Below are 42,262 nucleotides of genomic sequence, written 5' to 3' on the forward strand. Positions count from 1 at the left end.
CACACCAGCCCCGGCATGGCGAACGGCACGTCGAGCTTCCAGAACCGTTGCCAGCCGGAGAGCCGCAGGTTGGTGGACACCTCGACCAGGTCATGGGGCAACATGCGCAGCGACTGGTAGAAGCTGAACGTCATGTTCCAGGCCTGGCTGGTGAAAATGGCGAAGATCGCGGCGAACTCGGCGCCGAGCACGCGCCCGGGAAACAGCAACAGGAAGAATGTCACCGTAAAAGAGATGTAACCGAGCACCGGCACCGATTGCAGGATATCGAGTACGGGCACCAGCAGTTTCTCGGCGCGCCGGCTTTTGGCGGCCAGGGTGCCGTACAACAGGGTGAAGATCAGGGCCGCGACCATCGCCGCGAGCATGCGCAGGGTGGTGCGCATCGCGTATTCCGGCAGGTTGGCCGGGTCGAGGGAAATGACTTCACTTTGCAAGGTGGCGATGGGCGCCCAGGTTTCCCGGGCGGTGATGGAGAAAAACAGTAAAAAGCCGATCACCAAGGGCAGGGCGACCAAGTCCCAGCGGTTGGGCAGCAAGCGCAGCGTGGATGCAGGGATGTAGTGACGGAACACTTTGTTCATAGGCAGTCAGTCCTGCAGCGTTCAGGTTCAGAGGGGCGTAGTGGGAGTGAGCTTAGCTGCTGCACGAATGACCCACCGAGCAGGGCAGGTACTGTTTTCGTGATTCAAGAGCATCCAGGCGTTAATGGCGGGATTGTACGTTTCTAAATGTTACAGGCACATATTTTTGCTGTCAGTTTCCTGTACGAACCGCGACTGGGACGTTGCATCCCAGCCACCGCTTGGCCGTTATTCAAAGCGCAGGATCACCCGGCGATTGTGCTTGCTCTTCTTCTCGATCTTCTCGCAGAACACCCGGCCGATTTCCTCGGTGTTGACCACATGCGTGCCGCCACACGGCTGGATGTCGATCCCGGCGATTTCAATCACCCGGACCGAGCCTTGGATAACCGGCGGCGCAACCGCCTGGGTGCGGGTGATCTGCAGCAGGGTCGAATATTCCGTGGCGGGCATCGACAGGGTTTTCACCGCGTGGGCTTGCTCGATCAGGGCGTTGAGGTCGCGGGTGAGGCTGTCTTTGTCCAGGGTCATTTCGGGCAGGTCGAAATCCAGGCGCCCCTTGTCGGCACTGATGCTGCAACCGGTCACGGGCGCATCGATGAGTGAGCACAGCAAGTGCAGGCAGGTGTGCATCTTCATGTGCTGGTAACGCCGCTCCCAATCCAGGCTTGCGTCTACCTGGGCGCCGGCCGTCAAGGTTGCGGGGCAGTGAGCCACCTGGTGCCAGATGATCGAGCGCAACACCGGGTCGCGCACGGTGCCGGTCACCTCGACCCGTGTGCCATCCGCCAGGCTGAGGTGCCCGGTATCGCCCGGCTGTCCGCCACCGGTGGGATAGAACAGCGTGTGCTCCAGGGCGATCCCGTGTTCGCTGACCGCAACCACACGGGCGCTGAACGCGTTCTGGTAGGGAGCGCTGTCAAACAGCGCCAGGGTTTCCATGGTATGCACGGACATGTTCAACCTCCGACGATCAGTGGGCTGGCCTGCAACAAGTGGCGCACCAGTGCGCTCAAGCCAGGCGGGGAGAGCAGGGTGATTTCAAATTCCGGCCCGCAGACTTTCAGGTTCAGCGGCAGGCGCGGCAGCTGTTCGCCGACATCGAGGCGGCGCAGGCGAAATTGCAGGTGGTGACGTTCTTTCACCGTGGGTTCGAGCATCAGCCCCTGTAACGGGTGAAAGTCGGCATCCAGCACCGTGACCTTGTGGCCGGCATTGACTTCGCCGACCACGTGCAAGCGCTCATCCATGGCAAAGGCGCCGAGGTAGTTGCTGTGGTCCGATTCATCATTTTTTTGCAATTGGATCTGGTTCACCACCTTGACCTTGGTGCCCGCGGGCACGTCTTGGGTAATGACGCAGGAGGGGCTGATGAACACGTTGTCGCCGATCTGCACATACCCCAGCACCCGGGCGCCGGCGCCGACTTCGACGTTGTTGCCCAGGCGTGGATGGCGCTTGCCGTCCGGGTTGTTGGCGATGCCACGGGCGCCCAGGGTCACGCCGCAGAGGACGTAGCAGTCGTTGCCGATCTCGCAGGTTTCACCAATGACGGTGCCGTAGCCGTGGTCCAGCACAAAGCGCCGGCCAATGCGCGCCGCCGGGTGAATCTCGGCGCCGGAGAGGATCTTGCCCTGGTTGCTGAGCTTGAGGGCCATACGCGTGAACACGCCTGGGCTGGCCTCGGGGAGGTTCCACACCACGTGCGCCAGCCGGTAGAACAGCACGGCCTTGAAGGAGGCATAGGACTCCAGGATCAACTCGCCGCGCCCGCGTGACGCCGGGTCGCGATAGGCGTAGGCGATCAAGTCCTCGGCCACCGCTTGGGCGGCGTTCTGGATCAGTGGCGCCAGGTGCGGTTCCAACTGCTTCATCTGCGCAGGCGTGAGGGTCTGGATGAGGTGGGTGAGCAACTCATCGTGCAGTTGTTGCATGTCGATGAAGCCGCCCATGGAGGCACCCTCGCAGTCTGGATAGTTGGGTAACCGGTTATTCGAAACCGGGCAGGTAGCTGTCGGCATTGTCGTAGACCATGGTCAACACCACCGTTTCAGGCGGCAATTCGGGGGCGAGCTGAGCGATGGCAACCATGTTGGCCGCCGAGGACAGCCCCAGGCTGATGGCGTCGGTGCGCATGATGCGTTTGATCATGTCGATGCAGGCGCTGTGCGACACCTTGAGCATGCCGTCCAGTACATCCACGTTGAGAATGCTCGGGATCAGGCCAATCGACAGACCCTGGATAGCGTGCGCAGCATGCTGGTCTTTCAGCAGGTCGCATTCCTCCGGTTCCACGCCCATGACGCGGATCGCCGGCCAGGCGGCCTTGAGGGTTTCACCGATGCCGGTGATGTGACCCCCGGTGCCGATGCCGCTGATGAAGTAATCCACGCGCCGGTCACCAAAGGCGCGGATGATTTCCGGCGCAGTGGTGTCGCGGTGGGTTTGCGGGTTGGCGCCATTGCGTTGCTGGTTGAGCATCACGTAGTTGGGGTTTTCCAGCTGCAACTCCATGCACTTTTCACCGTGGGAGTTGTTGCCCAGGCGGCTGTCAGACAGCACCACCCGGGCGCCGTACAGGCGTAGCAGTTTCTGTTTTTCGGGGCTGTAGTTGTCGGGGATCACCAGCACGACTTTGTAGCCAAGCACATTGCCGGCCATCACCAGGCCAATGCCGGTGTTGCCGCCGCTGGGTTCGATGATGGTTTGCCCGGAGTCACGCATCAGTACGCCACGGCGCTCGGCGTCGAGGATCATGCCCAGGGCGATGCGCGCCTTGTGGCTGCCGCCGGGGTTCAGGGATTCCAGCTTGGCGTAGACCTCGATGCCGAGGTCTTCGGAAAACTGGGCCAGACGTACGATCGGCGTGTTGCCGATGACGTCGAGAATGGAGTTATGCAGCATGCGTCAGTCCCCGGATCAGTACAAAGGCATGTCGGGTTCGACGTCGCGCACCCAATGTTTCATGCCGCCCTGCAGGACTTTGGTGTTGGCGAAACCGGCGGCTAGCAAGGTGCTGGCGGCTTGCTCGGCGCGGGTTCCGGCATAGCAGATCAGGTAGTGGGTGTTGTCGCGGCTCAGGTTGGCGAGTTGCCCATCCAGTTCGGCCAGGGGGATATGCACCACGCCCGGCAATTTGCACACCTCCAATTCGCTGGCGTCGCGCACGTCCAGCAATACGTCGGCGCTGCGCTGATGTTCGAGCACCTGCTTGAGCACTTGGGGCTTGATATAGCGCTCTTCGGCCAGGGACGGTCGGCTCGCGATGGCATCCGCGCACACCGCCGGTGCCAGGTTTTCGCTGTGGCGCAGTTCCGAGCAGCACGGGCAATCGGCGCGGCGCTTGAAGCGGATTTCACTGAATTTCATCGCCAACGCGTCGAAACGCATCAAGCGGCCGGACAACGGTTCGCCAATACCGATCAGCAATTTGATCGCCTCAGTGGCCTGAATCATGCCCACCACCCCCGGCAACACGCCAATGACGCCGCCGGCACTGCAATTGGGCGCCAGTTCTGCAGGCGGCGCTTGTGGGAACAGGCAGCGATAGCATGGGCCACCTTTATAGTTGAGCACGCTGATCTGCCCGTCGAAGCGGTAGATGGCGCCGTACACCAAGGGTTTACCCAACTGTACGCAGGCATCGTTGACCCGGTAGCGGGTGTCGAAGTTGTCGGTGCCGTCGATAACCAGGTCATAGGCACCCACCAGTTCCAGGGCGTTGTCGGCGTTGAGGGCCATGTTGTGTGCGTTGATCTGGATATGGCGGTTGAGGTCTTGCAGGCGTTGCTTGGCGGACTCGACCTTGGGCATGCCCAAGGTGCTGTTGCCGTGGACGACCTGGCGTTGCAGGTTGCTGCTTTCGACCACATCAAAGTCCACCAGGCCCAGGGTGCCGATGCCGGCCGCCGCCAGGTAGAGGCTGATGGGCGAGCCCAGGCCACCGGTGCCGATGATCAACACCTTGGCTTTTTTCAGGTTCAACTGACCTTCGCGGCCGACACCGGGCAGGGTGATGTGGCGCACATAGCGCTGCACTTCTTCATTGCTCAAGGCGTCGACGTCCATGCCCCCCGAGGTCGCGAGCAGTACTTCGATTCTGGCTTTTGCCGGTAATGGCTCATCGGCGCCGATCAACTCCTCCTCGGCGGTGAACAGGAAGTGTTCCTTGAGCTGGTTGTTCTTTTCGTGAAAAAGATGCGGGCGCAACTGCGGGTGGTAGTTGCAGAGGTTTTCAATGACTTCGCGCAATGTCGATCCGGTGCCCTCGAGGGTTGATTCCGGCAGCTTGGCCACGCGGACCAGAATGTCGGGGAAAGAGACAGCGTTCATGGACAACTCCGTGTGCAGGTCGTTGAAGGGTTGAAGGGCGAAATGTTTGCCATCCCAGGCAAACAGCTTTGATCCCAGGGCCTGGCCCTGGCGAACATCGACCACCAGGTAGCTGACGGGGTAGATCGGTTCGCCGAGGAACAGCGCCTTGTCCTGGTCTTCGTCACTGAAATAGGCGCCGACATCCGGGTGAGAGTGGTAGATCACCACCACCGGGTTGTCGCTGCGAAACGCCTTGTTCATCAGCAGGGTGTCGGCCACGGAAAAGGTGTAGCCGTTGGCCGCGCTGCGCGGGTACATCTGGGGGTTCTTGCGGTGTAACTCGTTCTGGATATTGCTGCCCAGGTACACGCTGCCGTCGGCGAAGATAAAGCCACAGCATTCCTCGGGATAGCTGCGGCTGGCGTGGGCGTAGATCTGTTCCAGAGCGGTGGGGCGCAGGACTTCCATGCTTCTCTCGTGTGCTTGCTGTGGGACGGTCACTTTTTCTGGGCCAGGAGTTTTTCAATCGGCAACTTGGTGATCGCAAAGCCGGCCAGCAGGATCGCCGAATACAGCATCAGGTCGCGGGAAATCTCCACGCCTTCGTACCAGGCACCGATGATCACTGCGAACACCGGGAAGATGATGAAGACGAACGACAGGATGATCGGGCTCAGGCGCTTGAGCAGCATGAAATACACGATGAATCCACCGACCGAGGCGACCAGCCCCAGGTAGAACAGCGCACCCCAGGAACGCAGGGTGATGGTGTCGAAGGTCGGCGTCTCAAACCACAGGCCCGCCACGAACAGCATCAACCCGGCAATGCCGATAGGCAGGGTGTTGTAGGTGATGACGCTGATGGCGCTGCCTTTTTGCTTGGTCATGACGTAGCACAGGGCATGCATGATCGCGGCGGTCAGAATGGCCAGCACCCCAAAGAACTCGGCGTGATCCAGGTGCAGGCCCTGGCTCTTGATGATCATGTAGAGGCTGCCGAAACCAATACCGATGCCGACGACCTGGGAGAAGTAGATGCGCTCACGCAGGAACAGCGCGGAGAAGATTAGGATGAAGACAGGCATGCAACTGAACAGCAGGGCCGTCAGGCCCGACGACACATGCATCTCGCCGTAGTTGAGCAGGTAATAAGGAACGCTGAAGTAGGACAGGGTCACAAACACGAAGAACCAACGGCTTTCCCGGGGAAACAGGATCGGCTCGCGCCGTACCAGGGCAAAACACAGGAACAGCGGGAAGGCGATGAGGAAGCGCAGGCCGGCGGACGTCAGCGGCGGCACGCTTTCCACGGCGATCTTGATACCCAGCCACGTGGTGCCCCAACTCAGGCACACGATGAGAAACATCACGCTGGTCACCAAGCCGGCCAACCACTGTTTTTGAGTTTTTGATTTTGCAGTGTTTTCGAGAACGGCGGACATTGGCATCGTTTATTGCTTCCCTGAGCCGGAATTGAACTCTATATTGAACTTGTAATGAGTTATTTTTTTCGGCGATTGAACCCGTAAAAGCACACTATTAGGGCGAAAGATGGCTGTCAAAACAAATATTGACATGGTGTCAATTATGCGTGAGGGCTTGTCCAACGGGCAGGGCGTGAAGTACAAGCGCCTGTCTGATGTCATGGAACGAGGCATTCTTGAAGGCTTGATTGAACCGGGACGAAAACTGCCGCCCCACCGGGTGCTTTCCGACAATCTGGGTGTGACCATCGGCACCATCAGCCGGGCCTACGGCGAGCTGGAACGCCTGGGGTTGGTCGTGGCGCGGGTCGGTGACGGGACCTTCGTGCGCAAGCGTGGGATGGAGCGCCAGCGCGATGAAGGCTTTCGCAACTTCAGCGAGGAGCCGCGCCAATACTTCGACATGAGCCGCAACATGCACATCCCCGGGCAGGAAACGGTATTTCTCGCCCAGAGCTTCCAAACCCTCTCGACCAACGCCAAATTCCTTCAGGACATCAGCGCCTACACCCCGGACGCCGGTTTGCCACGCTACCGCGAGGCGGGTGCGCAATGGTTGGTGCAGCGTGATTTTCATCCGATCCCCGAGCAAGTCATCTGCGTCAATGGCGGCCAGCACGGCTTGCTTTGCGCGATGATGGCGCTGTTGCGTGCCGGTGATACGGTGGTCACCGAACAACTGACTTACCCAGGGCTCATCACCGCCGCGCGCATGCTGGGTGTGCGATTAATTGGCCTGGAAATGGATGAAGAAGGTGTGCTGCCGGGGGCGTTGGATGAAGTCTGCCGCAATCACCGGGTTTCGGCGTTGTACTGCACCCCGACGATTCAGAACCCGACCACGGCGGTGCTGTCGGTTACGCGCCGGGAGGCGTTGGCCAAAGTCTGTCGTGAACACAATCTGCTGATTCTTGAGGACGAAGCCCACGGTGTGCTGGTAGAAGATCGGCCGCCACCCCTCAGTTTCTTCGCGCCTGAGCGTACGATCTTGATCAGTAGCCTGAGTAAGGCGGTGTCGGCGGGTTTGCGGGTTGGCTACGTACACGCGCCACCGGCACTGGTCAGCCGCATCTCGGCGGCGCTGCGTTCGACCTGCTGGATGGCCACCCCCGTGACCCTGGAACTGGCGACCCAGTGGATTGAAAACGGCACGGCGGAGTACCTGCTGCGTCAGCAGATCAACGAGATCAGCCGGCGCAAAGCCCTGGTGCGCGACCTGCTGAATGGCCTGGCCTATCGCACCCACCTCAACAGCCCGCACTTCTGGATCGAGGTGCCGGAACCCTGGCGTGCGTCGGAAATCGAGGCGGAGCTCAAACAGAACAATTACCTGATCGCCACCGCCGAGGCTTTTGCCGTGGGGCAGACGGCGGTGCCGCAGTTTATTCGGGCGAGTATCTGTAATACGTCGGGCGACGATCAGTTATTGCGGGCGGGGTTTGATGCACTGGCCACGGCGCTGGGGCAGGGGGGCGGGCGGTTTCATCTCTAGCGCCAGCAGGTGTTATGTCGCGAGCGGGCTTTCTGTGGCGAGCGGGCTTGCCCCGCGTTGGGCTGCGAAGCAGCCCCAATCAGGAAGAATGCGGTGTATCAGTCAGACGTTATCGCCTGGTTTTAGGGCTGCTACGCGCCCCAACGCGGGACAAAAAGGCTAAAAAGTAACCTGTGGCGAGGGAGCCCGCTCGCCACAGGAAAAGCGCCTGTTGCAACGAGGCTCAGTGGGTTATTTGAACCGCCGCTCTACGCCTTTCTCCACCAGAATCTTCGCCGAGATCTCCTCCACCGAGAAATGCGTGGAGTTGATGTGCGCAATATTCTCGCGACGGAACAGGTTTTCCACTTCACGCACTTCGAACTCGCACTGGGCATAGCTGGAGTAGCGGCTGTTGGGCTTGCGCTCGTTGCGGATGGCCGTCAGACGGTCCGGGTCGATGGTCAGGCCGAACAACTTGTGCGAATGCGCGCGCAGGGCTGCCGGTAGCGTCAGGTGTTCCATGTCGTCTTCGGTCAGCGGGTAGTTGGCCGCGCGGATACCAAATTGCATGGCCATGTACAAACAGGTGGGGGTTTTGCCGCAGCGCGACACGCCTACCAGGATCAGGTCGGCCTTGTCGTAGTAATGCGTACGGGCGCCATCATCGTTGTCGAGGGCGAAGTTCACCGCCTCGATACGCTCCATATAGTTGGAGTTATGCCCAATGGAATGGGACTTTCCGACCGAATAGGAGGAGTGTTCACTCAGTTCCTGTTCCAGGGGGGCCAGGAAGGTCGAGAAGATGTCGATCATGAAACCATTCGAGGTGGCGAGGATCTCACGAATGTCTTGATTGACGATGGTGTCGAAAATGATCGGCCGAAAGCCGTCTTTTTCGGCCGCCAGATTGATTTGTTGTACCATGGCCCGCGCTTTATCCACGCTGTCTATATAAGGACGCGTGAATTTGGCGAAGGTAATGTTTTCGAACTGTGCGAGCAGGCTTTGGCCCAATGTCTCGGCTGTAATGCCGGTGCCGTCGGAAATAAAGAAAGCAGATCGTTTCATTTGAGCCCTGGGCCTTAAGCTGATGGCGAATCTTGGATATGATAGGCGCGATTTTGCCGTCCCGCAGTGGGCCGCATTCTCACTTATTTTCCAGGTCCAGGCCACAAGCGCTGGCGTTAGCTCCTATTGAGCAACCCGCGTCCTGAGCTTTTCCAACACAGAAAGTGGAGAGATCACCTTGGTAGAGTACGTAGTTTCCCTCGATAAGCTCGGCGTCCATGATGTAGAGCATGTGGGGGGCAAGAACGCATCCCTCGGCGAGATGATCAGTAATCTTGCAGGCGCTGGTGTCTCGGTGCCCGGTGGTTTCGCCACCACGGCCCAGGCTTACCGTGACTTCCTCGAGCTGAGCGGCCTCAACGCCCAGATCCACGCCGCGCTGGACGCCCTGGACGTCGATGACGTCAACGCCCTGGCCAAGACCGGTGCCCAGATCCGCCAATGGATCATGGAAGCCGAGTTCCCCGAGAAGCTCAACGAAGAAATCCGCACCGCTTTCGCTGCATTGTCCGCCGGCAACCCGGACATGGCGGTTGCCGTGCGTTCCTCGGCCACCGCCGAAGACTTGCCGGACGCTTCCTTTGCCGGCCAGCAGGAAACCTTCCTTAATATCCGCGGCGTGGAAAACGTGATCCGTGCGGCCAAGGAAGTCTTTGCCTCGCTGTTCAACGACCGTGCTATTTCCTACCGCGTACACCAGGGTTTCGACCATAAGCTGGTGGCCCTGTCCGCTGGCGTGCAGCGCATGGTGCGCTCGGAAACCGGCACCGCCGGGGTCATGTTCACCCTGGACACCGAATCTGGCTTCCGTGACGTGGTGTTTATCACCGGCGCCTACGGCCTGGGCGAAACCGTCGTACAAGGCGCGGTCAACCCGGACGAATTCTACGTCCACAAGCACACTCTTGAGGCCGGTCGCCCGGCCATCTTGCGCCGCAACCTGGGCAGCAAGGCCATCAAGATGATCTACGGCGACGAGGCCAAGGCCGGTCGCTCGGTGAAAACCGTCGAAGTCGACAAGGCCGAACGTGCGCGTTTCTGCCTGACCGACGCAGAAGTCAGCGAACTGGCCAAACAAGCGATGATCATCGAGAAGCACTACAAGTGCCCGATGGACATCGAATGGGCCAAGGACGGTGACGACGGCAAGCTGTACATCGTTCAAGCGCGTCCGGAAACCGTGAAGAGCCGCACGTCGGCCAACGTCATGGAGCGCTACCTGCTGAAAGAAACCGGCACCGTGCTGGTGGAAGGCCGTGCCATCGGCCAGCGTATCGGCGCCGGCAAGGTGCGGATCATCAAGGACGTGTCCGAGATGGACAAGGTCCAGCCCGGCGACGTGCTGGTCTCCGACATGACCGACCCGGACTGGGAACCGGTGATGAAGCGCGCGAGCGCCATCGTCACCAACCGTGGCGGGCGCACCTGCCACGCGGCGATCATCGCCCGTGAGCTGGGGATCCCAGCGGTGGTCGGTTGTGGCAACGCCACCCAACTGCTCAAGGATGGCCAGGGTGTGACTGTGTCCTGCGCCGAAGGCGACACCGGCTTCATCTTCGAAGGTGAGCTGGGCTTCGACATCAAGCAAAACTCCATCGACGCCATGCCTGACCTGCCGTTCAAGATCATGATGAACGTCGGTAACCCGGACCGTGCCTTCGACTTCGCGCAGTTGCCGAACGCCGGTGTGGGCCTGGCCCGCCTGGAGTTCATCATCAACCGCATGATCGGCGTGCACCCCAAGGCCCTGCTGAACTACGACGGCCTGCCGCTGGAGATCAAGGAAAGCGTCGACAAGCGCATTGCCGGTTACAACGACCCGGTGGGCTTCTATGTCGAGAAGCTGGTGGAAGGCATCAGCACCTTGGCGGCGGCGTTCTACCCGAAAAAGGTCATCGTGCGCCTGTCGGACTTCAAGTCCAACGAATACGCCAACCTGATCGGCGGCAAGCTCTACGAGCCGGAAGAAGAAAACCCGATGCTGGGCTTCCGTGGCGCTTCGCGTTACATCAGCGAATCGTTCCGTGACTGCTTCGAACTGGAGTGCCGCGCCCTCAAGCGCGTGCGCAACGAGATGGGCCTGACCAACGTCGAGATCATGGTGCCGTTCGTGCGCACCTTGGGCGAGGCGAGCCAGGTGGTGGACCTGCTGGCCGAAAACGGCTTGACCCGCGGTGAGAACGGCCTGCGCGTGATCATGATGTGCGAGCTGCCGTCCAACGCCATTCTGGCCGAAGAGTTCCTGGAGTTCTTCGACGGTTTCTCCATCGGTTCCAACGACCTGACCCAACTGACCCTGGGCCTGGATCGCGATTCGGGGATCATCGCGCACCTGTTCGACGAGCGTAACCCGGCGGTCAAGAAGCTGCTGGCCAACGCCATCCAGGCGTGCAACAAGGCTGGCAAGTACATCGGCATCTGCGGTCAAGGCCCTTCCGACCACCCGGACCTGGCCAAATGGTTGATGGAACAGGGCATCGAAAGCGTCTCGCTGAACCCTGATTCCGTGCTGGAAACCTGGTTCTTCCTGGCGGAAGGCCAAGCGTCCGCTTAAGGTCGCTACGTCAAAAGTGCCGGTCAATCGTCAGGTTGACCGGCATTCTTATCTGTACAGGGCGGAATCCTTGCGGACGTCGCCCTTTTTTGTGCAAGAGCATTATGCAAAGCAGCAGCAACCTGTTTCCCGTCGCCTTGATCAGCGCTGAACGTCGCGGCGACCTGAGTGAAGATGTGTATCGCCTCAAACCCGGTAACAGCCCCGACGGCACCGTCGAGCTGGCGGTGACCCGTTTGGGCCTGGCGGATGTCCCGGAAAACCGGGGCACGCCGGTCATCCTGTTGCATGGTAGTTTTTCCAACCGGCGTTTCTGGTACTCCCCCAAGGGCATCGGCCTGGGCGCTTACCTGGCGCGCCGGGGATTCGATGTGTGGATCCCGGAAATGCGCGGCCATGGCTTGTCCAGACGCAACCACGATTACGCCAGAAACCGTGTTGCCGATTACGCGCGTTACGATTTGCCGGCCATTGGTGCGTTTGTGCGTGAACAAAGTGGGCAAATCCCACACTGGATCGGTCACTCCCTGGGCGGTACGACCCTGGCGGCGGCGCTCGGCGGCCAGCACCTGGGAGCGCCAGGCGCGGCTTCTGTGGCGTTGTTTGGTTGCCAGGTCAGCCGCACGTATTGGCCGTTGAAAATTCCACCGGTGGAGTGGGGCGGCCGATTCATCTTGAAGCGCTTTGGCCAATTGTCTGGCGCACGGCTCAAGCGTGGTCCTGAGGATGAGCCGGTCGGTGTGATGATCGAGTCGATGCGCTGGCACGGCCTGTTCGGCCGCTTTGGCGATGCCGAGTGCGACTGGTGGAAAGGCCTGGCGCAGGTCGACGTACCGCTGTTGGCGGTGAGCGCGGCGGGCGACCGGCAAGACCCGGATTGGGCGTGTCGCACGTTATTTGAGCAAGTCGGCAGCGAGCACCGCCAGTACCTGTGCCTGGGGCGCGAGCAAGGCTTTACCGATGATTTCGGGCATGTGGAGATGCTGGTCAGCAAACCCGCGCAGACTCAAGTGTGGCCGCTGGTGGAGCGTTGGTTGAAAGACCCATTGACACCTTTATTCGGGACGCAGCCAGCAGTCGTGGCAGCGGTTTGACGAAGCGCTCTACCAAGGGCGTTTCACTCTTGAGTCGTTGCGGCTAAGATATGACGCGCCAGGGGCTTCTGGTCATATTCAGTCGCGCAACAGGTATTGCGTTGCGCTGGCGTGGGTCTGATCATGGCCGCCGCAAACAGGTCAGCACTTAAAGAATGCCTGTTGCGACGCGTTTTTCTGATGTACACCATGGGATGTTCGACCTCTTCTTTGACGACAGGAGTTTCTCGATGAACCATTACGTGACCCCCGACCTGTGTGACGCCTACCCGGAACTGGTACAGGTAGTGGAGCCGATGTTCAGCAACTTCGGCGGCCGAGACTCCTTTGGTGGCGAGATCGTCACCATCAAATGCTTCGAGGACAACTCCCTGGTCAAGGAACAAGCCGACCAGCCGGGGGCAGGCAAAGTCCTGGTGGTCGACGGCGGTGGTTCCCTGCGTCGAGCATTGCTGGGCGATATGATCGCCGAGAAAGCCGCTAAAAACGGATGGGAAGGCTTGGTGATCTACGGTTGCATCCGCGACGTCGACGTCATCGCGCAGATCGATTTGGGTGTACAGGCCCTGGCCACCCACCCGATGAAAACCGACAAGCGTGGTATTGGCGACCTGAACGTCGTCGTGACGTTCGCGGGCGTGACGTTCCGCCCGGGAGAGTACATTTACGCTGACAACAACGGCGTAATCGTGTCGCCCAGCCCGCTTGAAATGCCTGAATAAACCGCAGTAGCCGATAGGGGTGAGGATGTTCGAGGAAGAAAACGCGCAATGGGGGCTGGTGCATGCCCTGGTGCTGGACGGTAAAGGCGGTGCGCGTTCGATTGCCCGGACTGAGCTCGACGATTTGCAATTGCAGCCTCAGGAAAGCCTTTGGCTGCATTGGGATCGCAGCCACCCGCAGACCCAGACCTGGTTGCGCACGTCCAGCGGCCTGAGCGAGTTTGCCTGTGACCTGTTGCTGGAAGAGAACACTCGTCCACGGCTGCTACCGCTGCCGGACGCCGAATTGTTGTTGTTTCTGCGTGGAATCAATCTCAACCCGGGTGCAGAGCCGGAAGACATGGTCTCGGTGCGTATCTTCGCGTCGGCCAATCGTGTGATCTCCCTGCGTTTGCGCCCGCTGCGCGCCACCGATGAGCTGCTGGTGCAATTGGCAGATGGCAAAGGCCCTAAGACCGCGTCGGAACTGATCCTTTATATGGCGCAGTACCTGACCCATAAAGTGCAGGATCTGGTCACCGACTTGTCTGAAATCGTCGATTCCGAGGAAGAAAAGCTCGATGCCGACGAACGGTATACTCCAGAGCACGGCAACGTTTTGCAGATCCGTCGGCGAGCGGCCGGGCTCAAGCGTTTCCTGTCGCCACAGCGGGATATCTTTGCCCAGCTGACGCGGATCAAATTGCCATGGTTCTGTGACGACGATGCTGACTATTGGAATGAATTACACAACAGCCTGACCCGCTACCTGGAAGAGCTTGAATTGGCTCGGGAGCGCGTGGGGCTTGTGCTGGAGGCTGAAGATCGGCGCTTGAGCGTACGCATGAATCGCACGATGTATCGCTTCGGGATCATCACCGGGATCTTCTTGCCGATGAGTTTTCTTACCGGGTTGCTGGGCATCAATGTGGGTGGGATACCCTTCTCGGGCAACCCCTACGGCTTCGTGATTGCGTGCCTGATGATGGTGGCTGTCGCCGTCGGGCAATGGTGGCTATTTCGACGATTACGCTGGGTTTGACCTGAATATGACCTGAACGTAAGAAGGGGTTTATGTGACCCCAGGAATTTTACCCTCGTCTTTTAAAATACTTGCGAGAGGTCTCTATGCACGATCCGTTCGAACAGTCTTTGCGTGACATGCTCAATGCTTCGCCATCCAACCGTGATGACGATGCTTGCTTGGGTCGCGTGTTGAAAACCGCCAACCGTCAGGTAGGGGCGGGGGACCTGTTCGGTCTGCTCGGGCGTTGGCTGCCGGCGTTGATGATGGCCTTGAACAATGGTTCGGCCCATGTATCACCGGTTTCACGGCGTAAACCGCTTGCTCGCACTGCTGATAAGGCTGATTGAATATGGAACTTGATCTCTGGACCCAGAGCCTGGTCACGGCAATGACCGCATTGTGGACCAAGGTGGCGAACTTCATTCCCAACCTGTTTGGTGCACTGGTCCTGGTATTGTTGGGGTTTGTCGTAGCCAAGTTGCTTGACACCCTGCTGTCCAAATTGCTGGCCAAACTCGGGCTGGATCGCTTGATGGCCGGCACTGGCCTGACTAAATTACTCGGCCGCGCCGGGCTGCAGGTGCCGATTTCTACCCTGATCGGGAAGATCGTCTACTGGTTCGTTTTACTTATTTTTCTGGTTTCTGCGGCACAATCCCTTGGACTTGAGCGAGTTTCGGCTACGCTCGACATGCTAGCGCTGTATTTACCGAAGGTTTTCGGTGGCGCGCTGGTGCTGCTGGTAGGCGTTTTACTCGCGCAATTGGCCAACGGGCTGGTGCGCGGGGCTGCCGAAGGCGTGGGGCTGGATTATGCTGCGGGCCTGGGGCGAATTGCCCAAGGGCTGGTGATCATCATCAGTATTTCCGTCGCGATCAGCCAGTTGGAGGTCAAGACTGACCTGCTCAACCACGTGATTGTGATTGTTTTGATTACCGTTGGTCTGGCCGTTGCGCTGGCCATGGGCTTGGGAAGCCGGGAAATTGCCGGCCAGATTCTTGCGGGAATCTATGTGCGTGAGTTGTACCAGGTTGGGCAACAGGTGCGTGTGGGCGAGGTTGAAGGGCAAATCGAGGAGATCGGCACAGTCAAGACAACGGTGCTGACCGATGACGGTGAGCTGGTGTCGCTGTCCAACCGGATTCTTCTGGAGCAGCAGGTCAGTAGCCGCTAACCCGGCAAACCCTGCTAATGTACGCCGCCGCAAACCTGGGTGACCGGGTTGCAGCGGACATTGACCTGACTGTCGGCACGACTTGTTTTGAATAAAGCCCAAACGCTGTCCACGCGCTATGACCCCCGTGAGCTCTCTGATGAGGAGTTGGTCGCGCGCTCGCACACGGAGCTGTTTCACGTAACACGCGCGTACGAAGAATTGATGCGCAGGTATCAACGCACTCTGTTCAACGTTTGTTCAAGGTATTTAGGGAACGATAGAGATGCGGATGATGTCTGTCAGGAAGTGATGCTCAAGGTGCTGTATGGCCTGAAGAACTTCGAGGGCAAATCGAAGTTCAAGACGTGGCTCTATAGCATCACGTACAACGAGTGCATCACGCAGTATCGTAAGGAACGGCGAAAGCGTCGCTTGATGGACGCGTTGAGTCTGGACCCCCTTGAGGAAGCGTCTGAAGAAAAGGCGCCGACACCCGAGGAGAAGGGCGGACTTGATCGCTGGTTGGTGCATGTGAACCCGATTGACCGCGAAATTCTCGTGCTACGATTTGTCGCAGAGCTGGAATTTCAGGAAATCGCTGACATCATGCACATGGGTTTGAGTGCTACAAAAATGCGTTACAAGCGTGCTCTTGATAAATTACGTGAGAAATTTGCGGGCAGTACTGAAACTTAGTTCGGTGCAAATATCTCTTACGTGTAGGCAAGTTCTGTTAGACTTGTCGCCGAGTTGTCCCCCGGTTTGTGGGACTGCTTTACAATCACCAGATGGGGATTTAACGGATGAAACTGAAAAACACCTTGGGCTTGGCCATTGGTACTCTTATTGCCGCTACTTCTTTCGGCGCACTGGCACAAGGCCAAGGCGCAGTTGAAGGCCAGCTGTTCTACAAAAAGCAGTTCAACGATAGCGTCAAGCACATCGAAGACGGCTACAACCCTGGCGCAAGCATCGGTTACTTCTTGACCGACGACGTGTCGATCAACCTGAACTACGACACCACCAACCACACCCGTTCGAACGACGGTACTGGCAACCAGAAGATCAAAGGTGACACTGGCAGCGTGACTGCTCAGTACCACTTCGGTCAGGCTGGTGTTGACTCCCTGCGTCCATACGTTGAAGGTGGTTTCGGTCACCAGAGCCGTACCAACGTTGCTGCTGACGGCCACACTGGTCGTGACCAGTCGACCCTGGCTATCGCTGGCGCTGGCGTGAAGTACTACTTCACCAACAACCTGTTCGCACGTGCTGGCGTTGAAGCTGACTACGCACTGGACAACGGCAAGTGGGACTACTCCGCACTGGTCGGCCTGGGTGTGAACTTCGGCGGTAACGCTGGCGCAGTAGCTCCAGCTCCTACCCCAGCACCAGCTCCAGAGCCAACTCCAGAGCCAGAAGCTCCAGTTGCTCAGGTTGTTCGTGTTGAGCTGGACGTGAAGTTCGACTTCGACAAGTCGGTTGTTAAGCCTAACAGCTACGGCGACGTGAAAAACCTGGCTGACTTCATGAAGCAGTACCCAGCAACCAACGTACAGGTTGAAGGTCACACTGACTCCGTCGGTCCAGACGCTTACAACCAAAAGCTGTCCCAGCGTCGTGCTGACGCTGTTAAGCAGGTCCTGGTTAAGGATGGCGTTCAAGCCAACCGTATTCAGTCGATCGGCTACGGCAAATCCCGCCCAGTTGCTGACAACGCAACTGAAGCTGGCCGTGCTATCAACCGTCGCGTAGAAGCCTCGGTAGAAGCACAAGCAGCTCAGTAATTACTGAGTTGTAGAGAAAAGCCCGGCTTAGGCCGGGCTTTTTTTCGCCTGGAATTTACCTCAGGCGCTGGCCGATGCGGCCACGCAAGCCACCTGTGCAGGGGTGGCAACGCGGCCAATCACAAGGATCGCCGGGCTCTTCAGGGCGAAAGCCTGCGCATCTGTATGCATCTGCGCCAGCGTGCTACGGCATTCCCGTTGCTGGGGCAGCGATGCATTTTCGATCATCGCCACGGGCATATCCGCAGGCATTGCGCTTTCCAGCAGTTGCTGACGAATCTCCTCCAGCTTCGCCACCCCCATGTACACCACCAATGTGGTCCCACCTTCGGCCAGTGCACGCCAGTTCAGGTGGCTGCCGTCCTGGGTATGGGCCGTGACCAGCGTTACCCCTCGACTGACACCGCGTAACGTCAGTGGAATGTCGCATTGGCTGGCTCCCGCCAACCCCGCCGTGATGCCGTTGACCAGCTCCACATCCACGCCATGTTCGCGCAGCCACGTCGCTTCTTCGCCACCCCTGCCAAAGATGCACGGGTCGCCGCCCTTGAGCCGCACCACGCATTTGCCCTGGCGTGCATAACGTAGCATCAAGCGATGGATAAAATCCTGCGGTGTGGAGCGGCAGCCACCACGCTTGCCGACGATAATCACCCGGGCACCGGCACAGTGTTCCAACACGGCCGGGTTGGCCAAATCATCCATCAGCACTACGTCGGCTTCGTGCAGTGCTCGCACGGCCTTGAGGGTCAGCAGCTCCGGATCACCGGGTCCTGCGCCTACCAGCCAGACTTTTGCGCTCATGTCGTTCCCCTTACCCACTGATTGCGATTGGCTGCGGGTTGCTGGCCAAAAGACGTTTGATTTCCGGCACGCAGGAGCCGCATTGCGTACCGCAGCCCAGTTCCTGTTTGAGTCCGTCCAGGTCCAGGCCGCGGCCAATACCGGCGTATACGGCGTTTTCGCTGACGTTCTTGCAGTTGCACAAAATCTTGTTGCTGGCCGTTACGCTGCCCGGTGGTGCCGTTAATGGTGCCAACAGCCAGCGCCGCAGTTGATCGTCGGTCCGCCCCTCCAGCCATAAGCCTTGCAGCCAATGGCGGGCCAGGGTTTCGCCGGCCAGGCGCAAGGCGGTGATGCGGCCTTTCTCGATCTTTACGCGTTTTCCGATTGAGCGGCGCGGGTCGTCATAGGCCATTACCGGGCCGTCGTTCAGGCCCAGCAGTTGGTCAATCCGGGTCAACAGTTGCAGGTCGGGCGCCTCGGTATGGGCCACGCGCACCAGCAGCGCGGGCCGTTCACGTCCGGCCAAGCTCAGGCTGACGTAGGCAAAGCCCTCACACAGCGGACGCAGGACTTCAATGTGTCGCTGCACGTCGCCCTCGATCAGCGCAAATAGCTGCCACGGCAGTTGTACGGCCTCCAGGCGCACGCCGCTGTGTTTGAGTTCCGGCTGTTTCGACAGGGGATCGAATGCCGGCTGCGTCAGCACATTCACGCCGCCCTTGAGAAAACGGTCGCCCCAATGCATGGGCAGGAACGCCTGGCCGGGGCGCACACTGTCATCGCTGCTGACGGCAACGATCACGCTGCCGCGGCGGCTTTTCAGGTTGACCAGGTCACCTTCTTTTAAGCGATGGCGACGTAACTCATCCGGGTGCAGGCTCAGCAGAGCCTCACTGACATGCCCGAATGACTGCGCTGCGGTGCCGGTGCGGCTCATACCGTGCCACTGGTCACGCAGGCGGCCGGTGATCAGGGTCAGGGGGAAGCGAGCGTCACGCTGCTCCTTGGCGGCGCGATAAGGCTCGGCGACAAACCGCGCCCGGCCGTTGTCGGTGGGGAAAATGCCGTGGGTGTACAGGCGCGGCGTTCCGCTCTGCGCGCCCAGGGGAAATGGCCATTGCTGCGGGCCCAATTGGTCGAGCAGGGCGTGGCTGATGCCGGACAGGTCCAGGTCGCGGCCTTGGGTGAGGATCTTGAACTCATCAAACAGCTGCGCGGGTTGCTCAAAAGCGAACAGGCTGGCCAACCCCGGACGCAGGCGTCGCTCCAGGCGTTGTGCGAAATCCACGGTAATCGCCCAGTCCGGCCGTGCTTCTCCCGGTGGGTTGATGGCGCGACGTACGTGGGAAATACGTCGCTCGGAGTTGGTCACCGTGCCTTCTTTTTCACCCCAGCTGGCCGCAGGCAGCAGCAGGTCGGCATAGGTGGCGGTTTCAGTGGTGTGAAAAGCCTCCTGCAATACCACGAACGGACAGGCCGCCAAAGCCGCGCGCACGGTGGCCTGGTCCGGCAACGATTGAGCGGGATTGGTGCAGGCGATCCACAGGGCCTTGATTTTACCGGCCTGTACCTGCTCAAACAGTTCGATGGCGGTAAGGCCGGTAGGTGCAGGTAATTGATCCACGCCCCAATAGGCCGCGACTTCTGCTCGATGTTCAGGGTTGGTTGCGTCGCGATGACCTGGCAGCAAATTCGACAAGCTGCCCGTCTCGCGCCCGCCCATGGCGTTAGGTTGACCGGTCAGCGAAAACGGCCCGCAGCCCGGCCGGCCAATAGTGCCGGTGGCCAGGTGCAGGTTGATCAGTGCACTGTTTTTCGCACTGCCGGCGGTGGATTGGTTCAGCCCCATGCACCACAGCGACAAGAAACTGCTGGAGGTGCCGACCCACTCCGCACACAGGCGCAACTGTTCGATGCTGATCCCGCACAGTTGGGTAACCATCTGTGGCGTGTAGTCATGCACCAGCCGTTTCAATTCCGCCAAACCATCGGTGTGTGCCTGGATGAATTCCCGGTCGATCCAGTCTTCCCACAGCAGCAGATGCAAAATTCCATGGAATAAAGCCACATCTGTCCCCGGCAAAATTGCCAGGTGAAGGTCAGCCAAATCGCAGGTATCGGTACGCCGGGGGTCGATCACCAGCACTTTCATTTGCGGGCGCCGCACCTTGGCTTGCTCCAGGCGTCGGAACAGGACTGGGTGGGCATAGGCCATATTGCTGCCGACGATCATCACGCAGTCGCTGTTTTCCAGGTCTTCATAGCTGCACGGCGGCGCATCGGCGCCGAGGCTGCGCTTATAGCCAACCACCGCCGAGGACATGCACAGCCGCGAGTTGCTGTCGATATTGTTGGTGCCCACCAGCGCCCGGGCGAGTTTGTTAAAGCTGTAGTAGTCCTCGGTCAGCAGTTGCCCCGAGATATAGAACGCCACGCTGTCTGGCCCGTGTTCGGCAAGGGTGTCGGCGAACACGTTGGCCGCATGTTCCAGGGCGGTGTCCCAGTCGGTGCGGGAGCGGGCCATTGCTTTGCCCAAACGCAGTTCCGGATATAAGGCGCGGGCGGATACGTCGCCGGTCAGGTGCAGGCTGGCGCCCTTGCTGCATAACTTGCCGAAGTTGGCCGGGTGGCTTGGATCGCCCTGTACCCCCAGGATCTGCTCGCCGTCATGCTCGATCAGCACGCCGCAACCCACGCCGCAATAACAGCAGGTGGACGCGGTGGTCTGGCGGTTCATCAACCGACGTCCCGCAGGGCCAGCATCACTCGGCCGTTTTCCACGCGGGCGAGGTGATGGTGGGCACAGCCGATATCCGGGGCCTGCGCTTCGCCGGTCGCCAGATCGATCTGCCAGTTGTGCAGCGGGCAGGCGACGCGCTTGCCGTAGATCAAACCTTGGGACAGCGGGCCGCCCTTGTGCGGGCAACGGTCGTCGAGGGCGAAGACTTCGTCGTCACGGGTGCGAAAAATCGCGATGTCGCCTTTCGGCCCGTGGATGATGCGCGAGCCCAGGGCGTTGATTTCATCGAGGGCGCAGATGTCCAGCCAGTTCATAGTGAAACCTCCAGCTGTTTGACGGCGATGACATCGAATTCTTTTTTCAGCAACGGTTGTTCCAAGCGTTGCTTCCACGGGTCCTGCTCGAATGACAGTGAGAACTGCAGGCGTTCGTTGAGGGCTTGGCGGCGGGCCGGGTCTTCCAGCACCGCCTTCTTGATGTGTTCCATGCCCACCCGTTGCACGTAGTGCACGGTGCGCTCCAGGTAGAAGGCTTCTTCGCGGTATAGCTGTAGGAAAGCACCGTTGTATTCGCGCACTTCTTCGGCGGTTTTCAGCTTGACGAAGAACTCCGCGACTTCGGTCTTGATCCCGCCGTTGCCACCGATATACATCTCCCAGCCGGAGTCGACGCCGATGATTCCCACGTCCTTGATACCCGCTTCCGAGCAATTGCGTGGGCAACCTGAGACCGCCAGCTTGACCTTGTGGGGTGACCACATATTGAACAGGTCATGCTCCAGCTCGATGCCCAGTTGTGTGGAGTTCTGCGTTCCGAAACGACAGAACTCGCTGCCCACACAGGTTTTTACGGTACGGATGGATTTGCCGTAGGCATGGCCGGATGGCATATCCAGGTCTTTCCACACCCCTGGCAAGTCCTGTTTCTTGATGCCCAGCAGGTCGATGCGCTGGCCGCCGGTAACCTTGACCATCGGCACGTTGTACTTGTCTGCTACATCGGCGATACGGCGCAGTTCCGAGGGGTTGGTCACACCGCCCCACATCCGCGGGACTACAGAGTAGGTGCCATCTTTCTGAATATTGGCGTGGGCCCGTTCGTTGATCAGGCGCGATTGCGGGTCGTCCTTGGCTTCGCCGGGCCAGGTGGAAATCAGGTAATAGTTGAGGGCCGGGCGGCAGGTGGCGCAGCCATTCGGCGTACGCCAGTTCAGATAACGCATCGTACTGTCGATCGTCAGCAGATGCTGGTCACGGATGGCTTGGCGAATGTGCCCGTGGTTGAGATCACTGCAACCGCAGATGGCTTTCTCGCTCTTGGGTTTTACATCGGCAGCGCCGCCCACGGTGTTGATCAGGATCTGTTCCACCAGCCCGGCACAGGAGCCGCAGGAACTGGCCGCCTTGGTGTGTTTTTTCACCTCATCGACACTGAACAGCCCTTGTTCCTGGATCGCCTTGACGATGGTGCCCTTGCACACGCCGTTGCAGCCGCAGACTTCGGCGTTGTCAGCCATGCCCATGGCTTTGTCCTGGCCTTGGTGGCCGACATCGCCCAGCGCTTGCTCACCGAACATCAGGTGGTCGCGAATCTCGCCGATCCCGTGGTTCTCACGGATCTGGCGGAAATACCAACCGCCATCCGCGGTATCGCCGTACAAGCAGGCGCCGACCAGGATGTCGTCCTTGATCACCAGCTTTTTGTACACGCCACCCATCGGGTCGGAGAGGGTAATGGTCTCGGTGCCGTCGCCGCCCATGAAGTCGCCGGCGGAGAACAGGTCGATACCGGTGACCTTCAGTTTGGTCGAGGTCACCGAGCCCTTGTAGGTGGCGAAGCCCAACTGGGCCAGGTGGTTGGCACAGACCTTCGCCTGTTCGAACAGGGGCGCCACCAGGCCATAGGCAATCCCGCGATGGCTCGCGCATTCGCCGATGGCGTAGATGCGCGGGTCGTAGGTTTGCATCGTGTCGTTGACCAGAATCCCACGGCTGCAGGGTATGCCGGATTTTTCCGCGAGTTCGGTATTGGGCCGGATGCCCGCGGCCATCACCACCAGGTCGGCGGCGATGATGTCGCCGTTCTTGAATTGCACCGAGCCGACGCGGCCGTTGCCGGCGTCGTGCAGGGCCTGGGTCTGTTCGCATAGACGAAACACCAGGCCACGGCTTTCCAGCTCGGTTTGCAGCAATTGGCCGCTGGTTTTGTCCAGTTGCCGCTCCAAAAGCCATTCGCCGATATGCACCACGGTCACGTGCATGCCGCGCAACATGAGGCCGTTGGCCGCCTCCAGGCCGAGCAGGCCACCCCCGATGACCACCGCGTGCTTGTGGGTCTTGGCGGTATCGATCATCGCCTGGGTATCGGCGATATCGCGGTAGCCAATCACGCCCTGCAAGGTGTTGCCGGGAATCGGCAGCATGAACGGTGTGGAGCCGGTAGCGATCAGCAGGCGATCGTATTCGGCTTCGGTACCGTCTTGGGCAATGACCCTACGTTTGACCCGGTCGATCTCCACCACCTTGCGGTTGAGCAGCAACTTGATGTTGTTCTCCAGGTACCAATCCAGGTCGTTGAGCACGATGTCTTCGAACGCTTGCTCACCGGCCAGTACCGGCGACAGCAGGATGCGGTTGTAGTTGGTGTGGGGCTCGGCGCCGAATACGGTGATGTCATAGAGGTCGCTGCTCAGTTTGAGCAATTCTTCAAGGGTGCGAACCCCGGCCATGCCGTTGCCGATCATCACCAATTTGAGTTTGTTCATGTCGTTCTCCGCAATGGTTCGACAAATCGTGCGCAAACAAAAAAGGCGTCCCCGCTAGTCAGCTAGCGAGGACGCCTTTGTCCTGGTCCCGTTCTCTCGGGAAGCTCGATCCTTCGACGTTGAAGGGGCGGCTATGTGTGGGTGTTGGAAAAGCTAATGCAGCGCTTGTGCCAAGTCGCCAAGCTCCGTTTCCATTGGGTTTGCAATGGAGACGGGCCGAGGTTTCTGCCCCCTAGTGGTGCAACAGCCAGTACAGCAGCACCAGATTGAGCAGCAGGGAAACCATGGCCAGGGTTTGCCAGACCTTGAGTGGTTCGCGCTCCAGCAGCGGCCGGGGCCGCAGGCTCAGTTCGCGGCGGTCGGCCTGTTCCAGCACCCGTAGCCATTCTTCGGCCGTTTCATAGCGTTGTGCGGGTTGTGCGTCCACGGCCCGCTCCAGGCTTTGGCACAACCACTCTGGCAGGTCGGGGCGATAGCGGCTGGCGCTGACGGGCTGGGAGAACCTGGGCCGCTGGAATGCTTCGATTTCACCGTAGGGATAATGCCCGGTGAGCAGGTAATACAAGCTCACGCCGAGGCTGTAGAGATCCTGTTGCGCGGTGGGCCGTTCGCCACCGAAGGCTTCGGGGGCGATAAAGCTCGGGGTACCGGGCAGCAGGTGGGCACGATCTTCGGAGAGCCCGGGGCAGTAGGCCAGGCCGAAGTCCAATACTCGCAGTTCACCGTCATCCCCCAGCAGCAGGTTTTCCGGCTTGATGTCACGGTGCAGAATTTGCCGGCGATGGAGCATGCCCACCGCCTTCAGCAAGCGTTCGGCGATGGACTGCCAGTGTGCCAGCGGCAGTGGGCCCTGCTGCTGGAACAGCTGGGCCAGGGTCTGCCCCGGGTATTCGCGCATCACGTAGTACAAATGCTGACGCCCGCTGGCGGCATGCACTTCGGGAAAGGCACGGCCTGCGACTCGGCGCAGAAACCACTCTTCGGACAACAAGGCTTGGGCTGCGTCAGTGTCATCGTCCTGGCCCAAAGGCAGGGTTTTCAGCAGCCAGGGTTGCTGCTGGCTGTCGCGCACGCGGTACAGCAACGACTGCCGGCTGCGCGTCAGCACGCTTTCCACCTGCCAGCCTTCAAAGCGTTGGCCGGCCTTCAGCGCTGGGGGCAGTGGCCATTGCTGCAGTTGCACCAGGGCGTCACCCAAGGTGGCGGCACCGACGGTGTCGATGCGTACCAGCAAGGCGCTGGCGTTGTCCTGGCTACCGGCCAGGTGGGCAGCGTTGACCAGCGTGTTGACGGCCACATCGAGGTCGGTTTGCTCGCGCAGGATCGCGCTGATGCTGTGCTCGCCCAGCGTGGCCCACACCCCGTCGCTGAGCAGCAGGAAGCATTCGCCCGCGCGCAGTTCGCCGTCGAGGAAATCCAGCACCAGGTGTTGATCCAGGCCGAGGGCACGTTTGAGCACATGCTGCATGCCCGGCTGCTCCCACACATGGTCTTCACTGATGCGCTGCAACTGCGGGTCCAGCCAGCGATACACCCGGCAATCGCCCACATGGGCCAGGGTGAAACGTTGGCCGCGAAACACCAGGGCACTGAGGGTGGTCAGCAACGGTTGCCCGCCACCGTTGGCTTGCAGCCAGCGATTCTGTGCCAACAATAAACGTTCAAGCGCCTGGGCCACGCCCCAGGTCTGCGGCGTGGCGTAGTAGTCCAGGGCCAGGGCCTGCAAGGTCGAGCGTGCGGCCAGGCCACCGTCGGCGCATTGGCTGACGCCGTCGGCTATCGCGCACAGGTAGCCTTTGCTCGCGGCCAGTTCCAGCTTGGGCGTGACGACGCGCAGTGCATCCTGGTTCTCGGCGCGCGGGCCGATGGCGCTGGCCTGGGCGACGCTCAGTTGCAGGCTCATCAGACGCGCGCAGCGGTCACGGCGGCTGAACCCCAGGTGGTTCTCCAGCGACGTTTCACCCCATGCAGGCCGAACCAGGCCAATACACCCAGGCTGGCAAATAACCACAGGGCCATTTGATAACTGCCGGTGCTTTGTTTGATTGCGCCCATCCCCGCCGCGAGGGCGAAGCCGCCGATCCCACCGGCCATGCCGATCAGGCCGGTCATCACGCCGATTTCGCGGCGAAAGCGCTGGGGCACCAGTTGGAACACTGCGCCATTACCTGCGCCGAGGCCGAGCATGGTGCAGACGAAAAGCGCCAATGCCGCGTAGGAGCTGGGCAAGTTGAAGCCCACGGCGGCGATGCAGATTGCCGCCACGCTGTACATGCCGAGCAGGGTTCGAATACCGCCGAAACGGTCGGCCAGGGCACCGCCCAATGGGCGCATCAGGCTGCCACCGAACACACAGGCGGCGGTGTAGTAGCCGGCGGTCACGGGGCTCAGGCCGTACTGGTCGTTGAAATAGCCGGGCAGGGCGCTGGCCAGGCCGATAAAACCACCAAACGTCACGCTGTAGAAGAACATGAACCACCAGCTGTCGCGGTCGCCCAGGGCCTTGAAGTAGTCAGCCATGGACTTGGCTTTCGGGCGTTCAGGGGCGTTGCGCGCGAGCCAGGCGAATACGATCAGCGTCAGTACCAGCGGGATCAGCGCAAAGCCAAACACATTGCTCCAGCCGAACGCGGCGGCCAGTACCGGCGCCAGCAAGGCGGCAAATACGGTACCGGAGTTACCGGCGCCGGCGATGCCCATGGCCTTGCCCTGATGTTCAGCGGGGTACCACTGCGACGCCAGAGGCAGTGCGACGGCAAAGGAGGCACCGGCCATCCCCAGGAACACGCCCAGCAGCAAGGCTTGTTCGTAGCTGTGGATGCCCAGTTTCCAGGCACCCAACAGCGCTGCGATCACAATCACCTGGCCAATCAGCCCGGCGGTTTTGGGCGACAGCTTGTCGGCCAGCATGCCCATCAGAAAGCGCAGCACCGCGCCGGCCAGAATCGGTGTCGCCACCACCAGGCCACGCTGTTGGGTGGTCAAGTGCAGGTCGGCGGCGATCTGCACCGCCAGCGGGCCCAACAGGTACCAGACCATGAAGCTCAGGTCGAAGTACAGGAACGCGGCAAACAGGGTCGGGGTGTGCCCGGATTTCCAGAAGCTTGATTTCATCACGCACCTCAACGGTTGGGAGTCTTGTAAGAAGGCCGAGTGATGGAACAGCCGGCTGAGGCCGCCCCATCGGCCCCACTGCGCTGGGGCCAAAACGAAAAAACGCCGCCACCGGGTTTGCACGGGCAAACCGGGTGGGCGACGTCTTTGTCGTGGAGGGGCAACCGCCGTTGGTTACCTGTATTGATTCTTTAGCAAGAGCTGAGCCAGATCAGCCCAGCAGCTCGTTCATGGCGATGATCTGTTCGGCTACCTGGATCAGTTTCTGCTGGCGACTCATGGCCTGGCGGCGCATCAGGGTGTAGGCGTCTTCTTCATTGCAGTTCTTCATTTTCATCAACATGCCCTTGGCCAGCTCGATGCGTTTGCGTTCGGCCAGTTGCTGGTCACGGGCGTGCAGTTGGGCGCGCAGAGCCTGGTCGCTCTCGAAACGGGCCATCGCCACATCAAGGATCGGTTGCAGGCGTTGGGCCTGGATGCCTTCGACGATATAGGCGCTGACCCCGGACTTGATCGCCCGGCGCATCACATTCGGGTCGTGCTCATCGGTAAACATCACGATAGGCCGGGGCTGGTCGCGGCTGACCAGCACCACTTGCTCCATCACATCACGGCCGGGTGACTCGGTATCGATCAGAATCACATCCGGGCGCACCGATTCGACGCGCGCCGGCAGGTCGATCGTCAGTCCGGACTCGTCGATCACCTCGAAACCGGCTTCGGTCAGCGCGGCCTTGAGCCGGCCGACTTTGCGCGGGGTGTCGTTGATCAACAGGATTCGCAACATGGTCAGCCTCCTGTCAGCGCAAGGCTTGGCGGCTGATGTCATCCGCCATGGCATGCAGGCGGAAGCTGCGCGCGTAGCCGGCGGGGTCAGAGCCGTCCCAGGTTTTGCCGTCGATCAGTTGGCTGCTGCGCATGTCCTGGTCTTGGGCCGTGATGCCCAATGCCTCGGCCGCCTGGCGATACAGCGCCAGTTGCTGGACCTGGCGGGCGATGTCCAGGTAGTCCGGGTCTTCACGCAGCAAACCCCAGCGCCGGAACTGGGTCATGAACCACATGCCGTCGCTGAGGTAGGGCAGGTTGACCTCGCCGCCAGCAAAAAAGCGCAGCCCATGGGGGTCTTGCCACTGGTTGCCCAGGCCATCTTCATAGTTGCCCAGCAGGCGTGGCTCGATGCAATCGAGGGGCGCATCGAGGTATTCGCGAGCGCTGAGCAGTTGGGCGGTAGAACGGCGGTTTTGAGTATTTTGCTCGATAAAACGGCTGGCCTCGAGAATCGTCATGACCAGCACACGAGCGGTATTGGGGTACTCCTCGACGAAGGCCCGGGTGCAACCCAGCACTTTTTCCGGATGATTCGGCCAGATCGCCTGGGTGGTCGCCAGGGTAAAGCCCAGGTTCTGCTTCACCGCGCTGGCGCACCAAGGTTCGCCCACACAAAAACCGTCGATACGCCCGGCTTGCAGGTGCGCCACCATTTGCGGCGGAGGCACCACCACGCTGTCCACATCCTGCAAGGGATGAATGCCTTGGCTCGCCAGCCAGTAATACAACCACATGGCATGGGTTCCCGTAGGAAACGTCTGAGCGAAGGTCAGTTTTGTTCGGCTTTGGTGCACGTGGCGATCCAATGCCTCAGGAGTGACCACCCCTTGCTGTTGCAGGCCGTGGGACAGGTTGATGCTCTGGCCGTTCTGGTTCAGCCCCATCAGCACCGCCATTGGGCTGGGGGCGACGCCGCCGATGCCCAGGTGCACCGCATAGATCAGTCCGTAGAGGCTGTGGGCGGCGTCCAGTTCACCGCTGACCAGTTTGTCGCGCAGGTTGGCCCAGGATGATTGGCGCTTGAGGTTCAGTGTGAGGCCATAGGGCTGGGCGAAGCCCTGGGTCGCGGCAACCACTAGCGAGGCGCAATCGGTCAGTGCCATGAAGCCCAGGTCGAGGCTGCTCTTTTCCGGGGCGTCACTGCCGTTTACCCATGCCAGCGGATCGTTCATCAATACCTGCCTTGTTAAAAAAGCGCCGTTTCCTCGGGAGGCGAGACAGACCATCGCGAGGTAACGACGCCTTTGTCCGTAGGTCCGCTCCTTGTTTGGCGCGGGCCCTGATCAAGAGTGCAAAGCAAGGCACATGCCACGGAGTGTCAGCGCAGGCCGCCGTCAGCTTTCCATCATGATTGAACCGCGCCCGCCTTTCAGTATGGCGCCTCTATTACGCCAGATTGCCCGGGAATACCTATGGTGCACGCTGATTCCCTTGCCACATTGAACCGCCACTGGCTGCGCAGAGGGTTGTGGTGTGCCGTGCTATTGCTGAACAGTCCGGCCGCCTGGGGTGAGGCTTACCAGGCGCAGGACGAGAGCCTGCAGACGTTTTTTTCCGCGTTGTCGGTGCCGTTGGGCCTACCTGTCGTGATCAGCCCCGCATTGGCTCGCAAGCGTATCAGCGGGCTGTTCGATCTCGAGGCGCCGCAACAGGTCGTCGAAACGCTGGCCCGACAGGAGGGCTTGATCTGGCACAGCGACGGGCAAGTCCTGCACCTCTACGACGCGTCTGAAGCGAGAAGCTCGGCAGTGGTGCTGCGGCACATCTCCGTCAACAGGCTGAGCGGCATCATGCGTCGTACGGGATTTGACGATTCGCGATATCCACTGCGTGAAAGCGGTGGGCGCACGTTCTATGTCTCCGGGCCCCCCAGTTATGTCGATCACGTAATGCGGCTGGCTCAACTGATGGACCGGCCACGCCGGGGAAAAACCATGGACGCTTATGCATTCGGTGTCATTCAGTTGTTAAACACCCACGTGGAGGATCGTCAGTATGGCACCGGCGCAAACACGGCCCGCGTGCCGGGAATGGTCTCCACGATCCACGCCCTGCTGTCCAGTGAGCAGAGGCGCCAGTTGGCGGACGGGCGCCTGACGTTGATGGCCTACCCGGACACCAACAGCGTGCTGGTCAAGGGCACGCCCGCCCAGGTGCGCCTGATCGAAAAGTGGGTGGCCGAACGGGACGTGCCCAAACCGCCGAATGAAGTCTCGTTATGGCGGGCCAATGTGGGCCGCGTTGAGTCAGAGCTACCGGGCGAGCTGCCACCGTTGACGGCCGCGCAACATGAGCGCGTACGACGGGCGTTCCTGCGACCGGACCGCGAGCTCTCTCCCTGAAGAAGGCGTTAGCCCATGTACCTGGAAATACTGCTGCAGGAGCAACTGATCAGCCGTAAGCGTTTGGCTGCGTTCGCACCAGGAAAGGTGTTGCCCCTGGCGCCTGGGGTCAACCTCTGCGTGGAGGTGCGCGTCAATGGCCAACTGATGGCTGTGGGTGAACTGGTGCAACTGGAGGATCGATTAGGGGTTGAGCTGCATGAGGTTTATCAGGAGTGGGTGCCTTAATCGGCGCAGCGAGTGAATTGTCTTACCGGGAGCGGGTAGAAAAACCTAGCTCAATGGGCTTTTTCCTAGGGCTTGTCGTGGGGCCGGTTTTTATAGTCATCGCAGTGGTGGGGGAATCGGTACAGGAAATAAGGATTTGAATGTCAGTAGTCGAATGCAGAGGTGCGCATGGTCGCCGTGACTGATGGGCCGACGACGTCCCTGGTCTTTGCTCGTTGGACCTTGCAGGGCGATGGCCGGTTGACGGGCGAGCAGACGGATGTTCAGTTGCCACCCAAGGAGGGGCGGGTACTTCGATTGCTGCTCGCATCCGGTGGCACGCTGATGACCAAGGACCGTTTGCTGGCGCTTGCCTGGCCGCAGGGTGAGGTGGCGGATGAGTCGCTGACGCGGTGCATCTATTCCCTGCGCAAGCACTTGAAGGCCGATAAAGGCTTTATCAAGACAATTTATGGCAAAGGTTACCGGTTCACGTGCCCGGTGCGGGTCATGGGCGATGATTCCAGGCCCCTGTTGTACGTGTGTTCGGTTTGCGGGCAGGCCGACAATGCTTAAGGTCTGGGGCAAAACCCTGTTGCTGGGGGTACTGATGGGCAGTAACCAGGCAGTGGCTTTTTGCTGGGAGGAAGTGGCACGTCGCTACGACCTCGAGCCGGAATTGCTGCAGGCCATCGCCGCCGTTGAGTCGGGTTACCGTGCGCAAGCAATAAACCATGCCAACGCGAATGGCACGCGGGATATCGGTTTGATGCAGATCAACAGCATCCACTTGCCTCGGTTGCTCAGGCAGGGCATTACCGAGGAGCGGCTGCTGAGCGAGCCTTGCTTGTCGGTGGAGGTCGGTGCCTCGATTCTCGCCGAGTTTATCCAGCGTTTTGGCTACAACTGGACGGCGGTAGGTTCCTACAATGTGGGCCCCGGGCCCGGGCCGCAGCGAGAGGCGTTGCGCATGCGGTACGCGGAAAAAATCTGGGTGCGCTATGAGGCGTTGATGGAGCATCGCAACTGACGATTGGGCGGCACGCCTCGCATGCAGGCCGCCACCCCGGCTATAATCCCCGCCACCTTTTGCCGCCTCCGAGTCTAGCCCGCCCATGTATACCCTGGCCCGCCAGTTGTTGTTCAAACTCTCCCCGGAAACCTCCCACGATCTGTCCCTGGACCTGATTGGTGCGGGTGGCCGCCTGGGACTCAATGGCCTGGTATGCAAGGCACCGGCGAAAATGCCAGTGTCGGTGATGGGGCTCGACTTCCCCAACCCGGTCGGGCTGGCAGCCGGCCTGGACAAGAACGGCGCGGCCATTGATGGTTTTGCGCAACTGGGTTTCGGCTTTGTTGAAATCGGCACCGTGACCCCAAGGCCGCAACCGGGCAACCCTAAACCACGTATCTTCCGCTTGCCGGAAGCCGAGGCGATCATCAACCGCATGGGTTTCAACAACCTGGGCGTCGATCATCTGCTGTCGCGGGTTCAGGCGGCGAAATACACGGGCATCCTCGGTATCAACATCGGCAAGAATTTCGACACGCCGGTGGAGCGTGCAGTGGATGACTACCTGATCTGCCTGGACAAGGTCTACGCCCACGCCAGCTATGTCACGGTGAACGTCAGCTCGCCCAACACGCCGGGCCTGCGCAGCCTGCAGTTCGGTGACTCGCTCAAGCAACTGCTCGAAGCCTTGCGCCAGCGCCAGGAAGACCTGGCCGTGCGGCACGGCAAGCGCGTGCCCTTGGCGATCAAGATTGCTCCGGACATGAGTGATGAAGAAACCGTGCAGGTCGCCCAGGCTCTGGTGGACTCGGGTATGGACGCGGTGATCGCGACCAACACCACGCTCAGCCGCGTAGGCGTCGAAGGCCTGGCCCACGGTGACGAGGCGGGTGGCTTGTCGGGCGCACCGGTGCGCGACAAGAGCACCCATATCGTCAAGGTGCTGGCAGCCGAGCTGGCAGGGCGCCTGCCGATCATCGCGGTGGGTGGGATCACCGAAGGCAAGCATGCTGCCGAGAAGATCGCGGCCGGCGCAAGCCTGGTGCAGTTGTACTCCGGTTTCATCTACAAAGGCCCGGCGCTGATTCGCGAGTCGGTGGATGCGATCGCGGCGTTGCCAAAGCCTTGAAGGTGGTAAACGCCGGCCAATAAAAAGGGCTCCGTAAAGGAGCCCCTGGGCCGAAGCCCGCCGCCCGGATAGGGCGCGCGTGGTTAAGTCGTTACAGGTTCAAAGGTGGTGTGTCGGAATTAAGTGCCCTGATTAGCCGACGGCGTGAAGTTCGTTGAGTCTGTGGATGCCCGCAGTGCCAGTCATACCGTCCCAGTTGTCGCCGCGTCCTTCTCGCCAGCCGTTGATCCAGGCTTGGCGTACCGACGGTAGAGTAAATGGGCAAAGCTCACGGGATTTTCCATGAACGCCATATTGATATCCGCGTAAAAATGCTCTTTCCAACGGATCACGCTTAAGTCTTCTCATAGGGTGTTTCCCTCACTTGTTGACTGTCTAGATATCCTTCGGCCTCGTCCGAGGCCGGGCAGAGTTTTTCTGCCGTTGGTGGGCTCGCTGCCGGCGTGGCGAGCCGATGTGTCGGCGTCGTTACGGCGCCAACCTGTGTTGAGTTCTAACCAATAGGTCACACGTATTCAATGATCGTTTTGTCATAAGCACGTAACGATAACGATGCTATAGCCATAAGCTGGGATGGCTTTTCGCCCCATTTACCGGGCAAAGCCAGCTATGATGTGCTTTGCAAAGAGGATGGGTCTAATCCTTTGGTAAGAATGTCCGCTTGTTGCAGTCGGTTATTATTCGACGAAGGGTCGGAATGTTTCTTTTTGTTGCGCGGTTCTGTTTCTAAAAACTTCTATCTGCCCCGTCAATCAAGGCTCAAATGCCCGCAAGGCGGGGTGGGACGGCACATTCGTGCCACACGAGCACTCTTCAAGAAAAGTGCTTGATTGAAAACCGAGCTGGCGATGCGTTGCCTGTTCATTGATTGCTGAAAAGCCTGGAATGCCCATGTCGGACCGTTTTGAACTCTTCCTCACCTGCCCCAAGGGCCTCGAAGGCCTGCTGATCGAGGAAGCCGTCGGGCTTGGCCTTGAGGAAGCCCGCGAGCACACCTCGGCCGTACGCGGCATGGCCGACATGGAAACCGCCTACCGCCTGTGCCTCTGGTCACGTCTGGCCAACCGCGTGCTGCTGGTGCTCAAGCGCTTCCCGATGAAGGACGCCGAAGACCTCTACCACGGCGTGCTGGATATCGAGTGGGCGGACCACATGGTGCCCGACGGCACCCTGGCAGTGGAATTCAGCGGCCATGGCTCGGGCATCGACAACACCCACTTCGGCGCGTTGAAGGTCAAGGATGCGATCGTCGACAAGCTGCGTACTCCCACCGGCGAACGTCCGTCCATCGACAAGATCAACCCTGACCTGCGCATTCACCTGCGCCTGGACCGTGGCGAAGCCATTCTTTCCCTGGACCTCTCCGGCCACAGCCTGCACCAGCGTGGTTACCGCCTGCAGCAGGGCGCGGCACCGTTGAAGGAAAACCTGGCCGCCGCGATCCTGATCCGCGCCGGCTGGCCGCGCATTGCTGCCGAAGGCGGCGCGCTGACCGACCCGATGTGCGGTGTGGGTACCTTCCTGGTAGAAGGCGCGATGATCGCCGCCGACATGGCCCCCAACCTCAACCGCGAATTGTGGGGCTTCACCACTTGGCTGGGTCACGTCCCGGCGCTGTGGAAGAAACTGCACGCAGAGGCCACTGAGCGCGCAGCCATCGGCATGAACAAGCCGCCGTTGTGGGTACGTGGCTACGAAGCCGACCCACGGCTGATCCAACCGGCACGCAATAACATCGAGCGTGCCGGCCTGAGCCACTGGATCAAGGTGTATCAGGGTGAAGTCGGCACCTTCGAGCCGCGCCCGGACCAGAACCAGAAAGGGCTGGTGATTTGCAACCCACCCTACGGCGAGCGATTGGGTGACGAAGCCAGCCTGTTGTACCTCTACCAGAACCTCGGCGAGCGCCTGCGCCAGGCCTGCATGGGCTGGGAAGCGGCGGTGTTCACCGGCGCACCCGACCTGGGCAAGCGCATGGGTATCCGCAGCCACAAGCAGTATTCGTTCTGGAACGGTGCATTGCCGTGCAAATTGCTGCTGATCAAGGTCAATCCGGACCAGTTCGTCACCGGCGAGCGCCGCACCCCGGAACAGCGCCAGGCCGAACGTGAACAAGCGGCTTATGACCAGGCTCCGACCGAGCCGGTAGAGCGCCAGTACAACAAGAACGGCAACCCGATCAAGCCGGCTCCGGCGCCAGTGATTGAGCAGGCACGCTTGAGTGAAGGCGGACAGATGTTCGCCAACCGCCTGCAAAAGAACCTCAAGTTGCTGGGCAAGTGGGCCAAGCGAGAAGGCGTGGATTGCTACCGTGTGTACGACGCCGATATGCCGGAGTACTCCATGGCCATCGACCTGTACCACGATTGGGTGCATGTGCAGGAGTACGCCGCACCGAAATCCATCGACCCGGAAAAGGCCTCGGCCCGCATGTTCGATGCCCTGGCGGCGATTCCCCAGGCGCTGAACGTCGACAAGAGCCGCGTAGTGGTCAAGCGTCGCGAGCGTCAGAGCGGCACCAAGCAGTACGAGCGCCAGAGCGCCCAGGGTAAGTTCACTGAGGTCAGCGAAGGCGGCGTGAAGCTGCTGGTCAACCTCACCGACTACCTGGACACCGGCCTGTTCCTCGACCACCGCCCAATGCGCATGCGGATCCAGAAAGAAGCGGCCGGCAAGCGTTTCCTCAACTTGTATTGCTACACCGCCACCGCCAGTGTGCACGCCGCCAAGGGGGGGGCGCGCAGCACCACCAGCGTCGATCTGTCCAAGACCTACCTGGACTGGGCGCGCCGCAATTTCTCCCTCAACGGTTTCTCCGACAAAAACCGTCTGGAGCAGGGTGATGTGATGGCCTGGCTGGAGGCCAGTCGCGATGAGTTCGACCTGATTTTCATCGACCCGCCGACTTTCTCCAACTCCAAGCGCATGGAAGGCATCTTCGACGTACAGCGCGACCACGTGCAGTTGCTCGACCTGGCCATGGCCCGTCTGGCGCCGGGCGGCGTGCTGTACTTCTCGAACAACTTCCGCAAGTTCCAGTTGGAAGACAACCTCATCGAACGCTATGCGGTCGAGGAAATCAGCGACAAAACCATTGACCCGGATTTCGCACGGAATGCGAAGATCCACCGGGCGTGGAAAATCACCGCGCGCTGATCGCCGAACGTTGCACCAAAAAGCCGCAAGCCAGGTTTATTCAGGGTTTGCGGCTTTTTTGCGCTGGTCAAACACGGGCCCCGTGGCTATAACTAGGGCCTAGCCAACGTGACACCCCCGCACACTGGCGCTGTGAGTGTTGCCTATGCCGATGCAAGCCGTTCGCCCGAAAATCCTTGGTTTTATCAGTGAGCAGGCATCGGCTTGGCTGGTGGCGTTGGTGGTGTTACTGGCCGGTAGTGCGCTGACGGTGATCGTCGCGTGGACGGCTGCAGACCTGTATCAGCAACAGTTGCGTCAGCGTTTCCAGTTACTGGTCAACGAGCGCTACACTCGTCTTCAGGAGCGGTTTGAAGACCAGGAGCAACGCCTGGGCAGCCTGCGCCGATTCTTCGTCAACTCCACGGATGTTTCCCGTGCCGAATTCGACGGCTTCGCCCAACCCTTGCTGCTGCATACCCGTGCCTATGCCTGGGCGCCGCGGATATTTCGCGATCAACGCAGCCAGTTTGAACAGGAAATCTCCCGCCAGCGTGGTGTCCCTTTCAGCATCCGTGAACTGAATGCGTCGGGTGAGCTGACACCCGCCGTCGAGCGCGATGAATACGTGCCGGTGCTTTACAGCCAGACACAAAGCTTGCTGGGCTCGCCCCTTGGCTTTGACTTGCTGGCCCAGCCCCTGCGGCGCTCCGTCCTTGAGCGGGCGCAAAAAAGCGGCAAGCCGGCGGTGTCCCAGCCCATGCAATTGGTGGGGGTAGAGCCAGCCTATGCCGATGGTGTGTTGCTGGTTTCGCCGGTCAGCAAAGCCGCCGGTGCCGAGCCCTACGGTTTTGTGATGGCGGTGATCAGCATGCGCCAGCTGGTGGCTGATGGTTTGCCCAAGTCGAACCGGGACAACCTGGTGATGCAGATTATCGACACCTCCGACGCCGAGCAACGCGTGTTGTATGCGTCCAGTAATGCGGTGGGCGACAGCGACCTCATTGCCGCACGCCGCCTGACCCTTGGCGATCATGTCTATGCCTTGAGCTTACGCGCCAGCCGAGTGTTCGACCGGGCCAACCATTCCTCGATGAATACGATCCTGGCCATGGGCATGCTGCTCAGTGTCTTGCTCAGCGCGTTGCTCTATGTGTTGGTCAGCCAGCGTCAGCGTGCGCTGAGACTGGTTGAACAGCGCACCGAGCAGTTGCGTTCGCGCGAGCAAGAGTTGCGCGGGGCCCATGGGCAATTACGCAGTGTGCTGAATGCGGCGACTCAAGTCGCGATCATCGCCACTGACCTGCGCGGTGTGATCAGCACCTTCAACGCTGGCGCCGAACACATGCTTGGGTTCAAGGCGAAGCAGGTGTTGGGCCTCATGACCCTGGAGAATCTGCACGTGGCCGCAGAACTCGACGCTCGCGCCGCGCACTTGAGTGTGGTGTTAGGCAAGCGTATTCCTTCAAGCCAGGCCATGCTGGTGGAAAACCCGGACAGTCAACACGATGCCCGCGAATGGACGCTGATACGCGAGGACGGTAGCCAGCTGACTGTAAATATGCTGGCGACGGTGTTGTTGGATGACTACGGCCTGTGGGTCGGGCATCTGGCGATTTACCTGGATGTCACCGAACAAAGGCGCGCCTACGAGGCCCTGGCCGCGCGCGACCGCCTGCTGAAAAAGCTCAGTGTCCATGTGCCGGGTGGGATCTTCCAGTTCACCCTGGAGCCCCAGGACAACTCGCGTTTCCTTTATGCCAGCGATGGCATGCGCGATATCTATGAAATCGAGCCCGGCGTATTACAGCGGGATGCGCGCAAGGTGTTGGAGCGTATTCACCCCTTGGATGTCGAGCGGGTACGCGCCTCGATACGTTTATCGGCACTGCAATTGAGCCCTTGGCGCGAAGAGTATCGCGTGCAATTGCCGCAGCGGGGCCTGCGTTGGATTCGTGGCGAAGCCACGCCGGAAGAGTTGCCTGGCGGCGGTACGCTTTGGCACGGCTTTGTGTCGGATATTTCCGACCTCAAACGGGTGGAGGAAGAACTGCGTGCGCTTTCGATTACCGACTCCCTGACGGGCATCCATAACCGACGCTATTTTCACGATCGCCTCAAGACCGAGACGCTCAGGCTTGATCGAACGTCGGGCGCCTTATCGCTGATCATGCTCGACATTGATCACTTCAAGCGGATCAACGACCAGCACGGGCACGCCGTGGGGGACGGCGTGCTGCAGGAGTTGTGCAAGCGTATCGGCCAACGCGTGCGTCGCACCGATGTGTTCTGCCGGCTGGGCGGGGAGGAGTTCGTGGTGCTGTGCCCCAACACCGATGGCGCCCAGGCATACAGTGTGGCGATGGAGTTATGGCAGGCATTGCGCAGTGCACCGATGGCATCGGTGGGGGTCGTGACTGCCAGCTTCGGCGTCGCCAGTTGGCGAGTGGGGGAGGGGATTGACGGGCTGCTGTTGCGTGCCGATTCGGCGGTGTACGTGGCGAAGCAGGCGGGTCGGGACCGGGTTGAGTCGGTGGCGAGGGAGCTTGCTCCCGCCGGACCGCGAAGCGGTCCCAATTAACTCGGCCCTGGCTTCCAGATAAAACGCAGTATCGGGTTTAAGGGCTGCTTCGCAGCCCAGCGGGAGCAAGCTCCCTCGCCATAGAGGTTAGAGGACCGGTGCGGCGGCCGTCAGCTTAGGCTGGCGATACAGGTCCAGCAGCACCTGGTCCAGCACCGACGAGGCTCCCCAAGGCTTGGAGTCGTTGAGAATCGCCACCACGACCCAGGTATTGCCATTGTTGTCACGGCTGAACCCGGCAATGGCGCGCACGGTATTCAAGGTGCCGGTCTTCACATGGGCTTCGCCGCGCATGGCGGTGGTTTTCAGGCGTTTACGCATGGTGCCGTCGGTGCCGGCAATCGGCAGAGAGCTGATGTATTCCGCGGCATACGGGCTTTTCCAGGCCGCTTGCAGCATGGCGGCCATCTCACGCGCGCTGACCCGTTCGGCGCGAGACAGGCCGGAGCCGTTCTCCATCACCAGGTGCGGCGCGGTGATACCTTTCTTCGCCAGCCACTGACGGATCACACGTTGTGCGGCCTTGGCATCGTCGCCGTCGGCATCGTTGCGAAACTGCGCACCCAGGCTCAGGAACAGTTGCTGGGCCATGGTGTTGTTACTGAATTTGTTGATGTCGCGGATGATTTCCGCGAGGTCAGGCGAGAACGCCCGGGCCAGGACCTTGGCATCCTTGGGGACTGGCGCCTGGATATCACGGCCCTGGATGGTGCCGCCCAACTCCTGCCAGATCGCGCGTACGGCGCCAGCGGTGTAGGTGGCGTGGTCCAGCAGTGACAGGTACGTCTGCGAACTGCAGCCATCGCCCAATTGGCCGCTGACGGTCACCGTCACGCTGCCATCGGCGGCGGTTACCGGGCTGTAGCGCACGTCGCCAGTGCACTGTTTGGCATTGGAGACTTTGACTTGGTTGTCGATGCGAATGCTGGCAATCGGCGGCTCGACCGACACGATCACTCGCCCCGAATCATTGCGGGTGACGAAGCGCAGGGCCTTGAGGTTGACCAGCAAGGCATCGGGCTTGACCAGGAACGGTTTGTTCTCATCGTTGCCGTCATCATTGAATTCAGGCAATTGCGGCGGGTTGAAGAAGCTGCGGTCCAGCACCAGGTCGCCGGTGACTTGCTGCACGCCATTGGCGCGCAGATCGCGCATCAACAGCCAGAGTTTTTCCATGTTCAGCTTGGGATCGCCGCCGCCCTTGAGGTACAGGTTGCCGCGCAACACGCCACCGCTGAGCGTGCCGTCGGTGTAGAACTCGGTCTTCCACTGGTGGTTGGGCCCAAGCATTTCCAGGGCGGCGTAGGTGGTGATCAGTTTCATGGTGGAGGCCGGGTTCACCGACACGTCGGCGTTGAACACGGTGGGCGTGCCGGGGCCGGTCAGCGGCAGCATGACCAGGGACAGCGCGGTGTTTTGCAGCTTGGCTTTCTGGAGGGCTTGCGCAACGTTGGCTGGCAAAGTGTTGTTGATCGGGGCGGCGGTGACGGAAAAGGCCAGTGGCAGAAGAAAACTGGCGAGTAACACTGAACGAAAAGATTTGATCATAAGGAATAAGACCCTGCTGCTGACGAGGGTGAAAAAGGCGAGGGGTATGGAAGAAAATCCCTCATTGGTCACGAAAGTGTCGGCATTATGCCCCAAGGTTGCGTCACTTGTAGCTGAACGATAGCTGGTAATTGCGCTTTTTTTGCGCGCATTTGGCCGCCTGTCCCAGAGAGTCGGGCAATTGCCGCCTTAAACTGCTAAAGTGCCGCCCGTTATTACTTAAGAGGATTGTTCCAATGGCGACTAACCGTTCCCAGCGTCTGCGCAAAAAACTGTGCGTTGATGAATTTCAAGAGCTGGGTTTCGAACTGAACCTGGACTTCAGCGAAGGCCTGAGTGAAGAAGCTATCGACGCTTTCCTCGAAGCATTCATCAAAGAAGCCATGGAAGCCAATGGCCTGGGCTATGTCGGCGGCGATGACTACGGTCTGGTTTGCCTGCAGAAGCGCGGCTCGGTATCCGAAGAGCAACGTGCTGCTGTTGAAGCGTGGCTGAAAACCCGTTCCGAGCTGACCAAGGCTGAAGTCAGCCCGCTGCTGGACGTGTGGTATCCGGAAAAGCCGATCAACGCGGCTAAGTGATACTGAAAAAAACGGCGACCTGAAGGTCGCCGTTTTTTTATGCCTTGCGCCAATTCAGAATCAACAGCGTCAACACCCCCGCCACAATCCCCCAGAACGCCGACCCGATGGAAAACAGCGTCAAGCCTGACGCGGTGACCATAAAGGTGATCAGCGCCGCTTCCCGTTCCTTCGGCTCATTCATGGCAATGCTCAGCCCGTTGATGATCGAGCCAAACAGCGCCAAGGCCGCGATCGATAGCACCAACTCCTTGGGCAATGCCGCGAACAGTGCCGCCAACGTTGCGCCGAACACCCCGGCAATTCCGTAGAACACCCCGCACCACACCGCTGCGGTGTAGCGCTTGTTGCGGTCTTCATGGGCGTGCGGCCCGGTGCAGATCGCGGCGCTGATCGCCGCCAGGTTGATGCCGTGGGAGCCAAACGGCGCCAACACCAGGGACGCCAGGCCGGTCGTGGTGATCAGCGGTGAGGCGGGTACGTTGTAACCGTCGGCGCGCAGTACGGCGACACCCGGCATGTTCTGCGAGGTCATCGCCACCACGAACAGCGGGATACCGATGCTGATCGTGGCCGCCAATGAAAAGTGCGGGGTGGTCCACACCGGCGTTGCCACTTCCAGGTGGAAACCGCTGAAGTCCAGCAGCCCCATCAGCCCCGACAGGGCAGTGCCGATGAGCAAGGCCACCAACACGGCATAACGAGGCGACAGGCGCTTGACGATCAAGTAGGTGAAAAACATCCCCAGCACCAGCCCGGTGCGATGCTGCGCGGCGACGAAAATCTCGCTGCCGATCTTGAACAGGATTCCCGCCAACAGCGCGGCCGCCAGTGACGCCGGGATGCGTTTGACCAGTTTTTCAAAGCTGCCGGTCAGCCCGCAGAGCGTTACCAGCACGGCGCAGGTGATGTAGGCACCGATGGCCTCGCCGTAGCTCACACCGCCCAGGCTGGTGATCAACAGCGCCGCGCCAGGTGTCGACCAGGCAATGGTGATCGGAGTGCGGTAGCGCAGGGACAGGCCAATGCTGCATACCGCCATGCCAATGGAAATCGCCCAGATCCAGGATGAGATCTGCGCGGTGGTCAAGCCGGCGGCTTGGCCGGCCTGGAACATCAGGACCAGGGAGCTGGTGTAGCCGGTCATCATGGCGATAAAGCCGGCGACGACGGCCGACGCAGAAGTGTCGACCAGCGGGCGCAAGGGCGCTTGGGTGGCGTCGGTCATGGAGAGGTGTTCCTTTTTACCTGGGGTTTGCCGGTGACGGCGCAGATTCAAGCCTAAACTCAAACGTAACGAGTCATTGCAATACAGCCGAGACAGCAAACAGCCGTACAGTGTGTTGGTGCATTGGGTTGTGTACAATGTGCCCTGTTTTTAGGTGATACTTGCCAGCGATCCATTGTTGCCGTATTACCGTTAATTCGCCGCCGTTCTCCAAACCCGAGTGCCCATGAACGAACAGTTGCAACCTCTCAAGAAACAACCGCGAGCCGGCAAGGCCGGTCGCAGCGGAACCCAGGACGATATCGTCTACGCGCATATCTTCGAGGCGATCCTCGAACAACGCCTGGCCCCCGGAACCAAATTGAGTGAAGAAGCACTGGGCGAAATCTTCGGCGTCAGCCGCACCATCATCCGTCGTGCGTTGTCGCGCCTGGCGCATGAAGGCGTGGTGCTGCTGCGGCCCAACCGGGGAGCGGTGGTGGCCAGCCCAAGCGTAGAAGAAGCACGCCAGGTGTTCATGGCTCGGCGCCTGGTAGAGCGGGCGATCACAGAGTTGGCGGTGCAGCATGCGACGGCGGAGCAGCTGGCGCAGTTGCGGCAGATGGTCAACGATGAGCGCGACAGCTTCTCCCGCGGCGATCGAGGTGCCGGTATTCGTCTTTCTGGCGAGTTCCACCTGAAGCTGGCCGAGGCGGCGAAGAATGCGCCGCTGATCAGCTTCCAACGCAGCCTGGTGTCCCAGACCTCATTGATCATCGCCCAGTACGAAAGCGGCAACCGCTCGCACTGTTCCTACGATGAACACACCCAGTTGATCGACGCGATCGAAGCCCGGGATGCGGTGCTGGCGGTGGACTTGATGATGCATCACATGGACCACATCGACAGCAAGCTCAACCTCGATGAGGAGAGTGCGTCGGATGATCTTCATGCGGTGTTCTCGCATTTGTTGCAGACCAAGAAGCCAGGGCGTTCGTCTGTAAAACTGTAATTTCCCTGATTCACCTGGGGCTAAATGTGGGAG

Annotated in this window: 36 protein-coding genes (1 of these 36 running past the window's edge); 18 read left to right on the forward strand and 18 right to left on the reverse strand. The window is 60.3% G+C overall.

Annotated features, from left to right (window positions below):
* The 6 genes from M5B43_RS11360 to M5B43_RS11385 all read right to left on the reverse strand — a co-directional run.
* On the reverse strand, positions 1-584 hold the 5' portion of the coding sequence (locus M5B43_RS11360; protein ID WP_248750194.1) for an ABC transporter permease subunit. 1,162 nt of this gene lie to the left of the window's left edge; only the first 584 of its 1,746 coding nucleotides appear in the window; its start codon is at positions 582-584; the stop codon falls past the left edge of the window.
* 228 nt (positions 585-812) lie between these two features.
* The gene (locus M5B43_RS11365) at positions 813-1,541 is read right to left on the reverse strand and encodes an alanyl-tRNA editing protein (RefSeq protein WP_248750195.1); all 729 of its coding nucleotides are present in this window, start codon (positions 1,539-1,541) and stop codon (positions 813-815) included.
* A 2-nt stretch (positions 1,542-1,543) separates the two neighbouring features.
* Positions 1,544-2,536 carry a serine O-acetyltransferase gene (locus M5B43_RS11370; RefSeq protein WP_248750222.1) on the reverse strand — a complete coding sequence of 331 codons (993 nt, stop codon included), beginning with the start codon at positions 2,534-2,536 and terminating at the stop codon, positions 1,544-1,546.
* Between the two features lie 37 nt (positions 2,537-2,573).
* Positions 2,574-3,488: a cysteine synthase family protein gene (locus M5B43_RS11375; RefSeq protein ID WP_248750196.1), complete on the reverse strand. Its 915-nt coding sequence runs from the start codon at positions 3,486-3,488 to the stop codon at positions 2,574-2,576.
* 15 nt (positions 3,489-3,503) lie between these two features.
* Positions 3,504-5,366 carry a molybdopterin-synthase adenylyltransferase MoeB gene (gene moeB, locus M5B43_RS11380; protein ID WP_248750197.1) on the reverse strand — a complete coding sequence of 621 codons (1,863 nt, stop codon included), beginning with the start codon at positions 5,364-5,366 and terminating at the stop codon, positions 3,504-3,506.
* A 29-nt stretch (positions 5,367-5,395) separates the two neighbouring features.
* Complete coding sequence (locus M5B43_RS11385; RefSeq protein ID WP_248750223.1) at positions 5,396-6,289, reverse strand: EamA family transporter; 894 nt, start codon at positions 6,287-6,289, stop codon at positions 5,396-5,398.
* A gap of 160 nt (positions 6,290-6,449) precedes the next feature.
* Here M5B43_RS11385 and M5B43_RS11390 point away from each other — a divergent pair, with 160 nt between their 5' ends.
* A complete protein-coding gene (locus M5B43_RS11390) occupies positions 6,450-7,874 on the forward strand; it encodes a PLP-dependent aminotransferase family protein (protein WP_248750198.1) in 1,425 nt (474 codons plus the stop codon).
* 231 nt (positions 7,875-8,105) lie between these two features.
* On the opposite strand, the gene M5B43_RS11395 is transcribed toward M5B43_RS11390, so the two are convergent.
* Entirely contained in the window at positions 8,106-8,924 is an 819-nt protein-coding gene (locus tag M5B43_RS11395) for a pyruvate, water dikinase regulatory protein (protein WP_003193298.1), read from the reverse strand.
* A 178-nt stretch (positions 8,925-9,102) separates the two neighbouring features.
* Between M5B43_RS11395 and ppsA the strand changes: the two genes are divergently transcribed.
* From ppsA to M5B43_RS11435, 8 genes are all read left to right on the forward strand, one after another.
* Positions 9,103-11,478, forward strand: coding sequence for a phosphoenolpyruvate synthase (gene ppsA, locus M5B43_RS11400; protein ID WP_248750199.1), 2,376 nt, complete (start codon positions 9,103-9,105; stop codon positions 11,476-11,478).
* 104 nt (positions 11,479-11,582) lie between these two features.
* Complete coding sequence (locus M5B43_RS11405; protein ID WP_248750200.1) at positions 11,583-12,572, forward strand: alpha/beta fold hydrolase; 990 nt, start codon at positions 11,583-11,585, stop codon at positions 12,570-12,572.
* A gap of 230 nt (positions 12,573-12,802) precedes the next feature.
* Positions 12,803-13,294, forward strand: coding sequence for a ribonuclease E activity regulator RraA (gene rraA / locus M5B43_RS11410; RefSeq protein WP_248750201.1), 492 nt, complete (start codon positions 12,803-12,805; stop codon positions 13,292-13,294).
* 25 nt (positions 13,295-13,319) lie between these two features.
* The gene (locus M5B43_RS11415; protein ID WP_248750202.1) at positions 13,320-14,315 is read left to right on the forward strand and encodes a zinc transporter ZntB; all 996 of its coding nucleotides are present in this window, start codon (positions 13,320-13,322) and stop codon (positions 14,313-14,315) included.
* A gap of 86 nt (positions 14,316-14,401) precedes the next feature.
* Positions 14,402-14,647 carry a hypothetical protein gene (locus M5B43_RS11420; RefSeq protein WP_005790375.1) on the forward strand — a complete coding sequence of 82 codons (246 nt, stop codon included), beginning with the start codon at positions 14,402-14,404 and terminating at the stop codon, positions 14,645-14,647.
* A gap of 2 nt (positions 14,648-14,649) precedes the next feature.
* Positions 14,650-15,474, forward strand: a complete 825-nt coding sequence (locus M5B43_RS11425; RefSeq protein WP_003193288.1) for a mechanosensitive ion channel domain-containing protein — start codon at positions 14,650-14,652, stop codon at positions 15,472-15,474.
* Between the two features lie 87 nt (positions 15,475-15,561).
* Positions 15,562-16,152 (forward strand): RNA polymerase sigma factor SigX, encoded by a 591-nt coding sequence (gene sigX, locus M5B43_RS11430; RefSeq protein ID WP_003215014.1) that lies wholly within the window; start codon positions 15,562-15,564, stop codon positions 16,150-16,152.
* A 107-nt stretch (positions 16,153-16,259) separates the two neighbouring features.
* Entirely contained in the window at positions 16,260-17,243 is a 984-nt protein-coding gene (locus tag M5B43_RS11435; protein WP_248750203.1) for an OmpA family protein, read from the forward strand.
* Between the two features lie 60 nt (positions 17,244-17,303).
* On the opposite strand, the gene cobA is transcribed toward M5B43_RS11435, so the two are convergent.
* The 8 genes from cobA to M5B43_RS11475 all read right to left on the reverse strand — a co-directional run bounded on the left by cobA (position 17,304) and on the right by M5B43_RS11475 (position 28,647).
* Positions 17,304-18,047, reverse strand: a complete 744-nt coding sequence (cobA, locus tag M5B43_RS11440; protein WP_248750204.1) for a uroporphyrinogen-III C-methyltransferase — start codon at positions 18,045-18,047, stop codon at positions 17,304-17,306.
* A gap of 10 nt (positions 18,048-18,057) precedes the next feature.
* A complete protein-coding gene (locus M5B43_RS11445; RefSeq protein ID WP_248750205.1) occupies positions 18,058-20,766 on the reverse strand; it encodes a nitrate reductase in 2,709 nt (902 codons plus the stop codon).
* A complete protein-coding gene (gene nirD, locus M5B43_RS11450) occupies positions 20,766-21,083 on the reverse strand; it encodes a nitrite reductase small subunit NirD (RefSeq protein ID WP_248750206.1) in 318 nt (105 codons plus the stop codon). The genes M5B43_RS11445 and nirD overlap by 1 nt, the downstream gene beginning before the upstream one ends.
* Positions 21,080-23,533 carry a nitrite reductase large subunit NirB gene (nirB, locus tag M5B43_RS11455; RefSeq protein WP_248750207.1) on the reverse strand — a complete coding sequence of 818 codons (2,454 nt, stop codon included), beginning with the start codon at positions 23,531-23,533 and terminating at the stop codon, positions 21,080-21,082. Before nirB ends, nirD begins: the two co-directional genes overlap by 4 nt.
* 232 nt (positions 23,534-23,765) lie before the next feature.
* Complete coding sequence (locus tag M5B43_RS11460; RefSeq protein WP_248750208.1) at positions 23,766-25,436, reverse strand: bifunctional protein-serine/threonine kinase/phosphatase; 1,671 nt, start codon at positions 25,434-25,436, stop codon at positions 23,766-23,768.
* Positions 25,436-26,647, reverse strand: a complete 1,212-nt coding sequence (locus M5B43_RS11465) for a nitrate/nitrite transporter (RefSeq protein ID WP_178924593.1) — start codon at positions 26,645-26,647, stop codon at positions 25,436-25,438. Before M5B43_RS11465 ends, M5B43_RS11460 begins: the two co-directional genes overlap by 1 nt.
* Positions 26,648-26,858: 211 nt before the next feature.
* Positions 26,859-27,434 carry an ANTAR domain-containing protein gene (locus M5B43_RS11470; protein ID WP_248750209.1) on the reverse strand — a complete coding sequence of 192 codons (576 nt, stop codon included), beginning with the start codon at positions 27,432-27,434 and terminating at the stop codon, positions 26,859-26,861.
* A gap of 13 nt (positions 27,435-27,447) precedes the next feature.
* Complete coding sequence (locus M5B43_RS11475) at positions 27,448-28,647, reverse strand: CmpA/NrtA family ABC transporter substrate-binding protein (RefSeq protein WP_248750210.1); 1,200 nt, start codon at positions 28,645-28,647, stop codon at positions 27,448-27,450.
* A gap of 240 nt (positions 28,648-28,887) precedes the next feature.
* On the opposite strand from M5B43_RS11475, the gene M5B43_RS11480 reads away from it, so the two are divergent.
* The 5 genes from M5B43_RS11480 to M5B43_RS11500 all read left to right on the forward strand — a co-directional run bounded on the left by M5B43_RS11480 (position 28,888) and on the right by M5B43_RS11500 (position 32,165).
* Entirely contained in the window at positions 28,888-29,817 is a 930-nt protein-coding gene (locus M5B43_RS11480) for a secretin N-terminal domain-containing protein (RefSeq protein ID WP_248750211.1), read from the forward strand.
* 15 nt (positions 29,818-29,832) lie between these two features.
* A complete protein-coding gene (locus M5B43_RS11485; RefSeq protein ID WP_248750212.1) occupies positions 29,833-30,045 on the forward strand; it encodes a FliM/FliN family flagellar motor switch protein in 213 nt (70 codons plus the stop codon).
* A gap of 168 nt (positions 30,046-30,213) precedes the next feature.
* Positions 30,214-30,600: a winged helix-turn-helix domain-containing protein gene (locus tag M5B43_RS11490; protein WP_248750213.1), complete on the forward strand. Its 387-nt coding sequence runs from the start codon at positions 30,214-30,216 to the stop codon at positions 30,598-30,600.
* Positions 30,593-31,054, forward strand: coding sequence for a transglycosylase SLT domain-containing protein (locus tag M5B43_RS11495; RefSeq protein ID WP_248750214.1), 462 nt, complete (start codon positions 30,593-30,595; stop codon positions 31,052-31,054). Before M5B43_RS11490 ends, M5B43_RS11495 begins: the two co-directional genes overlap by 8 nt.
* 85 nt (positions 31,055-31,139) lie before the next feature.
* Complete coding sequence (locus M5B43_RS11500) at positions 31,140-32,165, forward strand: quinone-dependent dihydroorotate dehydrogenase (RefSeq protein WP_248750215.1); 1,026 nt, start codon at positions 31,140-31,142, stop codon at positions 32,163-32,165.
* A gap of 132 nt (positions 32,166-32,297) precedes the next feature.
* On the opposite strand, the gene M5B43_RS11505 is transcribed toward M5B43_RS11500, so the two are convergent.
* The gene (locus M5B43_RS11505) at positions 32,298-32,513 is read right to left on the reverse strand and encodes a ribosome modulation factor (protein ID WP_002553055.1); all 216 of its coding nucleotides are present in this window, start codon (positions 32,511-32,513) and stop codon (positions 32,298-32,300) included.
* A gap of 543 nt (positions 32,514-33,056) precedes the next feature.
* Here M5B43_RS11505 and rlmKL point away from each other — a divergent pair.
* Both rlmKL and M5B43_RS11515 read left to right on the forward strand, forming a co-directional pair.
* Positions 33,057-35,321, forward strand: coding sequence for a bifunctional 23S rRNA (guanine(2069)-N(7))-methyltransferase RlmK/23S rRNA (guanine(2445)-N(2))-methyltransferase RlmL (rlmKL, locus tag M5B43_RS11510; protein ID WP_248750216.1), 2,265 nt, complete (start codon positions 33,057-33,059; stop codon positions 35,319-35,321).
* 145 nt (positions 35,322-35,466) lie between these two features.
* Positions 35,467-37,881, forward strand: a complete 2,415-nt coding sequence (locus M5B43_RS11515) for a GGDEF domain-containing protein (protein ID WP_248750217.1) — start codon at positions 35,467-35,469, stop codon at positions 37,879-37,881.
* A gap of 87 nt (positions 37,882-37,968) precedes the next feature.
* Here M5B43_RS11515 and dacB read toward each other — a convergent pair whose 3' ends face one another.
* Positions 37,969-39,429 carry a D-alanyl-D-alanine carboxypeptidase/D-alanyl-D-alanine-endopeptidase gene (gene dacB, locus M5B43_RS11520; protein ID WP_248750218.1) on the reverse strand — a complete coding sequence of 487 codons (1,461 nt, stop codon included), beginning with the start codon at positions 39,427-39,429 and terminating at the stop codon, positions 37,969-37,971.
* Between the two features lie 236 nt (positions 39,430-39,665).
* Here dacB and M5B43_RS11525 point away from each other — a divergent pair, with 236 nt between their 5' ends.
* Positions 39,666-40,010 carry a YggL family protein gene (locus tag M5B43_RS11525; protein ID WP_122717967.1) on the forward strand — a complete coding sequence of 115 codons (345 nt, stop codon included), beginning with the start codon at positions 39,666-39,668 and terminating at the stop codon, positions 40,008-40,010.
* Between the two features lie 37 nt (positions 40,011-40,047).
* Here M5B43_RS11525 and M5B43_RS11530 read toward each other — a convergent pair whose 3' ends face one another.
* Entirely contained in the window at positions 40,048-41,238 is a 1,191-nt protein-coding gene (locus M5B43_RS11530; RefSeq protein WP_248750219.1) for a benzoate/H(+) symporter BenE family transporter, read from the reverse strand.
* 226 nt (positions 41,239-41,464) lie between these two features.
* Here M5B43_RS11530 and M5B43_RS11535 point away from each other — a divergent pair, with 226 nt between their 5' ends.
* Positions 41,465-42,229 (forward strand): GntR family transcriptional regulator, encoded by a 765-nt coding sequence (locus M5B43_RS11535; protein WP_248750220.1) that lies wholly within the window; start codon positions 41,465-41,467, stop codon positions 42,227-42,229.
* Positions 42,230-42,262 lie beyond the last annotated feature (33 nt).

Source organism: Pseudomonas sp. MWU15-20650, assembly GCF_023242475.1.
Taxonomy (GTDB): domain Bacteria; phylum Pseudomonadota; class Gammaproteobacteria; order Pseudomonadales; family Pseudomonadaceae; genus Aquipseudomonas.

Bases quoted from the DNA above. Each gene is read 5' to 3' on its own strand.
- M5B43_RS11465 (WP_178924593.1), bottom strand. From the start codon at position 26,647: ATGAAATCAAGCTTCTGGAAATCCGGGCACACCCCGACCCTGTTTGCC.
- M5B43_RS11530 (WP_248750219.1), bottom strand. From the start codon at position 41,238: ATGACCGACGCCACCCAAGCGCCCTTGCGCCCGCTGGTCGACACTTCT.
- dacB (WP_248750218.1), bottom strand. From the start codon at position 39,429: ATGATCAAATCTTTTCGTTCAGTGTTACTCGCCAGTTTTCTTCTGCCA.
- M5B43_RS11505 (WP_002553055.1), bottom strand. From the start codon at position 32,513: ATGAGAAGACTTAAGCGTGATCCGTTGGAAAGAGCATTTTTACGCGGA.
- nirD (WP_248750206.1), bottom strand. From the start codon at position 21,083: ATGAACTGGCTGGACATCTGCGCCCTCGATGAAATCAACGCCCTGGGC.
- M5B43_RS11445 (WP_248750205.1), bottom strand. From the start codon at position 20,766: ATGAACCGCCAGACCACCGCGTCCACCTGCTGTTATTGCGGCGTGGGT.
- cobA (WP_248750204.1), bottom strand. From the start codon at position 18,047: ATGAGCGCAAAAGTCTGGCTGGTAGGCGCAGGACCCGGTGATCCGGAG.
- M5B43_RS11395 (WP_003193298.1), bottom strand. From the start codon at position 8,924: ATGAAACGATCTGCTTTCTTTATTTCCGACGGCACCGGCATTACAGCC.
- M5B43_RS11485 (WP_248750212.1), top strand. From the start codon at position 29,833: ATGTACCTGGAAATACTGCTGCAGGAGCAACTGATCAGCCGTAAGCGT.
- M5B43_RS11460 (WP_248750208.1), bottom strand. From the start codon at position 25,436: ATGAGCCTGCAACTGAGCGTCGCCCAGGCCAGCGCCATCGGCCCGCGC.
- M5B43_RS11475 (WP_248750210.1), bottom strand. From the start codon at position 28,647: ATGAACGATCCGCTGGCATGGGTAAACGGCAGTGACGCCCCGGAAAAG.
- M5B43_RS11435 (WP_248750203.1), top strand. From the start codon at position 16,260: ATGAAACTGAAAAACACCTTGGGCTTGGCCATTGGTACTCTTATTGCC.
- nirB (WP_248750207.1), bottom strand. From the start codon at position 23,533: ATGAACAAACTCAAATTGGTGATGATCGGCAACGGCATGGCCGGGGTT.
- M5B43_RS11420 (WP_005790375.1), top strand. From the start codon at position 14,402: ATGCACGATCCGTTCGAACAGTCTTTGCGTGACATGCTCAATGCTTCG.
- M5B43_RS11365 (WP_248750195.1), bottom strand. From the start codon at position 1,541: ATGTCCGTGCATACCATGGAAACCCTGGCGCTGTTTGACAGCGCTCCC.
- M5B43_RS11370 (WP_248750222.1), bottom strand. From the start codon at position 2,536: ATGGGCGGCTTCATCGACATGCAACAACTGCACGATGAGTTGCTCACC.
- M5B43_RS11490 (WP_248750213.1), top strand. From the start codon at position 30,214: ATGGTCGCCGTGACTGATGGGCCGACGACGTCCCTGGTCTTTGCTCGT.
- M5B43_RS11515 (WP_248750217.1), top strand. From the start codon at position 35,467: ATGCCGATGCAAGCCGTTCGCCCGAAAATCCTTGGTTTTATCAGTGAG.
- M5B43_RS11415 (WP_248750202.1), top strand. From the start codon at position 13,320: ATGTTCGAGGAAGAAAACGCGCAATGGGGGCTGGTGCATGCCCTGGTG.
- rraA (WP_248750201.1), top strand. From the start codon at position 12,803: ATGAACCATTACGTGACCCCCGACCTGTGTGACGCCTACCCGGAACTG.
- rlmKL (WP_248750216.1), top strand. From the start codon at position 33,057: ATGTCGGACCGTTTTGAACTCTTCCTCACCTGCCCCAAGGGCCTCGAA.
- M5B43_RS11495 (WP_248750214.1), top strand. From the start codon at position 30,593: ATGCTTAAGGTCTGGGGCAAAACCCTGTTGCTGGGGGTACTGATGGGC.
- M5B43_RS11470 (WP_248750209.1), bottom strand. From the start codon at position 27,434: ATGTTGCGAATCCTGTTGATCAACGACACCCCGCGCAAAGTCGGCCGG.
- M5B43_RS11405 (WP_248750200.1), top strand. From the start codon at position 11,583: ATGCAAAGCAGCAGCAACCTGTTTCCCGTCGCCTTGATCAGCGCTGAA.
- M5B43_RS11425 (WP_003193288.1), top strand. From the start codon at position 14,650: ATGGAACTTGATCTCTGGACCCAGAGCCTGGTCACGGCAATGACCGCA.
- M5B43_RS11525 (WP_122717967.1), top strand. From the start codon at position 39,666: ATGGCGACTAACCGTTCCCAGCGTCTGCGCAAAAAACTGTGCGTTGAT.
- M5B43_RS11535 (WP_248750220.1), top strand. From the start codon at position 41,465: ATGAACGAACAGTTGCAACCTCTCAAGAAACAACCGCGAGCCGGCAAG.
- moeB (WP_248750197.1), bottom strand. From the start codon at position 5,366: ATGGAAGTCCTGCGCCCCACCGCTCTGGAACAGATCTACGCCCACGCC.
- M5B43_RS11480 (WP_248750211.1), top strand. From the start codon at position 28,888: ATGGTGCACGCTGATTCCCTTGCCACATTGAACCGCCACTGGCTGCGC.
- M5B43_RS11375 (WP_248750196.1), bottom strand. From the start codon at position 3,488: ATGCTGCATAACTCCATTCTCGACGTCATCGGCAACACGCCGATCGTA.
- M5B43_RS11390 (WP_248750198.1), top strand. From the start codon at position 6,450: ATGGCTGTCAAAACAAATATTGACATGGTGTCAATTATGCGTGAGGGC.
- M5B43_RS11500 (WP_248750215.1), top strand. From the start codon at position 31,140: ATGTATACCCTGGCCCGCCAGTTGTTGTTCAAACTCTCCCCGGAAACC.